Here is a 56,776-nt window from a genome sequence, read left to right on the forward strand (position 1 = left end):
CCCCCACCCCCACCCCCACCCCCACGTCCACCACCGCGGCGGGCGCCTGCGAGGTGGACTACAGCCTCAGCAGCCAGTGGAGCGGCGGCTTCGGCGCCAATGTCACCCTGGTCAACCACGGCACCGCCGCTGTCAACGGCTGGACCGTCGGCTGGACCTTCCCCGACGGGCAGAAGATCACCCAGCTCTGGAACGGCAGCTACACCCAGTCCGGGTCGGCCGTCACGGTGAGCAACCTGTCCTACAACGCGACGATCGCCGCGGGCGGATCGGTCTCCTTCGGCTTCAACGGGAGCTGGACCACGGCCGACGACCCGCCCGCCGCGGCCACCCTGAACGGCACCCTCTGCACCGTCAAGTCGTCGTAACGGCGGGTGGGGGCCGCGGCGGCGGCCCCCACCGGCCCGGTTCAAGCCATACGGGACAGCGCGATCTGCCGGAGACTGCCAGAAAGGCCGAGACTCACCGCCTTGTTACCAATGGAAGGTTTGTACGATCAGGAGCCAGAGGGCCAGGGCACTACCTGTGATCTGCCGACGCCCCGACCGGAGGCCGCAAATGCCTGTCCATGTGAGCAGACCCGTCGTCGTCTTCCCGCCGTACGAGGTGGAGCTCGACGAGATCCTGGCCGACATCCGGACCCACCACGCCGACCATCCGGACCTGCGGCGGATCCTGCGCATCGTCGGCCGCACCGGCGTTCGGAGCCGGCGCTTCGCCCGACCGCTGGAACAGGTCGCGAAGAGCGAGCCGATCGAGGAGCGCAACCGGCGCACCTTCGCGGACGTCTGCGCGCTGGGTGAGCAGGCCGCCCGCGCGCTGCTGGCCGAGCAGGGTGTCGAACCGGGCCAGGTGGACTGTGTCGTGACCAGCCACAGCACCGGGATCGCCATCCCCGGCCTGGACGTGCACCTGTTGAACGCCCTCGGGCTGCGCCCGGACGTCCGGCGCCTACCCATGACCCAACTCGGCTGCACCGGTGGCGCCCTGGCTCTGGTCCGCGCGGTGGAGCAGGTGCACGCCCATCCGGGGAGCAGGGTGCTGGTGGTCATCGCCGAAGCGCTCAACACGGTCTACCAGCACTCCGACGACAGCGTCGAGGCCATGATCTACAAGGTGCTGTTCGGTGACTCCGGCGGAGCCGTCATGGTCAGCGACACTCCGCTGGGCACCGGTCTGGTGGTGCAGGACACCTGGGAGTTCACCCTCCCCGACACGACCGAACGCCAACGCCTCAGGCTCGACGGTCTCGGCCAGCACTTCGACTCCACGTCCGGTGCGTTGAAGTCCATGGGCGAGCTGGTTCCTCCGCTGCTCGACTGGTACCGGCGCTCGGCGGGGCGGGACGCCCCCGACTTCTGGGTGGCGCACACGGGAGGGCCGCGCATCCTCAGCGATCTGGAGGACGGCGTGGGCTGCGACCGGAAACAGCTGGCCCACTCCTGGGACAGCCTGCACGAACGCGGCAACCTCGGCGGAGTGGCCGTCCTCGATGTCCTCGACCGGCTCTATGCGACCCCGCCCGACCAGGGCGCCTCCGGGGTGCTGATCGGCCTCGGGCCCGGTTTCTCCGCCGCGGCCTGCCGTGCCGTCTGGCACATCGGCTGAACAGGCCGGCCCGGCCGTCCCCGGTGTGTTTGATTTCCATACGGCGGCATGCATAATTATTCCAAGCAATGCATGGCGCTGAGGGGACTACGACCGTGAGCAACAACGACAACGTACGGCTCTGGGGAGCCCGCTTCGCCGACGGCCCGTCGGAGGCGCTGGCGGCGCTGAGCGCCTCGGTGCACTTCGACTGGCGACTCGCGCCCTACGACATCGCCGGGTCCCGGGCCCACGCCAAGGTGCTGCACCGGGCCGGACACCTCAGCGCGGACGAACTCCAGCGGATGCTGGACGGGTTGGAGTCGCTGCTCGCCGACGTCGAGTCGGGCGCCTTCACCGGGACGGTCGCCGACGAGGACGTGCACACCGCACTGGAGCGGGGCCTGCTGGAGCGGCTCGGCCCGGACCTGGGCGGGAAGCTGCGTGCCGGACGGTCCCGCAACGACCAGATCGCCACCCTCGGCCGGATGTACCTGCGCGACCACGCCCGGATCATCGGCGGACTGCTGCTGGACCTGCAGCAGGCCCTGGTCGGACTGGCCGAGGCGCACCCGGGCACGGCCATGCCGGGCCGGACCCACCTGCAGCACGCCCAGCCGGTGCTGTTCGCCCATCATGTCCTGGCCCACGTCCAGGCGTTGGGACGGGACGCGGAGCGGCTGCGGCAGTGGGACACCCGCACCGCCGTGTCCGCCTACGGCTCCGGGGCACTGGCCGGGTCCTCGCTGGGCCTGGACCCGCAGTTCGTCGCGGCCGAGCTGGGCTTCGAGGGCGGCAGCGCCGCCAACTCCATCGACGGCACGGCCTCGCGCGACTACGTCGCCGAGTTCGCCTTCGTGACCGCGATGATCGGCATCAACCTCTCCCGGATCGCGGAGGAGGTGATCATCTGGAACACCCGCGAGTTCGGCTTCATCACGCTGCATGACGCCTTCTCCACCGGCTCCTCGATCATGCCGCAGAAGAAGAACCCGGACATCGCCGAGCTGGCGCGCGGCAAGTCGGGCCGGCTGATCGGCAATCTGACCGGTCTGCTGGCGACCCTCAAGGCGCTGCCGCTGGCCTACAACCGGGACCTGCAGGAGGACAAGGAGCCGGTCTTCGACTCCTGCGACACCCTGGAGGTGCTGCTGCCGGCCTTCACCGGGATGATGGCGACGCTCACCGTCCACGACGAGCGGCTGGAGGAGCTGGCCCCGGCCGGCTTCTCGCTCGCCACCGACATCGCCGAGTGGCTGGTCAAGCAGGGCACGCCGTTCCGGGTCGCGCACGAGGTGGCCGGCGCCTGCGTGAAGTTCTGCGAGCCGCGCGGCCTGGAGCTCTCGGACCTGACGGACGAGCAGTTCGCGGAGATCTCACCGACGTTGACGCCCGAGGTGCGCGAGGTGCTGACGGTCCACGGGGCGATCGCCTCCCGCGACGGACGCGGCGGCACCGCGCCGACGGCGGTGGCGGTGCAGCTCGCCGAGGTGAAGGCGGACCTGGCGCTCCAGCAGGAGTGGGCCGGCGTCGAGCACTGATCCCGGCCGGGGAGCGGAGGGCGGCTGCGGACGGCAGCCGCCCTCCGCTCCGTCAGGCCGCTTCGGGGAGTTGCTCGGCGGCCGCGGCGGCTGCCGCCCGGCTGGCCAGTGCCTTGGCCTTGGTGGCGTACATGTCGACGTACTCCTGGCCGGACAGCTCCAGGATCGCCGACACGATCTCGTCCGTCACCGCGCGCAGCACATAGCGGTCGTCGGCCAGGCCCTCGTAGCGGGAGAAGTCCAGCGGCGGCCCGAAGCGCACCTCGGGGCGCGGGCCGAGGCGCCAGCCGGTCCGGCCGTTGGGCTGGACCCGGTCCGTGCCGACCAGGCCGACCGGGATCACCGGGACGCCGCTGGCCAGCGCCAGCCGGGCGATACCGGTGCGGCCGCGGTGCAGCCGGCCGTCGGGGGAGCGGGTGCCCTCCGGGTAGATCCCGAACAGCTTGCCCTCGCGCAGGGTGCGCAGGCCGGTGTCGATCGCCGCCATCGAGGCCCGGCCGCCGCTGCGGTCCACCGGCACCGCCCCGACCCCGGTGAAGAACCAGGCCGACAGCCGTCCCTTGAGCCCGCTCCCGGTGAAGTACTCGGCCTTGGCCACGTAGTGGACCTGCTGCGGGGCGAGCAGCGGCACGAACACCGAGTCGCAGAACGACAGGTGGTTCGGCGCGATGATCGCCGGGCCCCGGGTCGGGATGTGCTCGAGTCCGCTGATGCGCGGCCGGTAGAGCACCCGCACCAGGGGACCGACCAGGACCCATTTGAGCAGCCAGTAGAACACCACAGTCCTCCAGGGCGGGCGTCGCGGAATGGTGATGACGCTATCGGCTCCGGGTTACCGGGGGAAACGCGCCGGGACGTGGGCTTGGTTACATTCTGTCGATCGGTTGACTACGGAGGAGTGCGGCCGTGCGGCCGGTGCGGCCGAATGGCGGATCACCCGTGCGGGTGGATCGCGCCGGGACGCGGATCCGGAGGGCTGCACTCCGGCGTCGACGCTGACGATCCGCCGGGACCCGATCCGCCGGAAGCCGATCGCCCGGAACCCGCACCGCCCGACCCCGGGAGCGCCGATGCAGCCCACCGCCGCCGACCCCGCCCTGCGCGGCACCTTCCTGGCCCTGCTGCGCAGCCTCGCCACCGCGCACGCGCTGGACGCCGAGGAACTGGAACAGCAGGTGTGGCTGCGCGCCGCGGCCGAGCGGCGCCGCTCCGACCCGGGCTCGCGGCTGCGGGCGCTGACGGTCCAGGAGTTCCGCCGGGCCCGGGAGGAGGCGCGCGGGCGGGCCAGGGACCTGGAGGCGGCGGGGCTGCTCGCGGCGGCCCGCACGGCGGCCGACGCCGCCTCGCCCGAGGCGCTGGCCCTGGGCGCGGAGCAGGGCCGCGAACTGCGGGCGGCGATCTCCCGGCTGCCGGCGCGCTGCCCCGACCTGCTGGCAGCGTTGCTGGAGCTGCCGCCGATGAGCTACCGGGAGCTGGCCGACGAGCTGGCGATGCCGCGCGGCAGCATCGGCCCGACCCGCTCGCGCTGCCTGGCCTGCCTGCGCCGGCTGCTGACCCGGCAGCCCACCGCCGGGCATCCGGATCCTGCCGGGCGGCCGGATCCCGAGGGGCGGCCGGATCCCGCCGGGAAATCGATGATTGGGAGGGGTGGCGGTATGGGTAGTGGGCTCTAAACGTACGCCCGGTCCCGACGGCTCCCGTCGGGACCGACCCACCTCCGGTCAGGGCAACCCGGTCGCACCCCCCTCATCCTCGCGACCGGGGTACACAAGAAAGGGAGGAATGCGCGCATGGGCATGAGCGTGACCACCTCGATCGCCACCGAGGAAGACGCGGAGCGGATCCTCAAGCTCCAGTACCTCTGCTACCAGAGCGAGGCCGAACTCTACGGGGACTGGGCCATCGAGCCCCTGACCCAGACCCTGGACAGCCTGCGGACCGAGCTGAAGGAGCGTCATGTGCTGGTCGCCCGTCTGGGTGACGAGGTCGTCGGCAGCGTCCGCGGCTGGGTGGACGGCGACGGGCTGGGCCGGATAGGCCGGCTCTGCGTGCACCCCCGGATGCAGCGGCACGGTCTGGGCACCCGGCTGATCGGTGGCATGGAGCGGCTGCTCGCCGCCGGCGACCAGCCGGTGCGCGGCTACCGGCTCTTCACCGGGCACCGCAGCCTCGGCAATCTGCGGCTCTACCAGCGGCTGGGCTACCGCCAGACGCAGGTGGAGGAGGTGACCCGCAGTCTGAGCTTCATAGGCCTGGAGAAGCCGGTCGCCGAGCCGGTCACGCAGTTGGCCGCCACCGCCTGATCCGGCACCGCCCCCGCATCGCCCCACCCGGTGTGAGTCCTCCACCGGGTCGGGGCGATACGGCTGTCCGGGGCCGAAGGGGTGACGGCGGCCCCCTTTCTGGAGCATGATCGTTCCATCAGCCCCGCAGAGGAAGGGGCAACAGGCAGGAGCCCGGCAGATGACGTCCACCTTTCCCGAGATCTCGATCAGTACCGATCGGCTGGTGCTGCGAGCCTTCGAGCCGGAGGACGTGGTCGCGCTGACGGACCTGATGAGCGACGAACTGGTGCGCACCTGGACCACCGTCCCGCTCTCCTACTCCGAGCAGGACGCCAGGAACTGGATCGCGCTCGGCGCCCCGGCCGAACGCGCCCAGGGACGCGGAATCGTGCTGGGCGTCCACGAGTTCCTCACCCAGCGGCTGGTCGGCTCGGTCCGGCTGCGGCGCACCGACTGGCGGCTGCGGGCGACCGAGGCGACGGTGGCCACCGGGCCCTGGGCCCGCGGCGAGGGCTACGCCGGGGAGGCGCTGCTCGGTGTCGCCCACTGGCTGTTCGAGGACCAGAAGTTCGAGCGCCTGGAGCTGCGCACCGCGGCCGGCAACACCGCCGCCCAGCAGGTCGCCCAGAAGATCGGCTGCATCAGCGAGGGCGTGCTCCGCAACGCCTGGATCGTGCGCGACGGAGAGAGCGCGGGACGGGCCCGCAGCGATCTGATCGTCTGGAGCCTGCTGCCCGAGGACCTGGACGGTCTCGGCCAGGACGAGGATCCGAACTGGTGACTCCGCACCGCTGATCGGACCGACTACGCTGCACGCGGCACACCATGGGCACGCAAGCATCCGAGGGGGACCGGCCGCAATGGCTGACCGGGTCACAGTGATCGGCTGGGACGGCTCACCGCTCTCCCAGGCCGCGCAGGCCGCACTGGACGCCGCGACACTCGTCGCCGGCGGCACCTACCAGCTGCAGAACCTCAGAATCCCGGCCTCGGCGGACCGGATGGCGCTGGGCAGCGTCGAACTGGTCGCCCGCAGGGTGGCCGACCACCGCGGCGCCGCGGTGGTGGTGGCCGAGGGCGACCCGGGGTTCTTCGGCGTGGTGCGGACCCTGCGCCGGCCCGAGCACGGACTGGAGCTGGAGGTCCTGCCCGCGGTCTCCTCGGTCGCCGCCGCCTTCGCCCGCGCCGGGATGCCCTGGGACGACGCACAGGTCGTCAGCACCCATGGCCGGGGCCTGCGCCGGGCCGCCAACGTCTGCCGGGCGCACGCCAAGGTGGCGGTGCTGACCTCGCCCGGCGCCGGCCCCTCCGAGCTGGCGCTGATGCTGCGTGACGTGCACCGGACCTTCGTGGTCTGCGAGGCGCTGGGCACCCCGGACGAGAACGTCACCGTGCTCACCTCCGACCGGGTCCCGGACCACCTGTGGCGGGACCCCAACGTGGTGCTGGTGGTCGGCGGGAGCGCGCAGGGTCCGGTGCCGCCCTCCGGCTGGATGGCCGGACGCCCGCTGGACTTCCCCGGCCCGGTCCGGGGCTGGGCGCTGCAGACCCCGCCGGAGGAGGCCGCAGTGCCGGGGGCGCTCCCGGCCGCGGTCCGCGCGCTGGTGCTGGCCCGGCTCGGCCCGCGCCCGGGCGACCTGCTCTGGGACGTGGGCGCCGGCACCGGCGTGGTGGCGCTGGACGCCGGGCGGGCCGGAGCCGCCGTCATCGCCGTCGACCAGGACGGCGACGCCTGCGCCCGACTGGATGTCAGTGCCCGCCGCTACGGTGTGGAACTGCAGACCGTGCACGGCACCGCCCCGGCGGTGCTGGCCGATCTGCCCGAGCCCGACGTCGTGCTGGTGCGCGGCGGGGCGGAGGTGCTGCGCGCCTGCCTGGGCCGCCGTCCCGAACGCGTGGTCGCCCTGCCCAGGACCCTCCAGCAGGTCGAGGAGGTCCGCCGGGCCTTCGCCGAGGTCCACTACGCGGTCGAGGGCGAACTGCTGCACGCCGCCCCGCTGGCGGAGGGCGACGGCTTCGGCGCCGCCGAACCCCGATTCGTGCTCTGGGGCAGTCGCTGAAAGGTTCCTGAGTGCCCGCCGGACGGTCTTCGCGACCCTTCTGAGCAGGCGTCGGATGCCCACTGTTCGATACTGCCGACCGCGCTGTCACCGGTGGCCGGTAGGCTGACGCATGGTTCTCACGGACCGTACGTGCCGGACGTTTCGAACGTGGCGCAGGCCACATGGCGTCTGTGCGCGCTCGTTCGTCCCCGGGGCGGACGGACGGGGAGAATGCCGGTACGTCCGGGGCGATCGTGCCGGTTGCCCCGGTTCAGTCGTTGTTGTTGGGGAGCAGACCGGTGTCAGCCGGTCCGTCGCAGCGGAGCGAGGACCGGAAACATGGGTGCTGCGGTCCGTGATCGCGCCGCCAAGGACGCCACGCGGCCCTGGAAGGAGCCAGTGACATGAGCGATACCGGCCACGTCCCGACCGGGGGGACGACCGAGCAACCGCTCGCGACGAACGGCGCGGAGCAGTCCCCGAACGGGGCGTCCGCCCCGATCGGCGAGCCGTCCGCCCGCGACCCCTTCGGCAGCGACGCCTCCCTGGGACGCAACCAGGCGTTGCCGCAGCCGCTCGGCTCCGAGGTCGCGCCGCCCCCGTACACCTTCCTGGACCTGCCGGACGAGGACGACGAGGACGAGCTGCTGATGCCGGGTCCGCAGGGCTCCTGGAGCGAGCCGGCGACCCCGCGCGAACCGCAGCCCGCCTTCCAGCCGCAGGTTGTCGCCCAGCCGGCCGCCGCGGCGCCTGCGCCCGCCCTCCTTCCGGAGCCGGAGCCGGCCGCGCCGGTGCCCGCCGAGGGGACGGTGCCGGCCCCGTCCTGGCCGCCGCTGACCCCGCCGACGGCTCCGGCCCCGGCTCCGGCCGTTGCGGCGGCGTCGGAGAGCGCGCCCGCAGCTGCCGCGCCGGTGGCCGAGCAGCCGCAGCAGGTCCAGCCGGTGGTCGCCGCGCCGCGCCGGCCGCTGCACGCCGGGCCGCCGATCCCGGACCCCTCGCTGATGACCGGTCAGGTGCCGGTGCGCTCGCTGGCCGACCGCGGCCCGACGGCCGGCGCGGAGTCGCCGTTCACGGTCTCCTCACCGGCGACCCCGCCCTACGGCATGCCCGCGGCCCCGGCCGCGCCGACCGGTCAGCATCCCGGCCCCGAGTACCTGGACCAGCCGGTGGGTGCCGCCGCTGCGCTGGGCACCGCCGTCGGCACCGCACCGGTGCAGGTCGAGCCGGTGCCGGCCGAGCCGGTCGAGAGCACCGGACCGGCGCCCGAGCCGGTGGCGGTCACCGTCCCGGTGCAGATGCCGTCACCGGAGAGCACCCTCGGGGCCAACCCGGTGCAGCCCGCGCCGGTGCAGGAACCGGAACCGGTCATCGTTCCGGAGCCGCGGCCCGCGTCCTCGGCCCTCCCCGTCGAGCCCGTGGAGCCGGTGGAAGCCGCCGCCCCGGTCCAGGCCGCCCCCACCCCCGTCGAGCCGGTCGCCGCCGAGCCGATCCCGGTGGAACCCGTCGCGGTGGAACCAGTAGCCGCGGAACCGATCGCCGTGGAACCAGTCGCTGTGGAACCAGTTGCTGTGGAACCGGTCCTGGTGGAGCCGTCACCGGAGCCGGCCGCCGCGCCGGCTCCCGCCGCCGAACCGGCGCCCCAGCCCGAGCCGCCGGCGGCCGAGGCTGAAGCTGTACCTGAGGTCGAGGCAGCGGAGCCGGAGGCCAGGCCGGAGTCCTCCGCACCGCAGCCGGACGCCGCCATCCCGGCCCAGGGCGCCTCGCCCGAGGCCGGCGGCAGCCGGATCTCCGCGTTCATGTCCCCGCCGCCGCGCCAGTTCGTCATGGAGCCGGTCGTCGAGTCCGTCCCCGAGACCGTCGCCGACGTCAGCGCCGCCGCCGAGGTGGAGCCCGAGGTCCCGACCGGGGCGCCCGCCGCCCCCGGCACCTCGGAGAGCACCGCTCAGGGCACCGGGACGCTGTCGGACCCGGTACTGTCCCCCGTCCATCCCGCAGCGGAAGCGCAGCCTGTGCCTGAACTCCCTTCGCAGTCCACCGCTGTACCCGTGCCGGAGCAGGCGTCCGAGCCCGAGCGGCGGGTCCTCGCCGTGGACGGCTCCGGCGCCGCCGAGGCCGGGACGGTGCAGCAGCCGGAACCCGAACCGCTGCCCCCGGCCGTCCCCGACGGCCCCGCGGCCCCGGCCTACGACGACGAGATGCGGGACGCGGTGCACCGGGTGATGCGCGAGCGCCGCGACATCCGCAACGGCTTCCGTCCCGACCCGATCCCGCACGAGGTGCTGATCCGGGTCCTGGAGGCGGCCCACACCGCCCCCAGCGTCGGCTACTCCCAGCCCTGGGACTTCGTGGTGATCCGCTCCGCGAAGACCCGGGCCCGGATGCACGAACTGGCGGAGCGTCAGCGCGAGGTCTACGCCGAGACGCTGCCCAAGGGGCGGGCCAAGCAGTTCAAGGAACTGAAGATCGAGGCCATCGTCGAGACCCCGGTGAACATCGTGGTCACCGCGGACCGCACCCGCGGCGGCCGGCACACCCTGGGCCGGCACACCCAGCCGCAGATGGCGCCGTACTCGGCCGCGCTCGCGGTGGAGAACCTCTGGCTCGCCGCCCGCGCCGAGGGCCTCGGCGTCGGCTGGGTCAGCTTCTTCGACGAGCAGGAGATGGTCCGCGAGCTGGGCCTGCCCGAGCACCTGGACGTGGTCGCCTACCTCTGCGTCGGCTACGTCAACGAGTTCCCGGCCGAGCCCGAGCTGGCGCAGGCCGGCTGGGCCAAGAAGCGCCCGCTGTCCTGGGTCGTCCACGAGGAGACCTACGGCCGCCGCGCGCTGCCCGGCGAGGAACCGCACAGCGTGCTGCAGGAGACCCTACGCGGCATCAGGCCGCTGGACGCCAAGGCGCTCGGCGAGGCCTGGGACCGCCAGAAGCGGATGACCAAGCCGGCCGGCTCGCTCGGCATGCTGGAGATAATCTCCGCGCAACTCTGCGGGCTGTCCCGCAAGTGCCCGCCGCCGATCCCCGAACCGGCCTGCGTCGCGGTCTTCGCGGGCGACCACGGCGTGCACGCCCAGGGCGTCACGCACTGGCCGCAGGAGGTCACCGCCCAGATGGTGGCCAACTTCCTGGCCGGCGGCGCGGTGGTGAACGCCTTCGCCGCGCAGCTCGGTGCCGAGGTCTGCGTCGTGGACGTGGGCGTGGCCTCCGAGCTGCCCCCCGCCATCGACTCCGGCCGCACCACCGGTCTGCTGCCGCGCAAGGTGCGTCCCGGTACGGCCGACATGACCGTCGAGCCGGCGATGACCCGCGAGGAGGCGCTGCGCGCCATCGAGGTCGGCATCGAGACCGCCCGCGATCTGGTCGCGGCGGGCAACAAGGCCCTGGTCACCGGGGACATGGGGATCGCCAACACCACCGCGGCGGCGGCCCTGATCTGCGTCTTCACCGGGGAGGACCCCTCCGTGGTGACCGGGCGCGGCACCGGCATCGACGACGAGACCCATGCCCGCAAGATCGCGGTGGTCCGCGAGGCGCTGGCCCTGCACCGCCCCGACGCCTCCGACCCGATCGGCGTCCTGGCGGCGGTCGGCGGCCTGGAGCACGCGGCCCTGGCCGGCTTCCTGCTGGGCGCGGCCAGCCTGCGCACCCCGGTGATCCTCGACGGGGTGATCGCGGGTTCCGCGGCGCTGGTGGCCAAGGCCATCGCCCCCGAGGTGCTGGCGGCCTGCGTCGCGGGCCACCGCTCGGCCGAGCCCGGCCACAAGGCCGCTCTCGCGAAGCTGGGGCTGCGTCCCCTGATCGACCTCGACCTCCGCCTCGGCGAAGGCACAGGTGCCCTGCTGGCCCTGCCCCTGGTCCAGTCCGCGGCTCGCGCCATGCACGACGTCGCCACGTTCGACTCGGCCGGGGTCACGGAGAAGCACTGACCCTCTGCGGGAGTTGCTGTCCGCGCAGTTCCCCGCGCCCCTGGATAGTGCAACTGGCCCAGTTGCAGCACCCTGGGGGCGCGGGGAACTGCGCGACGAACCATGCACCGCGCCGCACCGTCGAACTGAGCGCACCATTCAGCTCATCAGAACCTGCACACGAAGCCCTGGAGCCACCATGCCGCCCGAGAACGACACCACGCCGTACCCGGTCGGTCTCCTCCTGCAAGGCCGCCGCGTCGTCGTCCTCGGCGGCGGCACCGTCGCCCAGCGCAGGCTGCCCGCCCTGCTCGCGACCGGCGCCGACGTGCACCTCTTCGCCCCCGAGACCACCCCCTCGGTGCAGGCCATGGCCGACGCCGGCGAACTCACCTGGCATCCCCGCCGCTACGCCGCAGGCGACCTCGCCGGGGCCTGGTACGTGCTGGCCGCCACCGACGACCCGGCGGCCAACGCCGCCGCCTCCGCCGAGGCCGAGGCCGACCGCACCTTCTGCTCGCGCAGCGACGACGCCTCCGCCGCCACCGCGTGGACCCCGGCCACCGGACGCCAGGACGGCACCACCGTCGCGGTCCTCTCCGGCGACCCCCGCCGCTCCGCCGCGCTCAGGGACGCCGTGGTCGCCGGCCTGCGCGAGGGCACCCTCGCCGCCGCCCACCACCGCGGCCGCACCGCGGGCGTCGCCCTGGTCGGCGGCGGTCCGGGCGACCCGGACCTGATCACCGTCCGCGGCCGCCGCCTGCTCGCCGAGGCGGACGTGGTGGTCGCCGACCGCCTCGCCCCCCGCGCGCTGCTGGACGAACTGCCGCCCCATGTCGAGGTCATCGACGCGGCCAAGATCCCCTACGGCCGCTACATGGCCCAGGAGGCCATCAACAACGCCCTCATCGAGCACGCCAGGGCGGGTAGGTTCGTGGTCCGGCTCAAGGGCGGCGACCCCTACGTCTTCGGCCGCGGCATGGAGGAACTGCTCGCCTGCCGCGAGGCCGGCGTGCCGGTCACCGTGGTCCCCGGCATCTCCAGCTCCATCAGCGTCCCCGCGGCCGCCGGCATCCCGGTCACCCACCGCGGCGTCACCCATGAGTTCAGCGTCATCTCCGGCCATGTCGCCCCGGAGGACCCCCGCTCGCTGGTCGACTGGGACGCCGCCGCGAGGATGCGCGGCACCCTGGTGCTGCTGATGGCGGTGGAGCGCATCGGCGCCATCGCCGCCGCGCTGGTCGCCGGCGGCCGTGACCCGCAGACCCCGGTCGCCGTGGTCCAGGAGGGCACCACCGCCGGCCAGCGCCGGGTCGACGCCACCCTGGCCACCGTCGCCGAGGTGGTCGCGGCCGAGGAGATCCGCCCGCCGGCCGTCGTGGTCATCGGCGACGTGGTCGCCGTCAACAACTTGGCAGCCCAGATCTGAGCGGGCAGGATCGACCTGTGGCCGAACTCATCACCATTGACGATCCCCAGGACCCCCGTCTGCGCGACTACGTCGCCCTGACCGACGTCGAGCTGCGCCGGCGGCGCGAGCCCGAGGAGGGCCTGTTCATCGCCGAGGGCGAGAAGGTGATCCGCCGGGCCCGGCTGGCCGGCTACCGGATGCGTTCGATGCTGCTGTCGGCCAAGTGGATCGACGTGATGCGCGACGTCATCGACGAGGTCCCGGCGCCGGTCTACGCGGTGGCGCCGGAACTGGCCGAGCAGGTCACCGGCTACCACGTGCACCGCGGCGCCCTGGCGTCCATGCAGCGCAAGCCGCTCGCCGCCGCCGCCGACGTGCTGGCCGGGGCGCGCCGGATCGCGGTGCTCGAAGGCATCGTCGACCACACCAACATCGGCGCCGTCTACCGCAGCGCCGCCGCGCTCGGCATGGACGCCATCCTGCTCTCGCCCGACTGCGCCGACCCGCTCTACCGACGGGCCGTCAAGGTGTCCATGGGGACCGTCTTCTCGGTCCCCTACGCCGTGCTTGACCCCTGGCCGCGGTCGCTGGAGACGCTGCGCGAGGCCGGGTTCTCGCTGCTCGCGCTCACCCCGCACGGCGACTCGGTCCCGTTGTCCGAGGTCTCGCCCAAGCTGCTGGAGCGCTGCGCGGTGCTGCTGGGCTCCGAGGGCCACGGGCTCAGCACCGAGGCCCTGCGCGCCGCCGACGCCTGGGTCCGCATCCCGATGTCGCACGACGTCGACTCGCTCAACATCGCCGCCGCCGCCGCGGTGAGCTTCTACGCCCTCTCCCAGCAACCGGTGGGCTGAACCCCCGGAGCCCCCGCAGCCCCCGGTACCTGCGGAACCCCCGCGGCCCCGGAGGCGTCAGCCCTGCTGGCCGGCCACCGTGCCGGTCCCCGGCCAGGTCTCGCTCATCGTCCCGTTGCCCAGCGGGGCGTAGCGGGTGGTGCTGGCCGGGCGGGTGCCGGAGGCGGCGGTGTGCTCCTCGCGCAGCACCGCTCCGTCGGCGATCCGCCAGGTGCCGGTGGCCTGGGGGTCGCCGGTGGAGGCGTGGGAGGCCAGCAGAACCGGTTCTGCAGCGGAGCCGGCCGCTGTGCCGGACCCGGCCGCGCCACCGGGCAGCTGGTAGAGCTCGATCAGGTCCTCCGGGACCGCGCCGTCCTGGCGGGTGAGCACCACCACCGCGGCCGGGTTGCCCCGGTAGCGGGCCGGCAGCACGCTGCTGAGCGCCACTGGCGCGGTGCCCGCCGCCGAGGCGCGGCCGTCCTTGAGGACGACCGTGGAGCCGTCGCTGGGATCGGGGTAGCTGCGGTCGGCCCAGTCCACGCCGTCGGTGCCGCCGTCCGCCGTGGCCGGTGCGGCCTGCAGTGCGTCCCCCGCCGGGGACGGGGCGACGGCGGGCACGGCCGCCGCGGGGCGGCTCGCCGCGGTGGTGGGCCGCGGCGGCGACTGCAGGCCCCGGCTGTCACGGTTCTCGCAGCCCTGGGCGGCGGCGATGGCCAGCGCCACACCCACCGTCACGGTGATGAAGACGATCAGCCGCTGCCGCAGCAGCCGCCGCGAGGAGCCGCCCGGCCGTGCGGCCGGACGCTGCTGCGATCCGGTCGGCGGGGGAGTGCGCCGGGCTGCGGGCGCCGGTGACGGCGCGGTCGGCCGCGAGTCGTGCCGCTGCTCCGGCCGGACGTCCCGGCGGGTGTGCTGCTGCGCGTCCTGGCGCGGCGGCTGCGGTTCGCGCATGGTCGGCGGCATCGGACGCCGGGTCGCCGGACGGGCCGGCGGGCGCCCGCCGCCCTGGGCCACCGCGGGGCCGCTGCCGCCCCGGCCGGGTGCCTGGGCCCGCTGGGTCGCCTCGGCCGGACGGCTCTGCCGGGCCTGCGGCCGCGGCACCTGGCTGAGGCCGATGGCCGTCCCACGCGCGGTCAGTTCCTTGAGCCGGTCGTGCAGTTGGGCCGTGGTCGGCCGGTCCGAAGGCTCCTTGGCCAGGCAGGCCCGGACCACCGGCAGCAGCGCGCCGGGGACGTCGCTGAGGTCGGGCTCCTCGTGCACCACCCGGTAGAGCATCACCTCGGAGGTCCCCGAGCCGAACGGGGAGTCGCCTGTCGCCGCGTAGGCGAGCGTGGTGCCCAGCGCGAAGACGTCGGTGGCGCTGGTCACCGCGATGCCGCGGACCTGCTCGGGGGCCAGGAAGCCGGGCGAGCCGACGGCGGTGCCGACATGGGTGAGCGTGCTGGCGCCGGTGGACCAGGCGATGCCGAAGTCGATGATCCTGGGCCCCTTGGGGGACAGCAGGATGTTCGAGGGCTTGAGGTCGCGGTGCACCACCCCCGCCTCGTGGACGTGGACCAGGCCGTCGGCCAGCGCGGCGCCGATCGCGGTCACCTCGGGCCAGGGCAGCGGCCCCTCGTCGCCGACCCGTTTGTAGAGCGAGGGCCCGGGCACGTAGGCGGTGGCCAGCCAGGGCCGTTCCACGTCGATGTCGGAGGCGACCAGGCGCGCGATGCAGCCGCCCCTGATCCGGGCGGCGGCGGCGACCTCGCGGGCGAAGCGGGTGCGGAACTCCTGGTCCTCGGCCAGCTCGGAGCGGATCAGCTTGAGCGCGACCTTCTGCCCCTTGCGGTCGGAGCCCAGGTAGACCACACCCATACCGCCCGTGCCGAGCCGCCGGTGCAGGCGGTAGGGGCCGACGACTCGCGGATCCTCCCGCCGGAGCCGCATCATCGCCACATTTCCGTCCCGCCGTCAGGTCCCCGTGCGGGGGCTGTTGTCCCTGCCAGCCGACAGCTTACGGACTGGGTCGGGCGGTGTGCTGATACGCAACGCAGTGACGATCCGTGGGATTGTCGGATTTCCCCCGGTCGGCTCCGCCCGGGACCCTCCGGTACTGCACCCGCAGTACCCCCGCCCCGTATCCGGGTGGTACCGGTGCTACCGCTCTGACCTGTGCTTTCACCGTCCCCTCCGGGCTGCTGTCAGGGGTGACCCTGACAGCCGGGGGACCGGCCCTCCCCCTCCGGTAGTAGTCCCCGGGGAGGACCGTCCTCCTTCCGGATGCCGCAGGGACGGTCCCGGGGCATGACGCCCGGCCAGGGGTGCCGACCGTAGGTTGGTACCAGCGGTGGGCGGGCAGCTCGTCCCCCGAGGTACTCCGCCCACCGCGACCAGCCAACGATCAAGACCGCCTGCCGACGATGACGAAGCAGCAGCCGACGAGAGTGGGAACCAGGCCATGTCCGTATACACGGGTGGAACAGCCAGGGGAGGATCAGTACGGCGCCGTCGCCAGTCCGATCGCGCTCGTACCAGCGAGACCAGGAACCCGCTGATCGCCCTGGCGATCGCGCTCCCGGTCGCCGCACTGCTGGCTTTCGCCTTCGGCGGCTGGTCGCAGTTCACCGTGCAGGCCACCTCGGTGCTGCATCTCATCCAGCACTGAGTCCACCGCTGACCGGTGCCCCGCAGACTGCGGCGCCGCGTCCGGACTGTCGGTGAGGGCAGCCCGGGCGCGGACGCCGCGCACCACGCAACGCACGTGCACGGCATCACGAAGAGGGCCCGTCCGCAATCGGACGGGCCCTCAACTGCTGTGCGCGATACTGGGATTGAACCAGTGACCTCTTCCGTGTCAGGGAAGCGCTCTCCCGCTGAGCTAATCGCGCGGGGTGGTACGGACAAGTCCCCGGGGGGACTCGTGCGCGATACTGGGATTGAACCAGTGACCTCTTCCGTGTCAGGGAAGCGCTCTCCCGCTGAGCTAATCGCGCGGGACACTCGTCGAACGGTGCTGCGGCAAACGTTACTGCGGCAAACGGTACTGCGAACCCCCGAGGGGGCTGGTGCGCGATACTGGGATTGAACCAGTGACCTCTTCCGTGTCAGGGAAGCGCTCTCCCGCTGAGCTAATCGCGCATGAGACCCCGAGTGGCGTGCCACTCAAAACCTCGCTGAGGTGGAGACGGGATTTGAACCCGTGTAGACGGCTTTGCAGGCCGTTGCCTCGCCTCTCGGCCACTCCACCGAGCAAGGGCCAACCTGCAACCCTCAACCGAGCGGACGACGGGATTCGAACCCGCGACCCTCACCTTGGCAAGGTGATGCTCTACCAACTGAGCCACGTCCGCATGATCTCCAATGTGCTTCCCGCCCGACTTTCCGCGGTCCGCTTCCTGGCGACGTGTTGAACTTTAGCGGATTCCGGGCCCAGCTCAAATTCCGTATCCCGGCAGCGTGCCGTGCTGACCCCGCGATGACCTGCGGACAGGCGTCCCGACCACCCGTTACCTAGACTGCGGCAGCGCGGAGACCCCGCGCCCCCCGGACAGAATCCCGAGCCAACCGTGACCTCAACCGAGTCCCTCCTTCCGCCGATGGCCCGTTTCGACGGTCTGGTCGCCACCGGGCTGCTGGACGTCACCGACGATCCGGCGGCGCTCGACGGCTCCGGATTCTGGGCCGTGGTCGCCGATTTCGAGGGCCGGCTCACCTGCGCCCGCTTCGCCGAGGTCCGACCGGCCCGGTCCGCCGGCGCCGGCCCGCAGGCGGCCGGTACCGAGACGGCCGGGCCGTCCTGGGTCGGCCCGGCCCGCACCGCCTGGACCAGTTCGCTGGACCGCGACGGCTATCTGGCCGGGGTGCGCCGGATCCGCGAGCAGATCGCCGCCGGCGAGGTCTACCAGGCCAACCTCTGCCGGGTGCTGTCCGCGCCGCTGCCCGACCCGGCCCGCGCCGACGTCGACGCCCTCACCGCCCGGCTGGCCCGCGGCAACCCGGCCCCCTATGCCGGAACGGTTCGCCTCCCGGCCCAGGGCGTCGAGGTCGCGACCGCCTCGCCGGAGCTCTTCCTCGAACGGGAGGGGGACACCGTCCGCTCCGGCCCGATCAAGGGCACCGGCCGCACCGAGGACGACCTGCTGGAGAAGGACTTCGCCGAGAACGTGATGATCGTCGACCTGGTCCGCAACGACCTGGGCCGGATCTGCGCCACCGGCAGCGTCACCGTCCCGGACCTGTGCGCGGTGGAGAAGCACCCCGGCCTGGTCCACCTGGTCTCCACGGTGCAGGGCCGGCTGCGGCCCGGCGCCGGCTGGCCCGAGGCCATGGCCGCGACCTTCCCGCCCGGATCGGTCACCGGGGCGCCCAAGTCCAGTGCGCTGCGCATCATCCGCGCCCTGGAGACGGTTCCGCGCGGCCCCTACTGCGGCGCCGTCGGCTGGGTGGACGCGGACCGGCGCCGGGCCCGGCTCGCCGTCGGCATCCGCACCTTCTGGCTGGACCGGGACGACCCGGCCGGACCGCAGGTCCGCTTCGGCACCGGGGCCGGCATCACCTGGGGCTCCGATCCGCAGCGGGAGTGGGACGAGACCGAACTGAAGGCCGCACGGCTGCTCGCGGTAGCGTCTGAGGCACCAACGCCGCAGTAGCCCGAGCTGCAGCAGCCGGGGCTGAGGTGTCCGAAGCCACAGAGGGAGAGCCCACCGTGCGGATCTGGGTCAACGGCGCGCTGCGCGAGTCCACCGAGGCCATCGTGTCGGTCCTCGACCACGGCATGACCGTCGGCGACGGCGTCTTCGAGACCGTGAAGGCCGTCGACGGCACGCCCTTCGCGCTCGGACGCCACCTGGACCGGCTGGAGCGCTCGGCCCGCGGCCTCGGCCTGCCCGCGCCGGAGCGCGAGCTGGTCCAACGCGCCTGCGCGGAGGTGCTGGCCGCCAACCCGGCCAAGCTCGGCCGGCTGCGGATCACCTACACCGGCGGCCTCGGCCCGCTCGGCTCCGACCGCGGCGACAGCGGCCCCAGCCTGATCGTCGCCCTCGGCGAGGTGGCCCACCGCGCGGACACCGCCGCGGTGGTCACCGTCCCCTGGACCCGCAACGAGCACAGCGCCGTGGCCGGGCTGAAGACCACCTCCTATGCGGAGAACGTGGTCGCCCTGGCCCGCGCGCACCAGTACGGCGCCTCGGAGGCGATCTTCGGCAACACCGCCGGCCGGCTCTGCGAGGGCACCGGGTCCAATGTCTTCGTCGTCCTGGACGGGCGGATCCTCACCCCGCCGCTCACCTCCGGCTGCCTGGCCGGGGTCACCCGGGCGCTGGCCCTGCAGTGGCTCGACGCCGAGGAGGCAGACCTCCCGCTGAGCGTGCTGGAGGAGGCCGACGAGGTCTTCCTCACCGGCACCCTGCGCGACATCCAGGGCGTGTCCCGGGTCGACGACCGCGATCTGCCCGCCCCCGGTCCGGTCACCGCCAAGGCCGTCGCCGTCTTCGCCGAGCGCGCCGCCGCCGATCTGGAGCCGTGAGGATGACCACCACGCTCCGGCCGCTGGGACCCGAGCGCAGCAGGCCCGACGGCGGCCGGGAGCGGACCTTCGAGGTCCGCGTCAACGGCCGGACCGTCGGCGGTCTGACCGCCCTGGTCTCCGGCCGGCCCGGCCCCCGGGTCGGCTCCGTCCGGGGGCTGACCATCGATCAGCCGGACCGCCGTCGCGGCCGCGGCACCGTCGCGGTGCTCGCCGCGGAGGAGGTGCTGCGCTCCTGGGACTGCGTCCGGGTCGACATCGCCGTGCCGGACGGACCGGACGAGCAGGCCGCGCTGGGCCTGGCCGGCACCCTCGGCTACACCCTGCGCGGCCTCAACATGCGCAAGGCGCTGTCGGCCGAGGCACCGGACCTGCCCGAGGGGAGCCGGGGCCGCCCGATGTCCGAGGACGAGTTCGGGTCCTGGCTGGCCCAGGAGTCGGAGGGCTACGTGGCGGGGCAGATCGCCGCCGGGATGACGCCGGAGCAGGCCAGGGCCAGGTGGCAGGCGGAGCACACCGCGGTGCTGCCGGACGGGCTGGCCACCCCGGGCGCGGTGGTCCGCCGGCTGGAGGCCGGGGGAGTGCCGGTGGGCGCGGTCTGGGTCGGCACCGCGATCCCCGAGGCGTCCCCGGACGAGCCGCCGGCCTGGGTGTTCATGGTGGCCGTCGACGAGCCCCACCGGGGGCGGGGCCACGGGCGTTCGCTGATGCTGCTGGCCGAACGCGAGTGTGTGGCCCGCGGTGTGCGGGAGCTGGGGTTGCACGTGTTCGCGGCGAACACACCGGCGGTGTCGCTGTACCGCTCGCTGGGGTACCGGACCTACCGGAGCCTGTTGCACAAGCAGCTGTAGGTTCTCCGGGTGCGGACCGTAGATGGTCGGTCGCGCAGTTCCCCGCGCCCCTGGGTAGGTGCAACTCGCTCTCTGCGGTTCAGTTGCAGCCCCCCAAGGGGCGCGGGGAACTGCGCGACAAGCCAGGCACACGCCGCACCCGGGAGCCGCACCCTAGGGCGCGCCCAGAAGCTCCATGATCCGCTCCCGCAGCCCCCGCTGGGACTTCCCGCCGTCGAGCCGCTTCCCGGCCACCACATAGGTGGGCGTCCCGGTCACGCCGATGGCCTTGCCCTCGGCCTGGTCCGCGTCGACCGCCAGCATGTGCCGGCCGTCGATCAGCGCGGTGTCCAACTCCTCGGCGTCCAGCCCCAGCTCCCGGGCGACCTCGACCAGCAGGTCCTCCCCGCGCCGCGCCAGCTCGTCCACCCTGGCCAGCACCGCCTCGACATAGGGCCAGCCCCGGCCCTGGACGAAGGCCTCCTCGGCCGCCTGCGCCGCTGCGAAGGCGTGCTTGTGCTTGTCCAGCGGGAAGTGCCGCAGCACCACCTCCAGCCGGTCGCCGTAGGCCTCCCGCAGTGCGCGCACGTCGTCCAGCGCCGCGGCGCAGTCCGGGCACTGCAATTCGCACCAGTACTCGACCTGGAGGTAGGAACTTTCGCTCATGGTCATCAGTCTCCCATTACGGGCAGGATGGAGATGTCGGACCACCAGTCGGACCAAGCAGGAGGAGACAGGACGATGACCGCGATCGTGTGCATGGGACTGTCCGCGGCGGGGGTGGTGATCGCCCTGCTGGCCGGCGCTCGCGGCCGGATCCGTTCCGCGTTCCGCTGGCTCGGCGTCGCCCTGGTGCCGGTCGGCCTCTACCTCACCGGCCTGATCACCGTGTTCCGCCGGATCGGCAGCGCGCTGTCGAGCTGGGCCACCCACCTGGTGTTCGACCCCAAGGTCTGGACCGGCCTGGCGATGCTCGGCGCAGCCGTCCTGCTGCTGCTCGCCACCGGCATCGGCCGCCGGTCCCGGCAGCGGGAGCAGGGGCAGGGGCAGGAGCCGGTCAAGGCGGCCAAGCAGCCCAAGGCGGCCCGGGGCGGCTCCTCCGTCCCCGCCGTCACTGCCAAGCCGGCCGGCCAGAAGTCCGCGGCCGACGATCTGAGCGACTTCTCCGACGTCGAGGAGATCCTCAAGCGCCGCGGGATCTGACCCCGTCCGCACCGGACGCCTCGGCCGCCCCCACCATCGCGTCCGGCGACTCCGCCGCGGTCCGCTGTCGGGCCCGGTAGGCGGCCACGTGCAGCCGGTTCCCGCAGGTGCGGCTGTCGCAGTAGCGGCGCGAGCGGTTCCGCGACAGGTCGACGAAGACCCGCGCGCAGTCCGGCGCCTCGCAGCGGCGCAGCCGCTCCCGCTCGCCGGCCACCACGATGAAGGCCAGCGCCATGCCGGCCTCCACCGCCAGGTGGTCGGCCAGGGCCGCGCAGGGCGCGAAGAAGTGCATGTGCCAGTCGTGGCCGTCGTGGTCGGTCAGCCTGGGCGTGGACCCGGCCCTGGCCACCATCGCGTTCACCAGTTCGGCCGCCGCGCGGGTGGAGTCGGCCAGGAACACCTGGCGGATCTGTCCGCGGACCCGGCGCACCGCCGCCAGGTCCTCCGTCCCCAGCGTGCCGACCTCGCTGATCTCGTGCCGGACCACGAAGCCGCGCAGCGCGGCCAGGTCGGGCAGCCCCTCCTGTCCGCAGGCGTCCGGGTCGGTGTTCAGCAGGTCGACCAGCACATCGAGGGCGCACTGCGTGTCGTGGGTGATCAGCACGGCGGCACTCCCTGGGGTCTCCGGGCGGGTTGGCGGCGACTCTACCGCTGCCGCCTGGGACCGCGCTGGCCGCGACATGCGGAAGTCGCCGCGGCCCGGGTGGGGGTCCGCGGCGACTTCTTTCCAGCTTTGGGAGCACTTGGTGCAGGTGGAGCGGCTGGTGCTGGTGGCGCGTTCCGTGCCCCCGAGTAGCACGGCTGCGCACGGTAGAAGGAATGAAGCGGTTCAGTTCTCCGCAAGGATGTGGGAGAGCTCTCGGTCGAGATCGAAATGGCGGTGCTCGGTGCCCGGGGGCACCGCGGCATCGGTTCGCTTGAGGAAGGACTCCAGCGCGCGCGCCGGGGCTTCCAACAGGGCTTCTCCTTCCGGAGAGCTCAGGGCGATGCAGACGACTCCTTGTCCGTGGCTGCGGGAGGGCCAGACACGGACGTCACCGGTCCCGGTAGGCCGGTGCAGCCCCTCCGCAAGGAGGTCGCGGGCGAACACCCAGTCGACGGTTTCGTCGGCGCCCGTGTGGAAGGTGGCGTGCACGGCATAGGGGTCGGCGGTGTCGTAGCGCAGGCCCGCGGGGACGGGCAGTGATGACTCGCTCGACACGATGAGGCGCAGGTGCAGCTCGCAGCTGACCGTGGTGTTCATAAGCGCCAGGGCCTTTCGCTCAGTGTGCGCTCGGGGATCGCACGTCGGCGAACGGACCATCCCACCTGTGCGACCGGTGTAAACCCGTCTGTCCCGATTAGTACGTTCCTGGTACCCCTTCCGGCTCAGCAGTCACGCCCGTCACGGGCGTTCCGCCAGCCTGCGGCAGAGCTGCCCGGCGGCGACAGCGCAGGGGCGAGATCCAGTCACCCGGGGGCCGGTCCGCCGTCCCGGGGCAGGTCAGGAGCACCCGGCCCGATGCGGTAGTGTTTTCCCTGCACCGCCCGGAACGGGCCGGATGCGAGGCGCGATTAGCTCAGTGGGAGAGCGCTCCGTTCACACCGGAGAGGTCGCTGGTTCGAACCCAGCATTGCGCACCGAAGGCAGCGGCCCCGCAGATCAGCGATCTGCGGGGCCGCTGCCTTTCCCGCGTTCTCCCGCGCTCAGAAGCGGATGTCGTCCCAGCGGGTGACCGCCGCGCCGGCCGCCGCCAGTTCCAGCTCCACCGCCGCCGAGATCTCCGCGGCCGGCTGCCCGTCCGGGTAGGTGGCGTGCGCGCCGCTGGCCAGCTCCACCGCGTGTCCACGGGCGATCGCCGCGAGCGAGGTGGCGCGGACGCAGTAGTCGCTCTGCAGGCCCGCGACGACCAGCGGCGATCCCGGCGGGAGCAGCCGGTCAAGACCGGTCCCGGCGAAGCTGTCGGTGCTGAGCTTGTCGATCACGTGCTCCTCGGGCAGCGGTTCGAACACCAGCTCCCAGCCGGGGGTGCCCGGCGCGTCCGGGTCGCCGACCTCCGGATCCCCGGTGTTGCGGACGTGGACGATCACCGATCCGGCCCGGCGGGCCCGGTCGAGCAGTTCGGCGAGTGCCGCCCGGACCGCGCTCGCGTCGGGGACCGGCTCGGGCGGGAGCAGCATGTTGCGCTGGACGTCGATGAGCAGAAGTGCGGAGGTCATGACAGCAATTTAGCACTGGTGTTCGATGGTGGGCGACGGAAAAGGCATTTAGGACACCGGGAGACGTGATGCTAATGTTCACTCCGTCGCCACCACGGTGGGCAGGCGCGATTAGCTCAGTGGGAGAGCGCTCCGTTCACACCGGAGAGGTCGCTGGTTCGAACCCAGCATTGCGCACCGCGGTCTGACCGCACGAAAGTACCGAAGGCCCCTCACGTCGAGGGGCCTTCGGCGTTTCTGACCGAGGCTCAGCAGGTCCGGTCAGGCCGCCTGTTCCTCCACCCGGCGCCGCAGCGGCCAGGAGGTGTCCACCGCTTCGGGCGAGCCGCTGCGGTTGAACCACTGCTGCAGCCCCCGCGCCTGCGCCGCGTGCCAGACCGCCTGGCGCAGGTGCAGCTCTGCCGGGGTCAGCGCCGCCAGCCGCTCCTCGAACCGTGCGCCGATGGCCCGCACCAGCAGCATCGCCGCGGTGGCGTCGGCCGCCGCGTCGTGCGCCCCGTTCAGCACCACGCCGTAGTGCGCGCACAGGTCGCCCAGGGTGCGGCGGCCCTTGCGGTAGCGGTCCAGGTGCTTGTCCAGCACCCGGGGGTCCACCACCAGCAGCGGCGCGCTGGCCACGTAGTCGCCCAGCGAGGAACCCCGGTGCCGGCCCAACTCCCGGTCCAGCAGCGTGAGGTCGTAGGGGGCGTTCATGATCACCAGCGGCAGTCCGGCCCTGGCCGTCTCGGCCAGCGCCCGGGCGATCTCCTCCACCACCACCGGCGCCGGACGGCCGTGCTCCCGGGCCCAGCGGTCGGTCAGGCCGTGCACCGCGGTGGCACCCTCGGGGATCGGCACGCCCGGGTCGGCGGCCCAGTCCCGGCGCCGCACCGGGCCGCCGGCGGACTCCTGGACCACCAGCGCCGCCGTCACGATCCGGTCATGTTCCACGTCCACACCCGTGGTCTCGGTGTCAAAGGAAGCCAGCGGCCCCTCGTACCAGTCGGTCATGGCTTCCTCCCCCAGTGGTGGTGACAGTGAGGTGATACCCGGTCACCCTCGGCATTCAATCCCCCTGTGCCGAATTACCGCAGTGAGCTGCGGATCCGTTTGACCCACCGTCAGGCCGGAGACAACAGACAGTGACGGCCCGTCCGGTCCGGGCGGCGGGCTGCCCAACGGGGAAGACGATGGCGCTGACACAACCCGAACCGGCCGACCCGCCGCTCGAATGGGGCGGGACCGGAACGGGACAACCGATGCGAGGTCAACTCGCGGTCACCTCCTGCATGGAGACCCTCCAGGTGGGCTATCTGCACGCGGTCGCGGCGGCGGCGGGATGCGCACTGTCCTCGCCGTTCCCCGACAACGGGATCGACTGGCACGTGAGCCACGGCAGTTCGCAACACACCGAGGACGACGAGGCCACCATCAAGGTCCAGCTCAAGTGCACCTACCAGATCCCGCCGAACCCGGCAGGACCGTGGTTCAGCTTCACCCTCGACAACGACCATCTGCGAAAACTCGCCCACGCACGGGTCGCCGTGCACAAGATCCTGGTCGTCATGCTGGTCCCCAGGGAGGTCGACCAGTGGCTGCTGTCCGGCCCGGACCGGCTGGAGCTGCGCCACTGCTGCTACTGGGTCAACCTGGCAGGGCACCCGGTCACCGGAAAGCGCCGGACGAATGTCCGGATTCCGACCGGCCAGGTCTTCGACGACCGCGCCCTCTGCGCCATCATGGCCCGTGTGGGAGCGGGAGAGCGTCCTTGAACGAGGGCTCTGCGGTATCGACCCCCGCGGGAGGGACAACGTGACAGCGATGCGCCGCGAAACCCGACCAGAGGCACTGGACGCCGCCGGGCGCGACGCCGTCCGCGCAGGCGGTACGCGCACCCCCGCGGACGCGGTCCACATCGACCCGGCCAGGGTCGACCCCGCGGTGCTCGGCACCCTGCTCGCCCGGCACGGCTGGACCCGCCGCGGCGGCGCCGAGGGGCGCTACACCCGCTGGACCCCGCCGGACGACCTGGAACCGGACACCAGCCTGCTGGTCCCCGCCGACCGCCGCTTCGACGACAGCGTCGACCTGCTGGACGAGGCCATCGCGGCGCTCTCGCACTCGGGGGTCCCCTCCGCCCGGGCCATCCTCGCGGCGCTGCTGGTCCCCGGCGACGAGATCCACTGGCGCCGGGAGACCCCCGGCGTGGGCGGCGCCGTCAGCTGGGGCTCGGAGGAGGACCTGCACGACGGCGCCACCGCCATGCTCTCCGCCGCCGCCAAGGCCGGGCTGCTGCGCGCCGCCTACTTCGGGGCCCGGCTGGACGGCCGGGCGGCCGAGTTCCTGGACCGGATCCTGGTGGTCGCCCCCGGCACCGGCGCCGGGCTGCTCACCGCCTACGCGCCCGCCCCCGACGACCGCAACATCACCACCACCCTGGTCCGTGCGCTGGAGGCGACCCGGGACGCCATCGACCTGCAACGGGTCAGCGGCCGGACCGAGGCCTTCGACGACGGGGTGCGGCTCGGCGTCAGCCGCGAGCTGATCGCCTCGGTGGTGACGCTGGTCCGGGGCAGCGAGGGCATCGAGATCTCGCTGGACTGGGCCGCCTCGGTGGGCACCCCGCTGGGCTTCGCCAACCGGCGGCTGCACCTGGAGTTCAGCCCCGGCGACCTGCCCGCCCTGGAGGCCGCGGGCGAGCGACTGGAACACAGCGAACCGGCCGTCGAGGTGGAGCTGACCGGTGCGGTGATCCGGCTGAAACGGCCGGTCCCCGGCGGCGAGGGCCAGGCCAGGCTGGCGGTGCTGTCCGGCGCCGACGTGGACGAGGTGCGGGTCCGGCTGGGGGAGGACGACTACCGCACCGCGGTCGAGTCCCATCTGGCCGGCGTCCCGGTCCGGCTGCGCGGCCGGCTGGAGCGCAAGGGCGGCTTCCGCAAGCTCTCCGTCCCCAGCACCCTGGTGCCGCTGGAACTGGACGCCGCCGAGCGCGACCGGATGCTCAAGGCGCTGCGGCTGCGGGTCGGCGAGCCCGCGGCGCGGGAGGACAACGAGGGCGGGTGACGGCTGCGCGGGGCGCCCCGCACTCTCGGTACCATCATGACCGCAGCACCTGCTGCTCAGGAGATTGCCGAGAGTCAGGAGAGTCCGGTGTCGGACGTCCGTGTGGTCATCAGTCGCGAACCCGATCGGGAAGAGCGTGTGGTGACGACGGGCACTACGGCGGCGGAGCTGTTCCCCGGCGAGCGCGCCGTCGTCGCCGCCCGCATCGGCGGCGAGCTGCGCGACCTGGCCCAGGTGCTGGCCGACGGCGACGAGGTGGAGCCGGTCACCATCGACAGCCCGGACGGCCTGTCGATCCTGCGCCACTCCACCGCGCACGTCATGGCCCAGGCCGTGCAGGAGATCTTCCCCGAGGCCAAGCTCGGCATCGGCCCGCCGGTCAAGGACGGCTTCTACTACGACTTCGACGTCGAGAGGCCGTTCACCCCGGAGGACCTCAAGGCCGTCGAGAAGAAGATGCAGGAGATCCAGAAGCGCGGGCAGCTGTTCTCGCGCCGGGTCACCGACGACGAGTCCGCCCGGGTGGAGCTGGCCGACGAGCCGTACAAGCTGGAGCTGATCGGCCTCAAGGGCAGTGCCGCGCAGGCCGCCGACGGCGCCGACGCCGAGGTCGGCTCCGGCGAGCTGACGATCTACGACAACCTGGACGCCAAGACCGGCGAGCTGTGCTGGAAGGACCTCTGCCGCGGTCCGCACCTGCCCAGCACCCGGAACATCCCGGCGTTCAAGCTGATGCGCTCGGCCGCCGCCTACTGGCGCGGCAGCGAGAAGAACCCGCAGCTGCAGCGGATCTACGGCACCGCGTGGCCGACCAAGGACGAGCTCAAGGCGTACCTCGACTTCCTGGTCGAGGCCGAGAAGCGGGACCACCGCAAGCTCGGCGCCGAGCTGGACCTCTTCTCCTTCCCCGACGAGCTGGGCCCCGGCCTCGCGGTCTTCCACCCCAGGGGCGGGGTGATCCGCAAGGAGATGGAGCAGTACTCGCGCCGGCGGCACGAGGACTCCGGCTACGAGTTCGTGAACACCCCGCACATCTCCAAGGAGCACCTCTTCGAGACCTCGGGGCACCTGCCGAACTACGCGGACGGGATGTTCCCGCCCATGGAGTTCGACGGGCAGAACTACCGCCTCAAGGCCATGAACTGCCCGATGCACAACCTGATCTTCAAGGCCCGGGGCCGTTCCTACCGTGAACTGCCGCTGCGGCTCTTCGAGTTCGGGACGGTGTACCGGTACGAGAAGTCCGGTGTGGTGCACGGGCTGACCCGCTCGCGCGGCTTCACCCAGGACGACTCGCACATCTACTGCACCAAGGACCAGATGCCCGGGGAGCTCGACTCGCTCCTCACCTTCGTGCTGGACCTGCTGCGCGACTACGGGCTGACCGACTTCGAGCTGGAGCTGTCCACCCGCGACCCCGAGTCCGACAAGTTCATCGGCGAGGACGCGGAGTGGGAGGAGGCCACCGAGGCGCTGCGGGTGGCCGCCGAGAAGCAGGGTCTTCCGCTGGTCGCCGATCCCGGTGGCGCGGCCTACTACGGGCCGAAGATCTCGGTCCAGGTCAAGGACGCCATCGGCCGGTCCTGGCAGATGTCGACCATCCAGGTCGACTTCCAGCAGCCGAAGCGGTTCGGCCTGGAGTACACCGCCGCGGACGGTTCGCGGCAGCAGCCGGTGATGATCCACCGGGCGCTGTTCGGCAGCATCGAGCGCTTCTTCGGAGTGCTCCTGGAGCACTACGCCGGCGCGTTCCCGGCGTGGCTGGCGCCGGTCCAGGCGGTCGGCATCCCGATCGGCGACGCCCACGTCGAGTACCTCGAGGAGTTCGCCGCCGAGGCGAGGGCCAAGGGGCTGCGGGTCGAGGTGGACGCCTCCAGCGACCGGATGCAGAAGAAGATCCGCAACCAGCAGAAGCTGAAGGTCCCCTTCATGGTGATCGTCGGCGACGACGACATGGCCGCCGGCACCGTCTCCTTCCGCTACCGCAACGGCGAGCAGAAGAACGGCATCCCGCGGGCCGAGGCGCTGGCCGAGATCCTCGACGCGGTGGAGCGCCGGATCCAGGTGTGAGCCTGTGCCGGGGGGCGTGTTCAGGGTGAGCCCGCCCCCCGGCACCTGCGCGTCAGCGCCTATGCTGATCGCTATGACGACGGAGCCGGAGCAGCAGAACGGGGCGGGCGAGCCGGACGCTTTCGGCCGCCTGTGGACCCCTCACCGGATGGCCTACATCAAGGGTGAGAACAAGCCGACCGGCCCCGAGCCCGCCGACGGCTGCCCGTTCTGCGCGATCCCGGCGATGTCGGACGAGGACGGGCTGATCCTGCGTCGGATGGACCACGCCTACGCGGTGCTGAACCTGTACCCGTACAACTCCGGCCATCTGATGGCGGTGCCGTACCGGCACGTCGCCGACTACACGGACCTCACGCCGGAGGAGACCGCGGACGTCGCCGCGCTCACCAAGCAGGCGATGACCGCGCTGCGGGCCGCCTCCGGCGCGCACGGCTTCAACCTGGGCATGAACCAGGGCTCGGTGGCCGGCGCCGGCATCGCCGCGCACCTGCACCAGCACGTGGTGCCCCGCTGGGGCGGGGACACCAACTTCATGCCGGTGATCGGCCAGACCCGGGTGCTGCCGCAACTCCTCGCGGACACCCGGAAGGTGATCGCCGACGCCTGGCCGGAGGACTGACCCGGGGGACGGGAACGGCGGGCGGCGGTCAGTCGGCGTCGTAGACGTCGGCCTTGGAGGCCCGTGCGCCCTGGACCTCGCCGCCGAGCATGCCGGCCCGGTTGCCGAAGCGCTCCACCTCGACGTCGTGGTCCTCCAGGAACTCCATGGTCGCCTTGTGCACGGTGCGCAGCACCGGGGTGGCGACCCGGAGGGCGTCGTCGGCCATGAAGCGGTCGCTCCACGGGCGGACCGCCCAGGCGTGCCGCAGGCCGAAGGGCTCCGGGAGTTTGAGGGTGCCGCCGAGCCAGTCCAGGATCGGCTCGCCCCAGGGCCAGGTGAACGGGGCGCGCAGGGTGAGCCGGACCACCTCGTCGGCGGCGACTATCGGCAGCTGCTTGGTGCGCTCCTCCCAGGGCCGGCCGGGCCTGGGCACCTGGATCTCGGCCCGGGAGGCCTTCTTGTTGAACATCGGCGCCATCGGGCCCAGTGCGTGGCCGGTGACCTCGACCCGCAGGGTGTGGTGCAGCAGGGTGACGGTGACCAGCAGCGTCACCACCAACTGACCGCCCCACAGCACGAACTGGGTGCCCAGGTAGTGCCGGGGCCCGCGGCCGAACTGCTGCTTGTTGGCGAGGCTGGTCATGGCCGAGTTGCGGTAGCGGTAGCCGTCCATGTCGGCGTTGGAGGGGCGGCTGATCTCGTCGGCGCCCTCCGGTATCGACATGACCATCCAATGGGTGACCCGCATGTCGGGGATGCCGTTCTCGGCCGGCATGGTCGACCTGGACATCTCCCTGAGCCGGTCCTCGATCCGCCGCAGCACGTCCCAGGGGTGGAAGGTGCGGATCTCGGCGATGCCCTCCGCCGGGTCGATCTGCTCGGCCATGTGCCAGGAGCCCCAGCGCTTGCCCAGGCCGAGGATGCCCTTGGTCCCGGCGTACTGCAGCACGTTGGTCTCCTGCTCGGCCTCCAGCAGCTCCAGGGCCTTCTTGAGCTCCTCGGCCCTGGTGTCCTGCGGGCCCATCGGCACGATCTCCGGGACCACCGGGCCCAGGCCGCTGCCGTCCAGCACCTCGTTCCAGCGCAGCCGCAGCTGGTCGGCGGTGCGCCGGCAGATCCGGAAGGCGACGAACCAGCCGAGCACCGGGACCAGCATCATCACCCGGACGTAGAGCCCGACCCAGCCGGAGGCGAACGGCCGGAGCAGCAGCAGGACGGCGAGCAGCGCGGCCACGGTGAGGGCGACGCCGCCGTACAGGGAGCGCCGCTCGGGGGTGCTGAGGTCGCGGATCTTGAAGGCCGCCAGCCAGATCAGCGTGCCGGGCAGGAAGAGCAGCCCGAACACCACCGCGACCCCGGTGAGCCTGCGGTCGCGTTCATGGCGGATCTTCTCCGCTTCCAGGCAGTGTTCGACCACCCGGCGCGGATCGGCGCCGTAGGAGGGGACGAGGGGTTTGCGGGTTTTGCCGGTGGTGCGCTTGACCACCGCGCGGCAGAAGGCCTCGCCTATGGTGGGGACGAAGAGCCCGTGCCGCCCTTCCTTGTGGCTGACGCTCTCCACGCTGTCGGTCAGGCCGGTGAGCGGCCCGTCCCGGTAGGCGAGGGACGAGAGTGACTCGGTGGCCGCGAAGTTGAGCGATTCGCGTGGGACGTCCGGCACTGTGGTCCCCTCCCGACAGCCGTATCAACCAGTGTTCCCCGAGCCCGACTGATCATCCGTCCATCCTCTGAGCGGATGTCAGCAGGCCCGGCTGTCAGCGTATCGTCGCCGATCATCGCCCGTCAGGCCTTTGCGGATCACCCCTGCGACTCGGCCAGCGCCCTGGCCGCCACCGCCTCCGGCATGGCCTCGTGGCGGACGTAGGCGCGGGTGAAGTCGCCCGCGCCGTGGGACAGCGAGCGCAGGTCCACGGCGTACCTGACGATCTCCAACTCCGGTACCTCGGCCCGCACCAGGGTCCGTCCGGTGCCCACCGGCTCGGTGCCCTGGACCCGGCCGCGGCGGCTGGAGAGGTCGCTGAGCACCGCGCCCACGTACTCGTCCGGGACCAGCACCCGGACCTCGGCGACGGGTTCCAGCAGCCGCACGCCGGCGGTGCTGGCGGCGTCGCGCAGGGCGAGCGCGCCGGCGGTCTGGAAGGCGGCGTCGGAGGAGTCCACCGAGTGCGCCTTGCCGTCGACCAGGGTGACCCTGACGTCGACGACGGGGAAGCCGGCGCTGACCCCGCGCAGCAGTTGGGCCCGGACGCCCTTCTCCACCGAGGGGATGAACTGCCGCGGCACCGCGCCGCCGACGACCCGGTCGACGAACTCGAAGCCGCTGCCCGGCGGCAGCGGCTCCACGTCGATCTCGCAGATGGCGAACTGGCCGTGGCCGCCGGACTGCTTGACGTGCCGTCCGCGGCCGTGGCCGGTCCCGGCGAAGGTCTCCCGCAGCGGGACGGTGTAGGGGACCGGGTCGACCTGCACGCCGTAGCGGCTGCGCAGCCGCTCCAGCAGCACGTCGGCGTGGGCCTCGCCGAGGCACCACAGCACCAACTGGTGGGTGTCCGGGTTCTGTTCGAGCCGCAGGGTGGGGTCCTCGGCGGTGATCCGGCCCAGGCTCTGCGAGAGTTTGTCCTCGTCGGCCTTGCTGTGCGCCTCCACCGCGACCGGCAGCAGCGGGTCGGGCATCGCCCAGGGCGCCACCAGCAGCGGGTCGGCGGGGGCGGAGAGGGTGTCGCCGGTCTGCGCCGAGCCGAGTTTGGCGATGCAGACGATGTCCCCGGCGACGGCCTGGTCGACGCTGCGCTGGGTGCGGCCGAAGGGGGAGGAGAGCGACCCCACCCGCTCGTCGGTGTCGTGGTCGTCGGTGCCGCGGTCGGCCAGACCGTGGCCGGAGACGTGGACCGGCTGGTCCGGGCGCAGCGTGCCGGAGAAGACCCGGACCAGGCTGAGCCTGCCGACGTAGGGGTCGCCGCTGGTCTTGACCACCTCGGCGGCCAGCGGGCCCTCCGGGTCGCAGGCCAGCGCCGGACGGGGGCGGCCCTCGGGGGTGGTGGCCGGCGGCGGCAGGTGCTCGGCGGGGGAGGGGAAGGCGGAGCTGACGAGCTCCAGCAGCTCGGCGCTGCCCAGACCGGCCCGGGAGCCCTCGACCGGCAGGGCGGAGGCCAGCACGGGGTGGAAGGCGCCGCGGGCGACGGCCCGCTCCAGGTCGTCGATCAGGGTCTTGGTGTCCACGGTTTCGCCGGAGAGGTAGCGGTCCATCAGGGCCTCGTCCTCACTCTCCGCGATGACGGCCTCGATCAGCCGGTCCCTGGCCTCGGCGGCGGTCTCGACCAGGGCCCGGTCGGGGGTGTGCTCGGTGCGCTGTCCGCTGCCGTAGTCGTAGCAGCTGCCGCTGAGCAGGCCGAGCAGTCCGGAGATCCTGGGGTTGCCGTCGGGGCCGGCCGGGCCGCGGTTCAGCGGCAGGTAGAGCGGCAGCACCGCCTCCGGGTTGTCCCCGCCGAAGGCATCCCGGCACAGCTCGACGGTGGCGTTGAAGTCGGCCTGCGGGGCGTCCAGCTTGGTGACGACCAGGGCGCGGGGCATGGCGACGGCGGCGCACTCCTCCCACAGCATCCTGGTGGCGCCGTCGATGCCGTCGGTGGCGGGGACGACGAACAGCGCGGCGTCGGCGGCCCGCAGCCCGGCCCGCAGCTCGCCGACGAAGTCGGCGTAGCCGGGGGTGTCCAGCAGGTTGATCCGCACTCCGGCGTGCACCAGCGGGACCAGCGAGAGCTGGACCGAGCGCTGCTGGCGGTGCTCGATCTCGTCGTAGTCGGAGACGGTGGTGCCGTCCTGGACGCGTCCTGCGCGGGTCAGCGCGCCGGTGGCGAGGGCGAGGGTCTCGGCGAGGGTGGTCTTCCCGGCCCCGCTGTGGCCGACCAGCACGACGTTGCGGATCAGATCCGGCCGGCTGCGCTGGTACTGGTCGGCCGCCGTACCCCTGCCGGGGCCTCCCGGTGCCGCTGTCGTCCTGTCACCCATCGCGCTCTCCTAACGCCGGACGTGCCAGTTGCTGGACGTGACCTCCTGAAGTACCTGCCGCGGGCACCGCGTTGCGTTGACTGAGGGTCACCCGCGGTGATGGTGAGCTTGGCACCGCAACCGGCCGAGGTCCATAGCTCCCGCACGGGCGGCGTGCCCGCGCCCGGCGCGCGGACCGCGCCCGGATAGCATGGGCCAGCCCGCCGGGGGCCGCGGTGAGAGCGCCGTCCCGGAACGGCCGGACACCGGCCGGACCAGCGCCGGACCAGAGCCGGAACTTCAGTCAGATCGGAGCGGTCGGAAGGCCCATGCTCAACAAATACGCGCGAGCTTTCTTCACGCGGGTGCTCACCCCCTTTGCGTCGTTCCTGCTGCGCATCGGTGTCAGCCCGGACATGGTCACCCTGGTGGGCACGGCCGGGGTGGTCGCCGGAGCGCTGGTGTTCTTCCCCCAGGGCAGCTTCTTCTGGGGCACCATCGTGATCACCGCCTTTGTCTTCTCCGACCTGGTCGACGGCAACATGGCCCGCCAGGCGGGCAGCTCCAGCGTCTGGGGCGCGTTCCTGGACTCCACCCTGGACCGGGTCGCGGACTCGGCGGTCTTCGCCGGTATCGCCCTGTGGTACGCCGGCGGCGGTGACAACCTGCTGCTCTGCTCGGTGGCGCTGTTCTGCCTGGCCAGCGGGCAGGTGGTGTCCTACACCAAGGCGCGGGCCGAGAGCCTGGGCCTGAAGTGCGACGTCTCCGGCCTGGTCGAGCGGGCCGAGCGGCTGGTGGTGACCCTGGTCGCGGCCGGGCTCGCCGGGCTGCACGGCTTCGGGGTGCCCTACATCGACTGGCTGCTTCCGATCGCCCTGTGGCTGATCGCGGTGGGTAGTCTGATCACCGCACTGCAGCGCATCCTGACGGTGCGCCGCGAGGCCGCCGAGGCGATCGCGGCCGGGGGAGGGCAGTTGTGAGCGGACTCAGCGACCAGGTGACGTACGGCGCCTACGCGGCGGGCTGGGGGGCGGTGAAGCGGCTGCCCGAGTCGGTGGCGAACGGGCTGTTCCGGCGGATCGCGGACCTGGCCTGGAAGCGCCGCGGCAAGGGCGTGCTGCGGCTGGAGTCCAATCTGCGCCGGGTCCGCCCGGAGGCGACCGAGGCCGAGATCGCCGAGCTGGGCCGGCTGGGGATGCGCAACTACCTGCGCTACTGGTGCGAGTCGTTCCGGATGCCGGTGTGGAGCCGGGAGCGGATCGCCGCCTCCTTCGAGCCGGAGTTCGTCGAGCGGCTGGACGAGGCCATGGCGTCCGGCCGCGGGGCGGTGCTGGCGCTGCCGCACATGGGCAACTGGGATCTGGCCGGGGCCTGGGTGGTGGTGCGCGGCTACCCGTTCAGCACCGTCGCCGAGCGGCTGAAGCCGGAGAAGCTGTACGACCGCTTCGTGGCCTACCGCGAGGGCCTGGGGATGGAGGTGCTGCCGCTGACCGGCGGCGCCAACACCCTGGCCACGCTCGCCAAGCGGCTGCGGGCCGGCGGGCTGGTGTGCCTGGTCGGCGACCGCGACCTGTCCGCCTCCGGCGTCGACGTCAGCTTCATGGGCGAGGCGGCGCGGATGCCGGCCGGGCCCGCGGTGCTGGCGGCGCAGACCGGGGCGGCGCTGCTGCCGGTGACCCTCTGGTACGACGGCACCCCGGTGATGAAGGGCCGGGTGCACGAGGAGGTGCCGGTCCCGGCGGAGGGCAGCAAGCGGGAGAAGGCCGCGGCGATGACGCAGGCGCTCGCGGACGTGTGGTCCGAGGGGGTGCGCGAGCACCCGGGGGACTGGCACATGCTGCAGCGCTTCTGGCTGGCGGACCTCGACCCGGCCCGGGCCCCGGCCGCGGTCGGGCAGCCGACGGCGGAGGCTTCCCGGTGAGGATCGGAATCGTCTGCCCCTACGCCTGGGACGTCCCCGGCGGGGTGCAGTTCCACGTCAGGGACCTGGCCGAGCACCTGATCCGGCTGGGCCACGAGGTCTCGGTGCTGGCCCCGGCCGACGACGACACCCCGGTGCCGCCGTACGTGGTCCCGGCCGGACGCGCCGTCCCGGTCCCCTACAACGGCTCGGTGGCCCGGCTGACCTTCGGCTTCCTCTCCGCCGCCCGGGTCCGCCGCTGGCTGCACGAGGGCGCCTTCGACGTGCTGCACATCCACGAGCCGGTGGCGCCGAGCCTGTCGCTGCTGGCCTGCTGGGCCGCCAGCGGCCCGATCGTGGCGACCTTCCACACCTCCAACCCGCGGTCCCGGGTGATGGTCGCCGCCGAGCCGATCGTGCAGCCGGCGCTGGAGAAGATCAGCGCCCGGATCGCGGTCAGTGAGTACGCCCGGCGCACCCTGGTCGAGCACTTCGGCGGGGACGCCGTGGTCATCCCCAACGGCGTCGACGTCGGCTTCTTCGCCCGCGCCGAGCCGCGTCCCGAGTGGAGCGGCGCGGACGTCCCCGACGGCGGCACCATCGGCTTCGTGGGCCGGATCAACGAGCCGCGCAAGGGCCTGCCGACGTTGCTGGAGGCGCTGCCCCGGATCCTGGCCGCCCGCCCGGGGGTGCGGCTGCTGGTGGCCGGCCGGGGCGACGAGGAGGAGGCGGTCAAGGGCCTGCCCGCCGAGGTCCGGGCCAGGATCGAGTTCCTCGGCATGGTCAGCGACGAGGAGAAGGCGGCGCTGCTGCGCAGCGTGGACCTCTACGTCGCGCCCAACACCGGCGGCGAGAGCTTCGGCATCATCCTGGTCGAGGCGATGTCCGCGAACGCGCCGGTGCTGGCCAGCGACCTGGACGCGTTCCGGCAGGTGCTGGACGGCGGCGCGGCCGGGGAGCTGTTCCCGGTCGAGGACGCGGAGGCGCTGGCGGACGCTGCGGTCCGGCTGCTGGGCGACCCGGAGCGGCTCGCCGAGCTGCGCGAGGCCGGCTCGCGGCACGTCCGCCGCTTCGACTGGGAGACCGTCGCGGCCGACATCCTCTCCGTCTACGAGACGGTCACCACCGGTGCCGCCGCGATAGTCGGCGAGGACCCGGGCGGCGGCTGGCGGGCCCGGCTGGGCCTGGCCCGGGACTGAGGAGCCGGGGAGCGGACCGGGCGACCGGTCCGAACCTCTACAGTGACCCTTCGTGAGCATCTGGATCTGGGTCGCCTTCGCCGTTGTCCTCGTCGGCCTCTACCTCAGCTGGACCGCGGGGCGGCTGGACCGCCTGCACGCGCGCATCGACGCCGCCCGGGCCGGCCTGGACGCGCAGCTGCTGCGCCGCGCCTCGGCGACGCTGGAGCTCTCCACCTCCACGCTGCTGGACCCGGCCGCCTCGGTGGTGCTCTACCAGGCGGCGCACGGTGCGCGGACCGCGTCCGAGGAGCGCCGGGAGCTCGCCGAGAGCGAGCTGAGCCAGGCCCTGCGGGCGGTCTTCGCCGAGCCCGAGCAGGTCAAGGAGTTGCGCGCACTGGTCGGCGGCGAGGAGTACGTGGTCGAGCTCAGCTCGGCGGTGCGCCGGGTGCCGATGGCCCGCACCTTCCACAACGACTCGGTCCGGGCCGCCCGGGCGGTGCGGCGGCACCGGATCGTGCGGATCTTCCGGCTGGCCGGCTACGCGCCGTTCCCGCAGACCGTCGAGATCGACGACGAGGCGCCGCCGGTACTGGTCGCCCCGGCCTGAGCGGGCGCCGGCGCGATCGACCCGCGAGTGCCACGGCGGAGTGTGTGATCTGCGTCCGATGGACCCGGTGGAGCAATCGGTTAGGGTCGGAGCGGGCCTACCATGGGCTTGTCGCACCACTGCTCCGCATTCTTCAGTGAGGTCTTTCGTGTCCACCAACACTCCCGCCCCCACCGACCAGCCCTCGGTCGGCACCGCCCGCGTCAAGCGGGGCATGGCCGAGCAGCTCAAGGGCGGCGTGATCATGGACGTCGTCAACGCCGAGCAGGCGAAGATCGCCGAGGACGCCGGTGCCGTCGCGGTGATGGCGCTGGAGCGGGTCCCGGCCGACATCCGCAAGGACGGCGGCGTCGCCCGGATGTCCGACCCCAACATGATCGAGGAGATCATCGAGGCGGTCTCCATCCCGGTCATGGCCAAGTCCCGGATCGGCCACTTCGTCGAGGCCCAGGTGCTGCAGGCGCTCGGCGTCGACTACATCGACGAGTCCGAGGTGCTGACCCCGGCCGACGAGGTGAACCACTCCGACAAGTTCGCCTTCACCACCCCCTTCGTCTGCGGCGCCACCAACCTCGGTGAGGCGCTGCGCCGGATCGCCGAGGGCGCGGCCATGATCCGCTCCAAGGGCGAGGCCGGTACCGGCAACGTGGTCGAGGCCGTCCGCCACCTGCGCCAGATCAAGAACGAGATCGCCCGGCTGCGCGGCTACGACAGCAACGAGCTCTACGCCGCCGCCAAGGACCTGCGCGCCCCGTACGAGCTGGTCAAGGAGGTCGCCGAGCTCGGCAAGCTCCCGGTGGTGCTGTTCTCCGCCGGTGGTGTGGCCACCCCCGCCGACGCCGCGCTGATGCGCCAGCTCGGCGCCGAGGGCGTCTTCGTCGGCTCCGGCATCTTCAAGTCCGGCGACCCGGCCAAGCGCGCCGCCGCCATCGTCAAGGCCACCACCTTCTTCGACGACCCGAAGATCATCGCGGACGCCTCCCGCAACCTGGGCGAGGCCATGGTCGGCATCAACTGCGACACCCTGCCCGAGACCGAGCGCTACGCCAACCGCGGCTGGTAGTCCGCAGGTTCGGTGGGGAGCGCGGACCGAACGGTCCGCGCTCCCCCTTGTTTCCCATCCTTCGCGAAGAGGTTCCCCACAGTGACCAGTTCCCCCGTAGTCGGCGTCCTCGCCCTCCAGGGCGACGTGCGCGAGCACGCCATGGCCCTGGCCGAGGCGGACGCGGTGGCCCGGCCGATCCGCCGCCCCGAGGAGCTGGCCGAGGTCGACGCCCTGGTCATCCCCGGCGGCGAGTCCACCACCATGTCCAAGCTGGCGCTGCTGTTCGGGCTGATGCAGCCGCTGCGGGAGCGGGTCGCGGCCGGGATGCCGGTCTACGGCTCCTGCGCAGGCATGATCATGCTGGCCGACAAGATCCTGGACGGCCGGGACGACCAGGAGACCGTCGGCGGCATCGACATGGTGGTGCGGCGCAACGCCTTCGGCCGCCAGAACGAGTCGTTCGAGCAGGCCATCGAGGTGCGCGGGCTGGACGGCGGCCCGGTGCACGGCGTGTTCATCCGCGCCCCCTGGGTCGAGTCGGTGGGCGAGGGCGTCGAGGTGCTCGCCGCACTGGACCACGAGCGGATCGTGGCGGTGCGTCAGGGTAGTCTGCTGGCCACCTCGTTCCACCCGGAACTGACCGGTGACCACCGCATCCACCGGTTCTTCGTGGACATGGTCCGTGCCCGGGCGTAACGGCAGGTGACGGTAGGATCTCGTCTGTTGTTCGTTTCTCTGGTGTTGTCTTAAGGAGCTACTCGATGTCCGGCCACTCCAAGTGGGCTACCACCAAGCACAAGAAGGCCGCCATCGACGCGAAGCGCGGCAAGCTCTTCGCGAAGATGATCAAGAACATCGAGGTGGCGGCCCGCACCGGCGGCGGTGACCCGGCCGGCAACCCCACGCTCTACGACGCCATCCAGAAGGCCAAGAAGAGCTCGGTGCCGATCGACAACATCAACCGCGCCGTCAAGCGCGGCTCGGGCGCCGAGGCCGGCGGGGCCGACTACTCCACCATCATGTACGAGGGCTACGGCCCCAACGGCGTCGCCGTGCTGATCGAGTGCCTCACCGACAACCGCAACCGCGCCGCCTCCGACGTGCGCGTGGCGATGACCCGCAACGGCGGCTCGATGGCCGACCCGGGCTCGGTGTCGTACATGTTCAACCGCAAGGGCGTCGTGGTGGTCCCCAAGGGCGACAAGCTCGACGAGGACACCGTGATGGAGGCCGTGCTCGACGCCGGCGCCGAGGAGGTCAACGACCTCGGTGACACCTTCGAGGTGCTCAGCGAGGCCACCGACATGGTCGCGGTGCGCACTGCGCTGCAGGACGCCGGCATCGACTACGACTCGGCCGACGCCAACTTCGTCCCCAGCGTCCAGGTCGAGCTGGACGCCGACGGCGCCCGCAAGATCTTCAAGCTGATCGACGCCCTGGAGGACAGCGACGACGTGCAGAACGTCTTCGCCAACTTCGACCTCTCCGCCGAGGTCGTCGCCGAGCTCGACGAGGACGAGTAGTCCTACCGGAAGCTGCCTCCGCCGCCCGGCGCCCACTGCGGGTAGCCGGGCGGCGTCTTGTCTGCGCTGCCTTGTCTGCGCGGGCATGTCCGGGGCTGTTGTGTCGGTGGCAACCGATAGCCTCACCAGGCAACCATCCGTTCGAGGCGAAGGGCGACAACCGTGCGCGTGCTCGGCGTGGATCCGGGGCTGACCCGCTGCGGCGTCGGCGTGGTGGACGGCGCGCCCGGACGTCCGCTGCGCATGGTCGCCTGCGGGGTGGTCCGCACCCCGGCCGAGCTGGACGTGGCGCACCGGCTGCTGCAGATCGAGGAGGGGCTGGAGCTCTGGTTCGACCGGCACCAGCCCGAACTGGTCGCGGTGGAGCGGGTGTTCGCCCAGCACAACGTCCGCACCGTGATGGGCACCGCGCAGGCCAGCGCGGTGGCGATGCTCTGCGCCACCCGCCGCGGCATCCCGGTCACCCTGCACACCCCCAGCGAGGTCAAGGCCGCCATCAGCGGCAACGGCCGCGCCGACAAGGCCCAGGTCGGGGCCATGGTCACCCGGCTGCTGCGACTGGACGCGCCGCCCAAGCCGGCCGACGCCGCGGACGCCCTGGCCCTGGCCATCTGCCACATCTGGCGCGGAGCCGCCACCGACCGCATCGCCGCCGCCGTCGCGGCCGCCCGTCCCAAGGAGTACCGCCGATGATCGCCTTCGTCAGTGGACCGGTGGCCGCCCTCGGCCCGGCCTCGGCCGTCATCGAGGTCGGCGGCGTGGGCATGCTGGTCCAGTGCGCCCCCTCGGTGCTGGCCGGGCTGAAGGTCGGCGAGCCCGGCCGGCTGGCCACCTCACTGGTGGTCCGCGAGGACTCGCTCACCCTCTACGGCTTCGCCGACGACGACGAGCGCACCACCTTCGAGCTGCTGCAGACCGCCAGCGGCATCGGCCCCAAGGTCGCCCAGGCCATGCTCGCGGTGCACCGTCCGGACGCGCTGCGGATCGCGGTCCAGCGCGGCGACGCCAAGACCCTCACCGCCGTCCCGGGGATCGGGCCCAAGGGCGCGCAGAAGCTGCTGATCGAGCTCAAGGACAAGCTGGGCGCGCCCACCGGCGCGGTGCCGGCCCAGCAGCACGCCGTGCTCTCCTCCGGCCCCGCCCCCTGGCAGGACCAGCTGCACGCCGCCCTGGTCGGGCTGGGGTTCGCCCCGCGTGAGGCCGAGGACGCGGTCGCGGCGGTCACCCCCGAGGCCGAGGCCCAGGAGCGGACCGACGTCTCCGCCCTGCTCCGCAGCGCGCTCCGTACCCGCAACCGCACCCGCTGAGGAGCAGCTCGATGAGCCCCTACGACGAGACCACCTCGGCCGTCTCCTCCTCCGCCGACGGCGAGGACCGTGCCGTCGAGGCCGCGCTGCGCCCCAAGGACCTGGGCGAGTTCATCGGCCAGGAGCGGGTCCGCGAGCAGCTGTCGCTGGTGCTCCAGGCGGCCCGGCACCGTGCGGCCACCCCGGACCACGTGCTGCTCAGCGGCCCTCCCGGGCTGGGCAAGACCACCCTGTCGATGATCATCGCGGCGGAGATGAACGCCCCGATCCGGATCACCTCGGGCCCGGCCATCCAGCACGCCGGCGACCTCGCCGCGATCCTCTCCTCGCTGACCGAGGGCGAGGTGCTGTTCCTGGACGAGATCCACCGGATGTCCCGTCCGGCCGAGGAGATGCTCTACATGGCGATGGAGGACTTCCGGGTCGACGTGATCGTCGGCAAGGGCCCCGGCGCCACCGCCATCCCGCTGGAACTGCCGCCGTTCACCCTGGTCGGCGCCACCACCAGGGCCGGGCTGCTGCCCCCGCCGCTGCGCGACCGCTTCGGCTTCACCGGCCACATGGAGTTCTACGCCCCGGTCGAACTGGAGCGGGTGATCCACCGCTCGGCCCGCCTGCTCGACGTCCGGATCGACACCGCCGGCGCGGCGGAGATCGCCGGGCGCTCCCGGGGCACGCCCCGGATCGCCAACCGGCTGCTGCGCCGGGTCCGGGACTTCGCGCAGGTCAGGCATGACGGCGAGGTCACCAGGGAGATCGCCGCCGCCGCCCTCGGGGTGTACGAGGTGGACGAGCGCGGGCTGGACCGGCTGGACCGCGCGGTGCTGCAGGCGCTGCTGAAGCTCTTCGGCGGTGGCCCGGTGGGCCTGTCCACGCTGGCCGTCGCGGTGGGGGAGGAGAGCGAGACGGTGGAGGAGGTCGCCGAGCCGTTCCTGGTGCGCGAGGGCCTGCTGGCCCGTACCCCCAGGGGCCGGATCGCCACCGCCGCCGCCTGGCAGCACCTGGGTCTCACGCCACCGCCCGCCCCGCCGCACACCTCCCTCCCGGCCCAGCAGGACCTCTTCGGCGACGCCGCTGAGGGCTGACTCACAGCGAAGAAGGCCCTGCTACTCGCTTTCGTCGGAACCGGGATGACATGCTTGACGTTGTCCCTCCAAGGCGGGTCGCCTAGACTCCGCCGTTGCCGCTCCCTTTCGGACGGCCCGCCACCGAAAAGACCGGCCGCTTCCCTTGCGGCCTCGCAAAGGACCTGTCAGCCGTGAATTCCTCTTTCCTCGTCATCATCGTCGTCATGATGGGCGCGATGTACCTGATGACCCGCTCTGCCAAGAAGAAGCAGGCGCAGGCCGCGGAGATGCGCAACAAGATGGAGCCCGGTTCCGGTATCCGCACCATCGGCGGTATGTACGCCCTGGTGAAGGCCGTGAACGAGGACTCCGTCGAGCTTGAGGTCGCCCCCGGCGTCCACGCCATCTACGCCAAGAACGCCATCGCCGTCGTGATGGACGGAGCGGAGTACAACCGCATCGTCCACGGCGACGAGGTCGAGGACGAGGCCGAGGAGATCGAGGACGACGCGCAGACGGTCGTCGCCGACGAGGCCCCGGTCGAGCTGGACAAGGCGCCTTCGCTGGAGAAGGCCGATGCCGGGGTGGAGGATGACGCAGAGCCCGCCGCTGACAAGGGCGTAGCCGCCAAGTAGCCTGCCCCATACGGCAGACACGCCGGGGCCACCCAACCCCGGACGGCCCCAACGGACCGCTGCGTCGTGGCCGCGCCATCCCCTGTCCGCCGGACCCCCGGCGGTGACGGCGCGACCCACCCACGGCATGGACAGAGAGAAACGAGAAGGTGGCATCACCCAAATCCCGTCCCCGTGACGGATACCCGGGGCGCGCGATGGGCCTGATCCTGGCGGTCGCGGTGGCCCTGGTGGCCATCATGTTCGCCACCGGGAACACGACCCCCCGCCTCGGCGTCGACCTTGCAGGTGGCACCACCGTCACGCTCAAGGCGGTCGCGCCCAAGAACAACCCCGGCGCTGTCAACAGCACCAGCATGAACGAGGCCGTCTCGATCCTGCAGCAGCGCGTCAACGGGATGGGCGTCTCCGAAGCCACCGTGCAGACCGAGGGCAGCGACACGATCGTGGTGACGATCCCCAAGGGGAACAACACCCAGCAGATCGAGAACGAGGTCGGTACGACCGCGAAGCTGTACTTCCGTCCGGTCCTCGCCGAGGCCCCGTCGGGTGTCACCGTCACCTCCTCGGCCAGTGCCAGCGCCAGTGCCTCGGGAACCGCCTCCGCCTCCGCCTCGGCGAGCACCCAGGCCAACGCCCCCTCGGGCTCGGCCTCAGCTTCCCCGTCCGCGACCAAGACGCAGGGCGACGCGGTCACCGGTGACCTCACCAAGGCCACGGCGACGGCCAGTGCCAGTGCCACGGCCAAGGCGAGCACCACTCCCGCCGCCACGGGCACCGCCGCCGCAGCAGCAGCCGCATCGAGTTCCGCAGCCGCTGCCGCCTCGCTCACCACCGGCACCGTCCCGGCCGACCTGACGACGCAGTTCGCCAACCTGGACTGCTCCAAGGCCGCCCAGCGGGTGGACCACCAGACCGACACCACCAAGGACGCGGTGGCCTGCTCCTCGGACGCCAGCGCCGGCTACTACATCAAGTACGCCCTGGGTCCGGTGGCCGTCCCCGGCACCGACATCAGCAGCGCCTCGGCCGGCATCAGCACCCAGAACGGCGGCTGGCAGGTCAACCTGAACTTCACCAGCAGCGGTGGCTCGAAGTTCACCACGGTCACCACCGCGCTGGCCAAGAACACCACCCCGGCGAACCAGTTCGCGATCGTCCTGGACGGCAAGGTGCAGTCCGCCCCCTCGGTCTCCTCGGCGATCACCGGCGGCCAGGCGCAGATCACCGGCAGCTTCACCCAGGAGGAGGCGACCAGCCTCGCCAACGTGCTGAGCTACGGCGCGCTCCCGCTGGACTTCAGCAAGCAGGACGTGACCACCGTCTCGCCCGAGCTCGGCAGCAGCCAGCTCACCGCGGGCCTGGTCTCCGGCGCCATCGGTCTGGCACTGGTGATCCTCTACTCGCTGCTCTACTACCGCGGCCTCGGCCTGGTGGCCATCGCCGGTCTGGCGGTCTCCGCCGTGCTGACCTACGCGATCATGTGCCTGCTCGGAGCGACGATCGGGTTCGCGCTGAACCTGCCGGCGGTCTGCGGCGCCATCGTGGCCATCGGTATCACCGCGGACTCCTTCGTCGTCTACTTCGAGAGAATCCGCGACGAACTGCGGCACGGCTCCTCGCTGCGCCCCGCCGTCCAGCGGGCCTGGCCCAAGGCCCGGCGCACCATCCTGGTCGCCGACTTCGTGTCCTTCCTGGCTGCCGCGGTGCTGTACTTCTTCACCGTGGGCAAGGTCCAGGGCTTCGCGTTCACCCTGGGTCTGACCACCCTGCTCGACGTCGTGGTGATCTTCCTGTTCACCAAGCCGCTGATCACCCTGCTGGCCCGCCGGAAGTTCTTCGCCGAGGGCCATCCCATGTCCGGGCTCGACCCCAAGCGGCTGGGCGTGAGGCCCCCGCTGCGCGGCGGCCGCCGTCCCGCCGAGACCAAGGAGGCCTGACCAGATGTCCCGCTTCGGCAACATCGGCCACCGGCTCTTCACCGGCGAACTCAGCTTCGACTTCGTCGGTCGGCGCAAGCTCTGGGTCGCCCTCTCCGGGGTGATCGTGCTCGCGGCGATCCTCGGCCTCAGCCTGCGCGGCCTGAATCTCGGCATCGAGTTCAAGGGCGGCGAGATCTACACGATCTCCAAGCCCGGGGTCACCGTCAGCCAGGCCCAGGACGTCGCCAACAAGATCACCGGCGACAACTCCTCGGTGGTGCAGTCCTCCTCCAGCAGTTCCGGCAAGCAGATCACCATCCAGATCAGCGCCGCCGAGAACGTCACCACGGAGAAGGCGATCACCGAGATCACCTCCCAGCTGGGCGTCCCGGCCAACCAGGTCAGCACCCAGATGATCGGTGCCAGCTGGGGCCAGGACATCAGCAAGAAGGCCCTGTACGGGATCATCGCCTTCATGGTGCTGGTGACGCTCTACCTCGCCGTCGCCTTCGAGTGGCGGCTCGCGGTGGGCGCCCTGGTCGCGCTGCTGCACGACATGGTGATCACCGTCGGCGTCTACGCGCTGCTGGGCTTCACCGTCACCTCGGGCACGGTGATCGGCTTCCTGACCGTCCTCGGCTACTCGCTCTACGACACCGTCGTGGTGTTCGACGGCCTCAAGGACGCCACCAAGAAGCTGGGCACCCAGTCCAGGCTGAACTACAGCGACGCCGCCAACCAGTCGCTGAACAGCACCCTGGTGCGGTCCATCAACACCACCATCCTGGCGCTGCTGCCGGTCGCGGCACTGCTGTTCATCGGCGGCGGCCTGCTCGGCGCCGGCACCCTGAACGACATCTCGCTGGCGCTGTTCGTCGGCCTGAGCGCCGGTGCCTACTCCTCGATCTGCGTCGCCACCCCGATGGTGGCCTGGCTCAAGGAGAAGCAGCCGGAGAACATCGCGCTGGCCAAGAAGGTCAGGCAGCGCCGGGCCGCCGAGGCCAAGGCCGCGGCGGAGGGCGTGGTCCTGGACCAGGCCGACCGCGCGGGCCAGGACGACGAGGCCGCCGAGGGCAACGTCCCGGTCAGCAGCGGCAGCGGCGCCGGCGGCAGCACGGGTCCCCGGCGCCAGCCGGTCAACCGCAGCCGCAACGACCGCCGGGCCCCCGGCAAGAGGAAGTAGCACCACATGAGCACCGACGACCTGGCCGCACTGCTGGCCTCCCGGATCCGCGACGTCCCGGACTACCCCAAGCCCGGAGTGGTCTTCAAGGACATCGCGCCGCTGCTGGACGACGCGGTGGCCTTCGCCGCCCTGGTCGACCACCTGGCGGCACGGGCCAAGGCCCTGGGCGCGACCAAGGTCGTCGGCCTCGAGGCGCGCGGCTTCATCCTGGCGGCCCCGGCCGCCTACGCCGCGGGCGCGGGCTTCGTCCCGGTCCGCAAGGAGGGCAAGCTGCCCGGCCCCTGCTTCAGCCAGGCCTACGACCTGGAGTACGGCTCGGCGGTGATAGAGGTCCAGTGCGACGCCTTCGTCCCCGGTGAGCGGGTGCTGGTGGTCGACGACGTGCTGGCCACCGGCGGCACCGTCGAGGCCTCGCTGGACCTGGTCCGCCGGGCCGGGGCGGAGCTGGCCGGAGTGGCGGTGCTGATGGAGCTCGGCTTCCTCGGCGGCCGTGAGCGCCTGCAGCCCCACCTGGGCGAAGCCCCCCTGGAAGCGATCATCGCGCTGTAGCAGGCGGTCTGCGCGCAGGGGTACGGGGCGTCGCGCCCCGAAAGGCCGGAGTACAGCAGGACCGACGCGGGCGGGTCACCGGAACAAACGGTGGCCCGCCCGCGCTCGGTACCATGAGGAGTCCCCGCCACTGAACGCGTGGGGCCCACGCTCGAGGAGTGCACTTGCCGGAAGAGGTCGTGCCCACCACTGCCAGCGCGCAGGACGGTGCCCCCGCCACCACTCCAGCCGTCCGGGAGACGACGAAGGAGGGGCCGCAGGCACTGCGCCCCGCCACGCCTTCCCCGAGCCGCGTACGGGCCCGTCTGGCCCGTCTCGGCGGGCAGCGCAGCAGCGCCTTCAACCCGGTCCTGGAGCCGCTCTTCCGGATCGTGCGCGGCAACGACCCCAAGGCCGACCTGGTCACCCTGGAGCGCGCCTACCAGATCGCCGAGCGCTGGCACCGCGGCCAGAAGCGCAAGAGCGGCGACCCGTACATCACCCACCCGCTCGCCGTCGCCACCATCCTGGCCGAGCTGGGCATGGACACCCCGACCCTGATGGCCGGGCTGCTGCACGACACCGTCGAGGACACCGACTACGGCCTGGAGACGCTGCGCCGCGACTTCGGCGACACCGTGGCCATGCTGGTCGACGGCGTCACCAAGCTGGACAAGGTCAAGTTCGGCGAGGCCGCCCAGGCCGAGACGGTCCGCAAGATGGTCGTCGCCATGGCCAAGGACCCGCGTGTCCTGGTCATCAAGCTGGCCGACCGGCTGCACAACATGCGCACCATGCGCTACCTCAAGCGGGAGAAGCAGGAGAAGAAGGCCCGCGAGACCCTGGAGATCTACGCCCCGCTGGCGCACCGGCTGGGCATGAACACCATCAAGTGGGAGCTGGAGGACCTCGCCTTCGCGATCCTCTACCCCAAGATGTACGACGAGATCGTCCGGCTGGTCGCCGAACGCGCCCCCAAGCGCGACGAGTACCTGACCACCGTCACCGACCAGGTCGTCGGCGACTTCAGGGCGGCCAGGATCAAGGCCACGGTCACCGGACGCCCCAAGCACTACTACAGCGTCTACCAGAAGATGATCGTGCGCGGCCGCGACTTCGCCGAGATCTACGACCTGGTGGGCATCCGGGTCCTGGTCGACTCGGTCCGCGACTGCTACGCGGCGCTGGGCACCATCCACGCGCGGTGGAACCCGGTGCCGGGGCGGTTCAAGGACTACATCGCCATGCCCAAGTTCAACATGTACCAGTCGCTGCACACCACGGTGATCGGCCCCGGCGGCAAGCCGGTCGAGCTGCAGATCCGCACCTTCGACATGCACCGCCGCGCCGAGTACGGCATCGCCGCGCACTGGAAGTACAAGCAGCAGGCCGTCGCCGGCGCCTCCAAGGTGCGCACCGACACCCCCACCGGCAAGGGCGCCAAGGCCGACACCGTCAACGAGATGGCCTGGCTGCGGCAGCTGCTGGACTGGCAGAAGGAGACCGAGGACCCCAGCGAGTTCCTGGAGTCGCTGCGCTTCGACCTGTCCAACAACGAGGTCTTCGTCTTCACGCCCAAGGGCGACGTGATAGCGCTGCCCGCCGGGGCCACCCCGGTGGACTTCGCCTACGCCGTGCACACCGAGGTCGGTCACCGCACCATAGGCGCACGCGTCAACGGCCGGCTGGTGCCGCTGGAGTCCACCCTGGACAACGGCGACCTGGTCGAGGTCTTCACCTCCAAGGCCGCCAACGCCGCGCCGTCGCGCGACTGGCTGGGCTTCGTCAAGTCGCCCCGGGCCCGCAACAAGATCCGCGCCTGGTTCTCCAAGGAGCGCCGCGAGGAGGCGATCGAGCAGGGCAAGGAGGCCATCACCCGGGCCATGCGCAAGCAGGGCCTGCCGCTGCAGCGGATCCTCACCGGCGACTCGCTGGTCACCCTGGCGCACGAGATGCGCTACCCGGACATCTCCTCGCTCTACGCCGCGATCGGCGAGGGCCATGTCTCCGCGCAGACCATCGTGCAGAAGCTGGTCCAGGCCCTGGGCGGGGAGGAGGGCGCGACCGAGGACATCGCCGAGACCACGACGCCGTCGCCGAGCACCGGCCGCCGCAGTCGCCGCAGCGCGGCCGACCCGGGTGTGGTCGTCAAGGGCGTCGCCGACGTCTGGGTCAAGCTCTCCCGCTGCTGCACGCCCGTTCCCGGCGACCCCATCGTCGGCTTCGTGACCCGCGGCAACGGCGTCTCGGTGCACCGCGCGGACTGTGTCAACGTGGACGCGCTGGCGCAGCAGCAGGAGCGCATGGTCGAGGTGGAGTGGGCGCCGACCCAGTCCTCGGTCTTCCTGGTCGCGATCCAGGTCGAGGCACTGGACCGGTCCCGGCTGCTCTCGGACGTCACCCGGGTCCTCTCGGACCAGCACGTGAACATCCTGTCGGCGGCGGTCCAGACCTCCCGCGACCGGGTCGCCATGAGCCGCTTCACCTTCGAGATGGGCGACCCCAAACACCTCGGCCACGTGCTCAAGGCCGTCCGCGGCGTCGAAGGCGTGTACGACGTCTACCGGGTTACCTCGGCAAGGTCGCGTTAGCGCGAAAGGTGCGGGTCGTGGTGGGCTTGTCGCGCAGTTCCCCGCGCCCCTAGGGGGCTGCAACCGGGCCAGTTGCAAGCGTCCAGGGGCGCGGGGAACTGCGCGACAAGCCATGCACCTCGGTGCACCCTCGTTGAGACAGTTCCCCGCGCCCCTGGGGTAGTGCAACCGGGCCGCGTGCCGGAAGGCTAGCCGCCGAACTCCTGGAGGCCCTTGCGGGCCTGGTCCAGCAGTTCCTGGCGGCCGGCCAGCTCCTTCTCGAGCTTGGCCACCCGGGAGGAGTCGTTGCGGGCTTGGGCGGCGGCGATCTGCTGCTGCAGCTTGTCGACGGCCGCCTGCAGCAGACCCGTCATGCCCTCGGCACGAGCCCTCGCCTCGGGGTTGCTGCGCTGCCACTCGGCCTCCTCGGCCTCGCGGATCGCGCGCTCCACCGTGTGCAGCCGCCCCTCCAGCTTCGGCCGGGCGTCGCGCGGCACATGGCCGATCTCCTCCCACCGCTCGGCCACCGACCGGTAGGTCGCCTTGGCCGCCTTGAGGTCGCCCACCGGCAGCAGCGTCTCGGCCTCGACCACCAGCGCCTCCTTGAGCACGAGATTCTCGCGCTCGCCGGCGTCGCGCTCGTCGAACACCGCCGACCTGGCCTGGAAGAAGACGTCCTGCGCGCCCCGGAACCGGGCCCACAGCTCGTCCTCGGCCTCGCGCTGGGCGCGCCCCGCCGCCTTCCACTCGGTCATCAGCTCGCGGTAGCGGGCCGCCGTCGCTCCCCAGTCGGTCGAGGACGACAGCGACTCGGCCTCCTTGGCCAGCTTCTCCTTGGCCTGGCGGGCCTCGTCCCGCTGCTGGTCCAGCGTCGCGAAGTGGGCCTTGCGGCGCTTGGAGAACGTCGAGCGGGCGTGCGAGAAGCGGTGCCAGAGCTCGTCGTCCGACTTGCGGTCCAGCCGCGGCAGGCCCTTCCAGGTGTCCACCAGCGCGCGCAGCCGGTCCCCGGCGTCGCGCCACTGCGTCGACTCCGCCAGCTGCTCCGCCTCGGCGACCAGCGCGTCCTTGGCGGTCCTGGCCTCCTCCTGGGCCTTGGCCCGAGCCGCCTTGCGCTCCTCGCGGCGGCTGTCCACCTCGCCCACCAGCGCCTGCAGGCGCTTGGCGAGGGCCTCCAGGTCGCCGACCGCATGCCCCTCGGCCACCTGCGCCTGCAGGTGCTCGATGGCGGTCATGGCGTCCTTGGTCGCCAGGTCCGTGGTCCGGACCCGGCGCTCCAGCAGACCGATCTCGACGGCGATGCCCTCGTACTTCCGGGTGAAGTAGGCGAGAGCCTCGTCGGGGGAGCCTGCCTGCCACGAACCGACGACGCGTTCGCCATCGGCCGTCCGCACGTAGACGGTCCCCTCGTCGTCGACACGGCCCCACGGGTCGCTGGTCACAGCGCCTCCTCCATATGGTGACCCTTCGCCCTGGGGGAGGGCCACCGTCCACAGTTCATTGCCCGGCCGGCCCATCAACCAACAGTCCGCCGCCGGGACCACGCACCCTACAAGACGCCAACATAGGCGACCGGCACCGGTGCTGTCCGTATCCCGGCGGCGAAAACTGTCCCGCGCGCCGTCAGCTCTTCTTGGTCGTCACGGTGTTCATCGTGACGGTCTGCAGCGGGTTGCCGTCACCGGTGCCGTTGGCGTTGTTGGTGCCCGCCGCGGCGATCTTCTGGAGGGTGCTCAGGCCCCCGGTGATGGTCCCGAACGGGGTGTAGCTCGCGGACAGCGTGCTGTCCTTGTAGACCAGGAAGAACTGGCTGCCGTTGGTGTTGGCGCCGGAGTTCGCCATCGCCACGGTGCCGGCCGGGTAGGTGCCGCCCTTGATCGAGGAGGCGGTCAGGTTCTCGTCCTTGAACTTGTAGCCGGGGCCGCCGGAGCCGGTGCCGGTCGGGTCGCCGCACTGCAGCACGTAGATCCCGGCGGTGGTCAGCCGGTGGCAGGTGACGTGGTCGAAGAAGTGCTGACTCGCCAGGTAGACGAAGGAGTTGACGGTGTGCGGCGCGGCCGCGGCGTCCAGCTTGATGGTGATCGGGCCGCAGTTGGTGCTGATCGTGGCGGTGTAGGTCGACTTGGTGTCGATGGTCAGGGCCGGCTCGGTCTTCCACTGCTTGGTGGTCGCCTTGCCCGCGGCCGGGGTGGTGCAGCCGGCGACATGGGCGGAACCGGCCGCCGCTGCGGTCGCACTCGCGCTGGCCGTCGCGGTCGCCGAGGCCTTCGCGGTCACGGCCTTCTTGGGCTTGTCGCCCGCCCCGGTCGCCGCCCAGGCGCCGCCCGCGATCCCGGCCACCGCGAGCACCGACACGCCCACGATCGCGCTGTTCCTGCGGGTCTTCTTCACCGACGCCCGACGCCGCGCCACCTGGCGTTCGTACTTGAGCCGCTCCAGCTCCCGCCGCCGCTTCTCCTTGTCCTTGGGCAGGGGCTTGCTTGGCCTGTCGTTGGGTGCCACCGACCGTCACTCCTTCGCGTCCGCCGCAGCCCGTGCGGGGGATCTTCGTACCCGTTGGCCGCTCAGTGTAGGGATGGAATCTGTAAACGTGGTGTCAGGTCCCTACAAGCTGTTCCCGAGGGCCCGCGGCGAACAACGGGTTCGCGATCGTCCCTGCCCCGCCGGTAGGCTGCGCACAGACTTCTACCGTGCTCAGCCAGGACAAACAAGGACTCACGTGTTCATCGCCGGTTTCCCCGCAGGGGCCTGGGGCACCAACTGCTACCTGGTCGCCCCCGCGGCCGGCGAGGAGTGCGTGATCGTCGACCCGGGGCACCAGGCCACCGCCGGGGTCGAGGAGGCCGTCCGCGAGCACGGGCTCAAGCCGGTCGCGGTGGTGCTCACGCACGGACACATCGACCACGTCGCCTCGGTGATGCCCATCTGCGGCGCACGCGGCATCCCGGCCTGGATCCACCCGGAGGACCGCTACATGCTGGCCGACCCGGAGCGGGCCCTCGGCCGCTCCTTCGGCGCGCAGCTGATGGGCGAGCTGACCGTCGGCGAGCCGGACGACCTGCGGATCCTGGAGGACGGCAGTGTGCTGGAGCTCGCCGGGCTGCGGCTCACCGTCGACCACGCCCCGGGCCATACCGGGGGGTCGGTGACCTTCAGGACCCCCGCCGCTCCGGAGCTGCCTCCGGTGCTGTTCTCGGGTGACCTGCTGTTCGCCGGCTCGGTAGGACGTACCGATCTCCCCGGAGGCGACCACGACGCCCTCCTGGAGTCGCTGGCCCGCGTGTGCCTGCCGCTCCAGGACGAGACCGTGGTGCTCTCCGGACACGGCCCCCAGACCACCATCGGCCGCGAGCGCGCGAGCAACCCCTACCTGCTCCAGGTAGCGGGCGCGGACGCCGCCGAGCCCGGCGCAGCGCGCCGGGGCATCTGATTCGAGACGAGACGTGAGCAGCTCTTTCCAGGCCCCGAAGGGCACCTACGACATCCTGCCCGCCGAGGCCGCCACGGTGCTGGCGGTGCGTGAGGCGCTCGCGGCGCCGCTGCGCCGGGCCGGCTACGGCTACATCGAGACCCCGGTCTTCGAGGACATCAACCTCTTCTCGCGCGGCGTCGGCGAGTCCACCGACATCGTCAGCAAGGAGATGTTCACCCTCACCACGCTGGGGGGCGACAACCTGGCGCTGCGCCCCGAGGGCACCGCCTCGGTGCTGCGGGCCACCCTGGAGGCCAACCTGCACCGGGTCGGCAACCTGCCGGTGAAGCTCTGGTACTCCGGCTCCCAGTATCGCTACGAGAAGCCGCAGAAGGGCCGCTACCGCCAGTTCTGGCAGGTCGGCGCCGAGGCCATCGGCGCGGAGGACCCGGCGCTGGACGCCGAGCTGATCATCCTGGCCTTCGACGCCTACCGCTCGCTGGGCCTGCGCGACTTCCGGATCCTGCTGAACAGCCTCGGCGACAAGCAGTGCCGGCCGGTCTACCGCGCCGCCCTGCAGGAGTTCCTGCGCGGGCTCGACCTGGACGCCGACACGGTCCGCCGGGCCGAGATCAACCCGCTGCGGGTGCTCGACGACAAGCGGCCCGAGGTGCAGAAGCAGCTGGTCGGCGCGCCGATGCTGGTCGACTACCTGTGCGAGGACTGCAAGGCCTACCACGAGCAGGTCCGGGCGGTCCTCACCGACGCCGGCGTCGCCTTCGAGGACGACACCAAGCTGGTCCGCGGGCTCGACTACTACACCCGCACTACCTTCGAGTTCGTCCACGACGGCCTGGGCTCGCAGTCCGCGGTCGGCGGCGGCGGGCGCTACGACGGGCTGTCCGAGATGATCGGCGGACCGGCGCTGCCCTCCGTGGGCTGGGCGCTGGGCGTGGACCGCACCGTGCTCGCGCTGGAGGTCGAGGGCATCGAACTGCCGGGCGCCGCGGCCTCCGACGTCTTCGCCGTGCCGCTCGGCGAGCAGGCCCGTACGGTCCTGTTCCGGACCGTCACCGAGCTGCGCCGGGCCGGCGTCAGCGCGGACATCGTCTTCGGCGGCAAGGGGCTCAAGGCCGCGATGAAGGCCGCCGACCGCTCCGGCGCGCGCTACGCGCTGGTCGCCGGGGACCGTGATCTCGCCGACGATCTGGTACAGCTCAAGGACCTCACCACCGGTGACCAGACCCCGGTCGCCCTGGACGCTCTCGTCACCACCCTCAAGGAGAAGCTCTCGTGATCCGCAGCCATGAAGCCGGCACGCTCCGCCCGGAGCACGCCGGCACCACCGTGACCCTCGCAGGCTGGGTCGCCCGCCGCCGCGACCACGGCGGTGTCGCCTTCATCGATCTGCGTGACGCCTCCGGCACCGTCCAGGTCGTGGTCCGCGACCTGGAGGCGGTGTCCGAGCTGCGCTCCGAGTGGTGCGTCAAGGTCGTCGGCGACGTCCGGATCCGCCCCGAGGGCAACGCCAACACCGAGATCCCGACCGGCGAGGTCGAGGTCGTGGTCAGCGAGTTGACGGTGCTCTCCGAGGCCGCCCCGCTGCCGTTCCAGGTCGCCGAGTACGAGCCCGGTTCGGTCAACGAGGAGGTGCGGCTCCGCTACCGCTACCTCGACCTGCGCCGCGAGGGCCCGGCCAAGGCGCTGCGGCTGCGCTCGCGCGCCACGCACCTGATCCGAACGGTGATGGAGGAGAACGGCTACCTCGACATCGAGACGCCGTACCTGACCCGCTCCACCCCCGAGGGCGCCCGCGACTTCCTGGTCCCGGTCCGGCTGCAGCCCGGCCACTGGTACGCCCTGCCGCAGTCGCCGCAGCTGTTCAAGCAGCTGCTGATGGTGGCCGGGATGGAGCGGTACTACCAGATCGCCCGCTGCTTCCGGGACGAGGACTTCCGCGCGGACCGCCAGCCGGAGTTCACCCAGCTCGACGTCGAGGCCTCGTTCGTGGACCAGGAGGACATCCTGGAGCTGGGCGAGAAGCTGGTCACCCGGATCTGGAGCGAGGTGCACGGCTACGACGTGCCCACCCCGCTGCCCCGGCTGACCTACGCGGAGGCGATGTCCCGCTACGGCTCGGACAAGCCCGACGTCCGCTTCGGCAACGAGCTGACCGACCTGACCGAGTACTTCGCCGGCACCGAGTTCCGTGTCTTCCAGGCCCCCTACGTGGGCGCCGTGGTGATGCCCGGCGGCGCCTCGCAGCCGCGCAAGCAGCTGGACGCCTGGCAGGACTGGGCCAAGGCCCGCGGCGCCCGCGGCCTGGCCTACGTGCTGGTGGACGAGGACGGCTCGCTGCGCGGCCCGGTCGCCAAGAACCTCTCCGAGGCGCACCTGGCCGGGCTGGCCGAGGCGGCCGGTGCCAAGCCCGGCGACGCGGTGTTCTTCGCCGCGGGCAAGCGCACCGCCTCGCAGGAGCTGCTGGGCGCCGCACGGCTGGAGATCGGCCGCCGCTGCGAGCTGATCGACGAGTCGGCGTGGGCCTTCCTCTGGGTGGTCGACTTCCCGATGTTCGAGCCGATCGAGGACGACAAGGGCGAGTTCCAGGGCTGGCACGCGGTGCACCACCCCTTCACCGCGCCCACCGCCGAGTCCCTGGACACCTTCGACAAGGACCCCGGCAACGCCCTCTCCAACGCCTACGACCTGGTGCTCAACGGCAGCGAGATCGGCGGCGGCTCGATCCGTATCCACCAGAAGGATGTGCAGAAGCGCGCCTTCGACGCGATCGGCCTGAGCGAGGAGGAGGCCCAGTCCCAGTTCGGCTTCCTGCTCAACGCCTTCGACTTCGGCCCCCCGCCGCACGGTGGCATCGCCCTCGGCCTGGACCGCCTGGTCGCCCTGCTGGGCGGCTACGACACCATCCGCGACGTGATGGCCTTCCCGAAGACCAGCACCGGCGGCGACCCGCTCACCGGCGCCCCGACCCCGATCACCGCGCAGCAGCGCAAGGAAGCGGGCGTCGACGCCAAGCCCAAGAGCGAGCAGCCGGAGGCCTGACGGCTACGACGCCAGTGCCCCGCCCGGTCGAAGCGACCGGGCGGGGCACTGGCCTTCTCGGACCAGCTACGTCAACTGGCCTTCACCAGACCGGGTTCGAGCGCATGGCCCGGTTGGTCGGCCGGTAGCGGCTGGGCCACCGGGCTGCTCTCGTCGAACGGCAGCTCGCCGCTCAGCACCTTGTCGAGCCGGGCGTGGTCGAGCTCCTTGGTCCAGTGCCCGATCAGCACGGTGGCCACGGCGTTGCCGGCGAAGTTGGTCAGGGCGCGGGCCTCGGACATGAAGCGGTCGATGCCCACGATCAGTCCGACGCCGTCCACCAGGGCCGGCTGGTGCGACTGCAGGCCGCCGGCCAGGGTGGCCAGCCCGGCGCCGGTGACCCCGGCAGCGCCCTTGCTGGCGATCACCATGAACAGCAGCAGTGAGATCTGCTCGCCCAGCGACAGCGGCCTGTCCATGGCCTGGGCGATGAAGATCGACGACATGGTCAGGTAGATCGCGGTGCCGTCGAGGTTGAAGCTGTAGCCGGCCGGGACGGTGATCCCGGCGACCGGGCGGCTCACACCGAGGTGCTCCATCTTGGCGATCAGCCGCGGCAGCGCGCTCTCGGACGAGGACGTGGACAGGATCAGCAGGAACTCCCGGCCCAGGTAGCGCAGCAGTTGGAGGATGTTGACCCCGGCGGCCAGCCGCAGCAGCGCGCCGAGCACCACCAGGACGAAGATCGCGCAGGTCAGGTAGAAGCCCAGCATGATGACGGCCAGGCTCTTCAGTGCGTCCACGCCGGTGGCGCCGACCACCGCGGCCATCGCGCCGAAGGCGCCCACCGGGGCCACCCACATGATCATCGACATGACCTTGAACACCAGGGCCTGGATGTGTTCGAGCCCGCGCAGCACCGGGGCGCCGACCGGGCCCAGCGACTGCAGGGCGAAGCCCACCAGCAGCGCCACCAGGAGCGTCTGCAGTACCTGACCGCCCGTCAGCGCCGAGACCAGGGTGGTCGGGATGATGCCGAGCAGGAAGTCGCTGGTGCTCTCCGAGCCGCCCGCGGCCGCCTGGGCGTGGCCGGACTTGGCCAGGGCCTCGGTCAGGTGCAGCCCGCTGCCGGGCTCCAGCAGGTTGCCGACGACCAGGCCGAGGGCCAGCGCCACCGTCGACATGACCAGGAAGTAGCCCAGGGCCAGGCCGCCGACCTTGCCCACCTTGGCGGCCTTGGTCACCGAACCGATGCCCAGCACGATCGTGGTGAAGATGATCGGACTGATCATCATCTTGATCAGGTTCACGAAGCCGGTGCCGATCGGCTTCAGGTCCACCGCGAACGAGGGCGCGGCCAGGCCCACCACGATCCCGGCCAGCACGGCCGCGATCACCAGCAGGTACAGGATGTGGGTGCGGCCGCCCGGACGTCTGCCCGCGGGCGGCGCTGCTGCGGTTGCCTCGGAGGTCATGCTGCGGCTCCTTTGCCGGTCATACGGTCCGTCCCGGGTGGTGGGCCGGTTCCGACGACTATCGGCGCGGGCGTGGCGCGGGTCACGTTTGCGTTCATACTGTTCACGGCCGCCGGGGGTTCGCAGCCGTCCGGCGAGCGGGCACACTTTGGCTCATGTCCCCGCCACGACGTCCGTCCCCGCCACGACGTCAGCGCCCCCGTCCCGCGCGGAGCCTCGCCGGACAGCTCTTCGCGGTCCAGGTGCTGATCGTGGCGCTGGTCGTGGCCGCCGGCGCGGTGCTGACCTACTGGCTCACCAGCGACCGCACCGAGCAGTCCGCCGAACGCCAGGTCACCGCGGTGGC

Annotated in this window: 49 protein-coding genes, 7 tRNA genes and 1 pseudogene (1 of these 57 cut by a window edge); 40 read left to right on the top strand and 17 right to left on the bottom strand. The window is 72.1% G+C overall.

From position 1 onward, the window contains the following. From IF29_RS0101990 to argH, 3 genes are all read left to right on the top strand, one after another. A partial coding sequence (locus IF29_RS0101990) for a cellulose-binding domain-containing protein (protein WP_030248661.1) occupies positions 1-368 on the top strand: 368 nt, incomplete at its 5' end. A 190-nt stretch (positions 369-558) separates the two neighbouring features. Continuing rightward, positions 559-1,608 (top strand): type III polyketide synthase, encoded by a 1,050-nt coding sequence (locus tag IF29_RS0101995; RefSeq protein WP_030248663.1) that lies wholly within the window; start codon positions 559-561, stop codon positions 1,606-1,608. Between the two features lie 95 nt (positions 1,609-1,703). Then, positions 1,704-3,128 (top strand): argininosuccinate lyase, encoded by a 1,425-nt coding sequence (gene argH / locus IF29_RS0102000; protein WP_232241986.1) that lies wholly within the window; start codon positions 1,704-1,706, stop codon positions 3,126-3,128. Positions 3,129-3,180: 52 nt separating this feature from the next. Here the strand turns inward: argH and IF29_RS0102005 are convergent, their stop codons facing one another. Further along, entirely contained in the window at positions 3,181-3,906 is a 726-nt protein-coding gene (locus IF29_RS0102005; protein WP_037594137.1) for a lysophospholipid acyltransferase family protein, read from the bottom strand. Between the two features lie 106 nt (positions 3,907-4,012). Here IF29_RS0102005 and IF29_RS45780 point away from each other — a divergent pair, with 106 nt between their 5' ends. From IF29_RS45780 to IF29_RS0102040, 7 genes are all read left to right on the top strand, one after another. After that, complete coding sequence (locus IF29_RS45780) at positions 4,013-4,801, top strand: RNA polymerase sigma factor (RefSeq protein ID WP_157623537.1); 789 nt, start codon at positions 4,013-4,015, stop codon at positions 4,799-4,801. Between the two features lie 117 nt (positions 4,802-4,918). After that, positions 4,919-5,431, top strand: coding sequence for a GNAT family N-acetyltransferase (locus IF29_RS0102015; RefSeq protein ID WP_030248672.1), 513 nt, complete (start codon positions 4,919-4,921; stop codon positions 5,429-5,431). Positions 5,432-5,591: 160 nt separating this feature from the next. Continuing rightward, positions 5,592-6,194, top strand: a complete 603-nt coding sequence (locus IF29_RS0102020; protein ID WP_030248673.1) for a GNAT family N-acetyltransferase — start codon at positions 5,592-5,594, stop codon at positions 6,192-6,194. A 79-nt stretch (positions 6,195-6,273) separates the two neighbouring features. Next, entirely contained in the window at positions 6,274-7,473 is a 1,200-nt protein-coding gene (gene cbiE / locus IF29_RS0102025) for a precorrin-6y C5,15-methyltransferase (decarboxylating) subunit CbiE (protein WP_030248675.1), read from the top strand. Positions 7,474-7,859: 386 nt separating this feature from the next. After that, a complete protein-coding gene (gene cobT, locus IF29_RS0102030) occupies positions 7,860-11,375 on the top strand; it encodes a nicotinate-nucleotide--dimethylbenzimidazole phosphoribosyltransferase (protein ID WP_084713396.1) in 3,516 nt (1,171 codons plus the stop codon). A gap of 178 nt (positions 11,376-11,553) precedes the next feature. Further along, positions 11,554-12,783, top strand: a complete 1,230-nt coding sequence (gene cobA, locus IF29_RS0102035; RefSeq protein WP_030248678.1) for a uroporphyrinogen-III C-methyltransferase — start codon at positions 11,554-11,556, stop codon at positions 12,781-12,783. A gap of 17 nt (positions 12,784-12,800) precedes the next feature. Then, on the top strand, positions 12,801-13,616 hold the full coding sequence (locus IF29_RS0102040) for a TrmH family RNA methyltransferase (protein ID WP_030248682.1): 816 nt from the start codon (positions 12,801-12,803) through the stop codon (positions 13,614-13,616). Between the two features lie 666 nt (positions 13,617-14,282). Here the strand turns inward: IF29_RS0102040 and IF29_RS0102045 are convergent. Then, positions 14,283-15,533 (bottom strand): annotated as a pseudogene (locus IF29_RS0102045) (serine/threonine-protein kinase); the annotation flags it as partial. Positions 15,534-16,035: 502 nt separating this feature from the next. Here IF29_RS0102045 and IF29_RS0102050 point away from each other — a divergent pair. Next, a complete protein-coding gene (locus IF29_RS0102050; RefSeq protein ID WP_030248685.1) occupies positions 16,036-16,242 on the top strand; it encodes a hypothetical protein in 207 nt (68 codons plus the stop codon). Between the two features lie 151 nt (positions 16,243-16,393). Here the strand turns inward: IF29_RS0102050 and IF29_RS0102055 are convergent. From IF29_RS0102055 to IF29_RS0102075, 5 genes are all read right to left on the bottom strand, one after another. Beyond that, a tRNA-Val gene (locus IF29_RS0102055) sits at positions 16,394-16,465 on the bottom strand. Between the two features lie 33 nt (positions 16,466-16,498). Next, a tRNA-Val gene (locus IF29_RS0102060) sits at positions 16,499-16,570 on the bottom strand. A gap of 70 nt (positions 16,571-16,640) precedes the next feature. Then, positions 16,641-16,715, bottom strand: a tRNA-Val gene (locus tag IF29_RS0102065). 38 nt (positions 16,716-16,753) lie between these two features. Further along, positions 16,754-16,824, bottom strand: a tRNA-Cys gene (locus IF29_RS0102070). Between the two features lie 30 nt (positions 16,825-16,854). Next, positions 16,855-16,927 (bottom strand) — tRNA-Gly (locus IF29_RS0102075). A gap of 246 nt (positions 16,928-17,173) precedes the next feature. On the opposite strand from IF29_RS0102075, the gene IF29_RS0102080 reads away from it, so the two are divergent. The 3 genes from IF29_RS0102080 to IF29_RS0102090 are packed head-to-tail and all read left to right on the top strand — an operon-like array spanning position 17,174 to position 19,952. Then, positions 17,174-18,226 (top strand): chorismate-binding protein, encoded by a 1,053-nt coding sequence (locus IF29_RS0102080; RefSeq protein ID WP_030248686.1) that lies wholly within the window; start codon positions 17,174-17,176, stop codon positions 18,224-18,226. A 56-nt stretch (positions 18,227-18,282) separates the two neighbouring features. Continuing rightward, positions 18,283-19,101: an aminotransferase class IV gene (locus IF29_RS0102085; protein ID WP_030248688.1), complete on the top strand. Its 819-nt coding sequence runs from the start codon at positions 18,283-18,285 to the stop codon at positions 19,099-19,101. Between the two features lie 2 nt (positions 19,102-19,103). Next, entirely contained in the window at positions 19,104-19,952 is an 849-nt protein-coding gene (locus tag IF29_RS0102090; RefSeq protein ID WP_030248692.1) for a GNAT family N-acetyltransferase, read from the top strand. Between the two features lie 153 nt (positions 19,953-20,105). Here IF29_RS0102090 and IF29_RS0102095 read toward each other — a convergent pair whose 3' ends face one another. Then, positions 20,106-20,603, bottom strand: a complete 498-nt coding sequence (locus tag IF29_RS0102095; RefSeq protein WP_037594083.1) for a DsbA family protein — start codon at positions 20,601-20,603, stop codon at positions 20,106-20,108. Between the two features lie 69 nt (positions 20,604-20,672). On the opposite strand from IF29_RS0102095, the gene IF29_RS0102100 reads away from it, so the two are divergent. Beyond that, the gene (locus IF29_RS0102100) at positions 20,673-21,134 is read left to right on the top strand and encodes a hypothetical protein (protein ID WP_030248697.1); all 462 of its coding nucleotides are present in this window, start codon (positions 20,673-20,675) and stop codon (positions 21,132-21,134) included. On the opposite strand, the gene IF29_RS0102105 is transcribed toward IF29_RS0102100, so the two are convergent. Together IF29_RS0102105 and IF29_RS0102110 are read right to left on the bottom strand one after the other, a co-directional pair. Continuing rightward, positions 21,115-21,738 (bottom strand): CGNR zinc finger domain-containing protein, encoded by a 624-nt coding sequence (locus IF29_RS0102105; RefSeq protein WP_051724787.1) that lies wholly within the window; start codon positions 21,736-21,738, stop codon positions 21,115-21,117. The genes IF29_RS0102100 and IF29_RS0102105 overlap by 20 nt on opposite strands. 225 nt (positions 21,739-21,963) lie before the next feature. After that, positions 21,964-22,377: an SsgA family sporulation/cell division regulator gene (locus tag IF29_RS0102110; protein WP_030248700.1), complete on the bottom strand. Its 414-nt coding sequence runs from the start codon at positions 22,375-22,377 to the stop codon at positions 21,964-21,966. A 305-nt stretch (positions 22,378-22,682) separates the two neighbouring features. Here IF29_RS0102110 and IF29_RS0102115 point away from each other — a divergent pair. Further along, positions 22,683-22,754 (top strand) — tRNA-Val (locus tag IF29_RS0102115). 66 nt (positions 22,755-22,820) lie between these two features. Here IF29_RS0102115 and IF29_RS0102120 read toward each other — a convergent pair. Continuing rightward, positions 22,821-23,333 carry an isochorismatase family protein gene (locus IF29_RS0102120; RefSeq protein ID WP_030248703.1) on the bottom strand — a complete coding sequence of 171 codons (513 nt, stop codon included), beginning with the start codon at positions 23,331-23,333 and terminating at the stop codon, positions 22,821-22,823. A gap of 105 nt (positions 23,334-23,438) precedes the next feature. Between IF29_RS0102120 and IF29_RS0102125 the strand changes: the two genes are divergently transcribed. Beyond that, positions 23,439-23,510 (top strand) — tRNA-Val (locus tag IF29_RS0102125). An 84-nt stretch (positions 23,511-23,594) separates the two neighbouring features. On the opposite strand, the gene IF29_RS0102130 is transcribed toward IF29_RS0102125, so the two are convergent. Next, complete coding sequence (locus tag IF29_RS0102130) at positions 23,595-24,323, bottom strand: 3'-5' exonuclease (protein ID WP_030248706.1); 729 nt, start codon at positions 24,321-24,323, stop codon at positions 23,595-23,597. Between the two features lie 179 nt (positions 24,324-24,502). Between IF29_RS0102130 and IF29_RS0102135 the strand changes: the two genes are divergently transcribed. From IF29_RS0102135 to IF29_RS0102150, 4 genes are all read left to right on the top strand, one after another. Continuing rightward, complete coding sequence (locus IF29_RS0102135; protein WP_030248708.1) at positions 24,503-25,084, top strand: DUF4365 domain-containing protein; 582 nt, start codon at positions 24,503-24,505, stop codon at positions 25,082-25,084. A 49-nt stretch (positions 25,085-25,133) separates the two neighbouring features. After that, the gene (locus IF29_RS0102140; RefSeq protein ID WP_232241988.1) at positions 25,134-26,375 is read left to right on the top strand and encodes a hypothetical protein; all 1,242 of its coding nucleotides are present in this window, start codon (positions 25,134-25,136) and stop codon (positions 26,373-26,375) included. Between the two features lie 87 nt (positions 26,376-26,462). Further along, positions 26,463-28,445 (top strand): threonine--tRNA ligase, encoded by a 1,983-nt coding sequence (thrS, locus tag IF29_RS0102145; protein WP_030248711.1) that lies wholly within the window; start codon positions 26,463-26,465, stop codon positions 28,443-28,445. 61 nt (positions 28,446-28,506) lie between these two features. Next, the gene (locus IF29_RS0102150) at positions 28,507-29,067 is read left to right on the top strand and encodes an HIT family protein (protein ID WP_030248713.1); all 561 of its coding nucleotides are present in this window, start codon (positions 28,507-28,509) and stop codon (positions 29,065-29,067) included. A gap of 28 nt (positions 29,068-29,095) precedes the next feature. On the opposite strand, the gene IF29_RS0102155 is transcribed toward IF29_RS0102150, so the two are convergent. Then, the gene (locus tag IF29_RS0102155) at positions 29,096-30,709 is read right to left on the bottom strand and encodes a hypothetical protein (RefSeq protein ID WP_030248715.1); all 1,614 of its coding nucleotides are present in this window, start codon (positions 30,707-30,709) and stop codon (positions 29,096-29,098) included. A gap of 137 nt (positions 30,710-30,846) precedes the next feature. Beyond that, a complete protein-coding gene (locus IF29_RS0102160; RefSeq protein ID WP_030248716.1) occupies positions 30,847-33,057 on the bottom strand; it encodes an elongation factor G-like protein EF-G2 in 2,211 nt (736 codons plus the stop codon). Between the two features lie 308 nt (positions 33,058-33,365). Between IF29_RS0102160 and pgsA the strand changes: the two genes are divergently transcribed. The 15 genes from pgsA to IF29_RS0102235 all read left to right on the top strand — a co-directional run bounded on the left by pgsA (position 33,366) and on the right by IF29_RS0102235 (position 48,528). After that, positions 33,366-34,016: a phosphatidylinositol phosphate synthase gene (gene pgsA, locus IF29_RS0102165; RefSeq protein ID WP_030248717.1), complete on the top strand. Its 651-nt coding sequence runs from the start codon at positions 33,366-33,368 to the stop codon at positions 34,014-34,016. Continuing rightward, entirely contained in the window at positions 34,013-34,957 is a 945-nt protein-coding gene (locus IF29_RS0102170) for a phosphatidylinositol mannoside acyltransferase (protein WP_030248718.1), read from the top strand. The genes pgsA and IF29_RS0102170 overlap by 4 nt, the downstream gene beginning before the upstream one ends. Beyond that, on the top strand, positions 34,954-36,135 hold the full coding sequence (locus IF29_RS0102175; protein WP_030248719.1) for a glycosyltransferase family 4 protein: 1,182 nt from the start codon (positions 34,954-34,956) through the stop codon (positions 36,133-36,135). The genes IF29_RS0102170 and IF29_RS0102175 overlap by 4 nt, the downstream gene beginning before the upstream one ends. Positions 36,136-36,187: 52 nt before the next feature. Continuing rightward, entirely contained in the window at positions 36,188-36,724 is a 537-nt protein-coding gene (locus tag IF29_RS0102180; protein ID WP_030248720.1) for a membrane protein, read from the top strand. A gap of 148 nt (positions 36,725-36,872) precedes the next feature. Next, positions 36,873-37,787: a pyridoxal 5'-phosphate synthase lyase subunit PdxS gene (pdxS, locus tag IF29_RS0102185; protein WP_030248721.1), complete on the top strand. Its 915-nt coding sequence runs from the start codon at positions 36,873-36,875 to the stop codon at positions 37,785-37,787. Between the two features lie 81 nt (positions 37,788-37,868). Beyond that, a complete protein-coding gene (gene pdxT, locus IF29_RS0102190; RefSeq protein WP_030248723.1) occupies positions 37,869-38,465 on the top strand; it encodes a pyridoxal 5'-phosphate synthase glutaminase subunit PdxT in 597 nt (198 codons plus the stop codon). Between the two features lie 65 nt (positions 38,466-38,530). Next, the gene (locus IF29_RS0102195; protein ID WP_030248725.1) at positions 38,531-39,292 is read left to right on the top strand and encodes a YebC/PmpR family DNA-binding transcriptional regulator; all 762 of its coding nucleotides are present in this window, start codon (positions 38,531-38,533) and stop codon (positions 39,290-39,292) included. Between the two features lie 162 nt (positions 39,293-39,454). Continuing rightward, positions 39,455-39,985 carry a crossover junction endodeoxyribonuclease RuvC gene (gene ruvC, locus IF29_RS0102200; protein ID WP_030248727.1) on the top strand — a complete coding sequence of 177 codons (531 nt, stop codon included), beginning with the start codon at positions 39,455-39,457 and terminating at the stop codon, positions 39,983-39,985. Further along, positions 39,982-40,599, top strand: coding sequence for a Holliday junction branch migration protein RuvA (gene ruvA / locus IF29_RS0102205; RefSeq protein ID WP_030248729.1), 618 nt, complete (start codon positions 39,982-39,984; stop codon positions 40,597-40,599). The genes ruvC and ruvA overlap by 4 nt, the downstream gene beginning before the upstream one ends. Before the next feature lie 11 nt (positions 40,600-40,610). Continuing rightward, positions 40,611-41,684, top strand: a complete 1,074-nt coding sequence (gene ruvB, locus IF29_RS0102210) for a Holliday junction branch migration DNA helicase RuvB (RefSeq protein ID WP_030248730.1) — start codon at positions 40,611-40,613, stop codon at positions 41,682-41,684. 173 nt (positions 41,685-41,857) lie between these two features. Further along, entirely contained in the window at positions 41,858-42,301 is a 444-nt protein-coding gene (gene yajC, locus IF29_RS0102215; RefSeq protein WP_030248732.1) for a preprotein translocase subunit YajC, read from the top strand. A gap of 197 nt (positions 42,302-42,498) precedes the next feature. Then, positions 42,499-44,241, top strand: coding sequence for a protein translocase subunit SecD (gene secD, locus IF29_RS0102220; RefSeq protein ID WP_232241989.1), 1,743 nt, complete (start codon positions 42,499-42,501; stop codon positions 44,239-44,241). A gap of 4 nt (positions 44,242-44,245) precedes the next feature. Further along, complete coding sequence (gene secF / locus IF29_RS0102225; protein ID WP_030248736.1) at positions 44,246-45,406, top strand: protein translocase subunit SecF; 1,161 nt, start codon at positions 44,246-44,248, stop codon at positions 45,404-45,406. 6 nt (positions 45,407-45,412) lie between these two features. Further along, a complete protein-coding gene (locus tag IF29_RS0102230; RefSeq protein WP_030248738.1) occupies positions 45,413-45,958 on the top strand; it encodes an adenine phosphoribosyltransferase in 546 nt (181 codons plus the stop codon). Positions 45,959-46,116: 158 nt separating this feature from the next. After that, on the top strand, positions 46,117-48,528 hold the full coding sequence (locus IF29_RS0102235) for a RelA/SpoT family protein (protein ID WP_380523722.1): 2,412 nt from the start codon (positions 46,117-46,119) through the stop codon (positions 48,526-48,528). Positions 48,529-48,716: 188 nt separating this feature from the next. Here IF29_RS0102235 and IF29_RS0102240 read toward each other — a convergent pair whose 3' ends face one another. After that, entirely contained in the window at positions 48,717-49,946 is a 1,230-nt protein-coding gene (locus IF29_RS0102240; RefSeq protein ID WP_030248742.1) for a DUF349 domain-containing protein, read from the bottom strand. A gap of 181 nt (positions 49,947-50,127) precedes the next feature. Next, entirely contained in the window at positions 50,128-51,006 is an 879-nt protein-coding gene (locus IF29_RS0102245) for a peptidylprolyl isomerase (protein WP_232241990.1), read from the bottom strand. Between the two features lie 217 nt (positions 51,007-51,223). On the opposite strand from IF29_RS0102245, the gene IF29_RS0102250 reads away from it, so the two are divergent. The 3 genes from IF29_RS0102250 to aspS are packed head-to-tail and all read left to right on the top strand — an operon-like array spanning position 51,224 to position 54,976. Beyond that, a complete protein-coding gene (locus tag IF29_RS0102250; RefSeq protein WP_030248745.1) occupies positions 51,224-51,934 on the top strand; it encodes an MBL fold metallo-hydrolase in 711 nt (236 codons plus the stop codon). Between the two features lie 13 nt (positions 51,935-51,947). Continuing rightward, on the top strand, positions 51,948-53,213 hold the full coding sequence (gene hisS / locus IF29_RS0102255) for a histidine--tRNA ligase (RefSeq protein WP_030248747.1): 1,266 nt from the start codon (positions 51,948-51,950) through the stop codon (positions 53,211-53,213). Next, complete coding sequence (gene aspS, locus IF29_RS0102260; protein WP_030248749.1) at positions 53,210-54,976, top strand: aspartate--tRNA ligase; 1,767 nt, start codon at positions 53,210-53,212, stop codon at positions 54,974-54,976. The genes hisS and aspS overlap by 4 nt, the downstream gene beginning before the upstream one ends. Positions 54,977-55,047: 71 nt before the next feature. Here the strand turns inward: aspS and IF29_RS0102265 are convergent, their stop codons facing one another. Beyond that, on the bottom strand, positions 55,048-56,430 hold the full coding sequence (locus IF29_RS0102265) for a cation:dicarboxylate symporter family transporter (RefSeq protein ID WP_030248751.1): 1,383 nt from the start codon (positions 56,428-56,430) through the stop codon (positions 55,048-55,050). A gap of 155 nt (positions 56,431-56,585) precedes the next feature. Between IF29_RS0102265 and IF29_RS0102270 the strand changes: the two genes are divergently transcribed. Then, a protein-coding gene (locus IF29_RS0102270) for an ATP-binding protein (protein ID WP_030248753.1) crosses the window boundary here: on the top strand, positions 56,586-56,776 show its 5' end (the start). Its footprint extends 1,462 nt past the window's final position; only the first 191 of its 1,653 coding nucleotides appear in the window; it begins with the start codon at positions 56,586-56,588; the stop codon falls past the right edge of the window.

This window comes from Streptacidiphilus jeojiense, assembly GCF_000719095.1.
Classification (GTDB): Bacteria; Actinomycetota; Actinomycetes; order Streptomycetales; family Streptomycetaceae; genus Streptacidiphilus; species Streptacidiphilus jeojiensis.

What these genes read in the sequence shown, in the direction of transcription:
- IF29_RS0102160 (WP_030248716.1), bottom strand. Translation starts at nt 33,057, where the DNA reads ATGGGTGACAGGACGACAGCGGCACCGGGAGGCCCCGGCAGGGGTACG.
- secF (WP_030248736.1), top strand. Translation starts at nt 44,246, where the DNA reads ATGTCCCGCTTCGGCAACATCGGCCACCGGCTCTTCACCGGCGAACTC.
- IF29_RS0102140 (WP_232241988.1), top strand. Translation starts at nt 25,134, where the DNA reads ATGCGCCGCGAAACCCGACCAGAGGCACTGGACGCCGCCGGGCGCGAC.
- IF29_RS0102120 (WP_030248703.1), bottom strand. Translation starts at nt 23,333, where the DNA reads ATGACCTCCGCACTTCTGCTCATCGACGTCCAGCGCAACATGCTGCTC.
- IF29_RS0102080 (WP_030248686.1), top strand. Translation starts at nt 17,174, where the DNA reads ATGGCCCGTTTCGACGGTCTGGTCGCCACCGGGCTGCTGGACGTCACC.
- cobT (WP_084713396.1), top strand. Translation starts at nt 7,860, where the DNA reads ATGAGCGATACCGGCCACGTCCCGACCGGGGGGACGACCGAGCAACCG.
- secD (WP_232241989.1), top strand. Translation starts at nt 42,499, where the DNA reads ATGGGCCTGATCCTGGCGGTCGCGGTGGCCCTGGTGGCCATCATGTTC.
- IF29_RS0102110 (WP_030248700.1), bottom strand. Translation starts at nt 22,377, where the DNA reads ATGAACACCACGGTCAGCTGCGAGCTGCACCTGCGCCTCATCGTGTCG.
- IF29_RS0102265 (WP_030248751.1), bottom strand. Translation starts at nt 56,430, where the DNA reads ATGACCTCCGAGGCAACCGCAGCAGCGCCGCCCGCGGGCAGACGTCCG.
- IF29_RS0101995 (WP_030248663.1), top strand. Translation starts at nt 559, where the DNA reads ATGCCTGTCCATGTGAGCAGACCCGTCGTCGTCTTCCCGCCGTACGAG.
- IF29_RS0102050 (WP_030248685.1), top strand. Translation starts at nt 16,036, where the DNA reads ATGTCCGTATACACGGGTGGAACAGCCAGGGGAGGATCAGTACGGCGC.
- IF29_RS0102090 (WP_030248692.1), top strand. Translation starts at nt 19,104, where the DNA reads ATGACCACCACGCTCCGGCCGCTGGGACCCGAGCGCAGCAGGCCCGAC.
- IF29_RS0102150 (WP_030248713.1), top strand. Translation starts at nt 28,507, where the DNA reads ATGCTGATCGCTATGACGACGGAGCCGGAGCAGCAGAACGGGGCGGGC.
- IF29_RS0102095 (WP_037594083.1), bottom strand. Translation starts at nt 20,603, where the DNA reads ATGACCATGAGCGAAAGTTCCTACCTCCAGGTCGAGTACTGGTGCGAA.
- cobA (WP_030248678.1), top strand. Translation starts at nt 11,554, where the DNA reads ATGCCGCCCGAGAACGACACCACGCCGTACCCGGTCGGTCTCCTCCTG.
- IF29_RS0102100 (WP_030248697.1), top strand. Translation starts at nt 20,673, where the DNA reads ATGACCGCGATCGTGTGCATGGGACTGTCCGCGGCGGGGGTGGTGATC.
- ruvA (WP_030248729.1), top strand. Translation starts at nt 39,982, where the DNA reads ATGATCGCCTTCGTCAGTGGACCGGTGGCCGCCCTCGGCCCGGCCTCG.
- IF29_RS0102015 (WP_030248672.1), top strand. Translation starts at nt 4,919, where the DNA reads ATGGGCATGAGCGTGACCACCTCGATCGCCACCGAGGAAGACGCGGAG.
- IF29_RS0102135 (WP_030248708.1), top strand. Translation starts at nt 24,503, where the DNA reads ATGGCGCTGACACAACCCGAACCGGCCGACCCGCCGCTCGAATGGGGC.
- IF29_RS0102230 (WP_030248738.1), top strand. Translation starts at nt 45,413, where the DNA reads ATGAGCACCGACGACCTGGCCGCACTGCTGGCCTCCCGGATCCGCGAC.
- ruvB (WP_030248730.1), top strand. Translation starts at nt 40,611, where the DNA reads ATGAGCCCCTACGACGAGACCACCTCGGCCGTCTCCTCCTCCGCCGAC.
- IF29_RS0102020 (WP_030248673.1), top strand. Translation starts at nt 5,592, where the DNA reads ATGACGTCCACCTTTCCCGAGATCTCGATCAGTACCGATCGGCTGGTG.
- pgsA (WP_030248717.1), top strand. Translation starts at nt 33,366, where the DNA reads ATGCTCAACAAATACGCGCGAGCTTTCTTCACGCGGGTGCTCACCCCC.
- IF29_RS0102195 (WP_030248725.1), top strand. Translation starts at nt 38,531, where the DNA reads ATGTCCGGCCACTCCAAGTGGGCTACCACCAAGCACAAGAAGGCCGCC.
- cbiE (WP_030248675.1), top strand. Translation starts at nt 6,274, where the DNA reads ATGGCTGACCGGGTCACAGTGATCGGCTGGGACGGCTCACCGCTCTCC.
- IF29_RS0102130 (WP_030248706.1), bottom strand. Translation starts at nt 24,323, where the DNA reads ATGACCGACTGGTACGAGGGGCCGCTGGCTTCCTTTGACACCGAGACC.